56 protein-coding genes, 2 tRNA genes and 1 pseudogene (2 of these 59 only partly in view) are annotated in these 54,525 nt (G+C 69.9%); 30 read left to right on the top strand and 29 right to left on the bottom strand.

The window, feature by feature from the left end:
• Both folP and J2754_RS12830 read left to right on the top strand, forming a co-directional pair.
• On the top strand, positions 1-133 hold the end of the coding sequence (gene folP / locus J2754_RS12835; RefSeq protein ID WP_211087647.1) for a dihydropteroate synthase. Its footprint begins 2,321 nt before the window's first position; only the last 133 of its 2,454 coding nucleotides appear in the window; its start codon lies off the left edge, out of view; the stop codon is at positions 131-133.
• Positions 126-764: a class I SAM-dependent methyltransferase gene (locus J2754_RS12830; RefSeq protein ID WP_188878488.1), complete on the top strand. Its 639-nt coding sequence runs from the start codon at positions 126-128 to the stop codon at positions 762-764. Before folP ends, J2754_RS12830 begins: the two co-directional genes overlap by 8 nt.
• On the opposite strand, the gene J2754_RS12825 is transcribed toward J2754_RS12830, so the two are convergent.
• A complete protein-coding gene (locus J2754_RS12825) occupies positions 761-1,804 on the bottom strand; it encodes a glycosyltransferase (RefSeq protein ID WP_211087646.1) in 1,044 nt (347 codons plus the stop codon). The genes J2754_RS12830 and J2754_RS12825 overlap by 4 nt on opposite strands.
• Positions 1,805-2,005: 201 nt before the next feature.
• Here J2754_RS12825 and J2754_RS12820 point away from each other — a divergent pair, with 201 nt between their 5' ends.
• The gene (locus J2754_RS12820; protein WP_211087645.1) at positions 2,006-3,850 is read left to right on the top strand and encodes a S9 family peptidase; all 1,845 of its coding nucleotides are present in this window, start codon (positions 2,006-2,008) and stop codon (positions 3,848-3,850) included.
• Positions 3,851-3,920: 70 nt separating this feature from the next.
• On the opposite strand, the gene metG is transcribed toward J2754_RS12820, so the two are convergent.
• Positions 3,921-5,996 carry a methionine--tRNA ligase gene (metG, locus tag J2754_RS12815; protein ID WP_211087644.1) on the bottom strand — a complete coding sequence of 692 codons (2,076 nt, stop codon included), beginning with the start codon at positions 5,994-5,996 and terminating at the stop codon, positions 3,921-3,923.
• Positions 5,997-6,205: 209 nt separating this feature from the next.
• Here metG and J2754_RS12810 point away from each other — a divergent pair, with 209 nt between their 5' ends.
• Positions 6,206-6,394, top strand: coding sequence for a DUF5786 family protein (locus J2754_RS12810; protein ID WP_188878493.1), 189 nt, complete (start codon positions 6,206-6,208; stop codon positions 6,392-6,394).
• On the opposite strand, the gene J2754_RS12805 is transcribed toward J2754_RS12810, so the two are convergent.
• The 6 genes from J2754_RS12805 to J2754_RS12780 form a co-directional block, all read right to left on the bottom strand.
• Positions 6,391-7,578: a cytochrome P450 gene (locus J2754_RS12805; protein WP_188878494.1), complete on the bottom strand. Its 1,188-nt coding sequence runs from the start codon at positions 7,576-7,578 to the stop codon at positions 6,391-6,393. The two genes, J2754_RS12810 and J2754_RS12805, sit on opposite strands and share 4 nt — an antisense overlap.
• Positions 7,579-7,726: 148 nt before the next feature.
• The gene (locus J2754_RS12800) at positions 7,727-8,311 is read right to left on the bottom strand and encodes a YqaA family protein (RefSeq protein WP_188878495.1); all 585 of its coding nucleotides are present in this window, start codon (positions 8,309-8,311) and stop codon (positions 7,727-7,729) included.
• Entirely contained in the window at positions 8,308-9,378 is a 1,071-nt protein-coding gene (gene mfnA, locus J2754_RS12795; RefSeq protein WP_188878496.1) for a tyrosine decarboxylase MfnA, read from the bottom strand. Before mfnA ends, J2754_RS12800 begins: the two co-directional genes overlap by 4 nt.
• 114 nt (positions 9,379-9,492) lie before the next feature.
• On the bottom strand, positions 9,493-11,736 hold the full coding sequence (gene ppsA / locus J2754_RS12790; protein ID WP_188878497.1) for a phosphoenolpyruvate synthase: 2,244 nt from the start codon (positions 11,734-11,736) through the stop codon (positions 9,493-9,495).
• Between the two features lie 108 nt (positions 11,737-11,844).
• The gene (locus J2754_RS12785; RefSeq protein ID WP_188878498.1) at positions 11,845-12,744 is read right to left on the bottom strand and encodes a PhzF family phenazine biosynthesis protein; all 900 of its coding nucleotides are present in this window, start codon (positions 12,742-12,744) and stop codon (positions 11,845-11,847) included.
• Positions 12,745-12,809: 65 nt separating this feature from the next.
• Entirely contained in the window at positions 12,810-13,040 is a 231-nt protein-coding gene (locus J2754_RS12780) for a hypothetical protein (protein ID WP_188878500.1), read from the bottom strand.
• A gap of 132 nt (positions 13,041-13,172) precedes the next feature.
• Here J2754_RS12780 and J2754_RS12775 point away from each other — a divergent pair, with 132 nt between their 5' ends.
• Together J2754_RS12775 and J2754_RS12770 are read left to right on the top strand one after the other, a co-directional pair.
• On the top strand, positions 13,173-13,874 hold the full coding sequence (locus tag J2754_RS12775) for a phosphoribosyltransferase (RefSeq protein ID WP_188878501.1): 702 nt from the start codon (positions 13,173-13,175) through the stop codon (positions 13,872-13,874).
• A gap of 69 nt (positions 13,875-13,943) precedes the next feature.
• Positions 13,944-14,648: a DUF7504 family protein gene (locus J2754_RS12770; protein ID WP_188878502.1), complete on the top strand. Its 705-nt coding sequence runs from the start codon at positions 13,944-13,946 to the stop codon at positions 14,646-14,648.
• Here J2754_RS12770 and J2754_RS12765 read toward each other — a convergent pair.
• From J2754_RS12765 to J2754_RS12755, 3 genes are read right to left on the bottom strand one after another with little or no spacing between them, the layout of a single operon-like run.
• Positions 14,645-15,697 carry a segregation and condensation protein A gene (locus J2754_RS12765; RefSeq protein ID WP_188878503.1) on the bottom strand — a complete coding sequence of 351 codons (1,053 nt, stop codon included), beginning with the start codon at positions 15,695-15,697 and terminating at the stop codon, positions 14,645-14,647. The two genes, J2754_RS12770 and J2754_RS12765, sit on opposite strands and share 4 nt — an antisense overlap.
• The gene (gene smc / locus J2754_RS12760; protein ID WP_211087643.1) at positions 15,690-19,265 is read right to left on the bottom strand and encodes a chromosome segregation protein SMC; all 3,576 of its coding nucleotides are present in this window, start codon (positions 19,263-19,265) and stop codon (positions 15,690-15,692) included. The genes J2754_RS12765 and smc overlap by 8 nt, the downstream gene beginning before the upstream one ends.
• Positions 19,266-19,283: 18 nt before the next feature.
• On the bottom strand, positions 19,284-19,628 hold the full coding sequence (locus tag J2754_RS12755; RefSeq protein WP_211087642.1) for a DUF7518 family protein: 345 nt from the start codon (positions 19,626-19,628) through the stop codon (positions 19,284-19,286).
• Between the two features lie 148 nt (positions 19,629-19,776).
• Here J2754_RS12755 and gatB point away from each other — a divergent pair, with 148 nt between their 5' ends.
• Positions 19,777-21,252, top strand: a complete 1,476-nt coding sequence (gene gatB, locus J2754_RS12750) for an Asp-tRNA(Asn)/Glu-tRNA(Gln) amidotransferase subunit GatB (protein ID WP_211087641.1) — start codon at positions 19,777-19,779, stop codon at positions 21,250-21,252.
• Here gatB and J2754_RS12745 read toward each other — a convergent pair whose 3' ends face one another.
• The 3 genes from J2754_RS12745 to J2754_RS12735 all read right to left on the bottom strand — a co-directional run bounded on the left by J2754_RS12745 (position 21,253) and on the right by J2754_RS12735 (position 24,356).
• On the bottom strand, positions 21,253-21,624 hold the full coding sequence (locus J2754_RS12745) for a DUF7994 family protein (protein ID WP_188878508.1): 372 nt from the start codon (positions 21,622-21,624) through the stop codon (positions 21,253-21,255).
• A gap of 233 nt (positions 21,625-21,857) precedes the next feature.
• A complete protein-coding gene (locus J2754_RS12740; protein ID WP_188878509.1) occupies positions 21,858-23,096 on the bottom strand; it encodes a mandelate racemase/muconate lactonizing enzyme family protein in 1,239 nt (412 codons plus the stop codon).
• A gap of 48 nt (positions 23,097-23,144) precedes the next feature.
• The gene (locus J2754_RS12735) at positions 23,145-24,356 is read right to left on the bottom strand and encodes an HAD family hydrolase (protein ID WP_188878510.1); all 1,212 of its coding nucleotides are present in this window, start codon (positions 24,354-24,356) and stop codon (positions 23,145-23,147) included.
• 140 nt (positions 24,357-24,496) lie between these two features.
• Here J2754_RS12735 and gfcR point away from each other — a divergent pair, with 140 nt between their 5' ends.
• Both gfcR and J2754_RS12725 read left to right on the top strand, forming a co-directional pair.
• Positions 24,497-25,168 (top strand): transcriptional regulator GfcR, encoded by a 672-nt coding sequence (gene gfcR, locus J2754_RS12730; RefSeq protein ID WP_188878512.1) that lies wholly within the window; start codon positions 24,497-24,499, stop codon positions 25,166-25,168.
• A 170-nt stretch (positions 25,169-25,338) separates the two neighbouring features.
• A pseudogene (locus J2754_RS12725) lies at positions 25,339-25,683 on the top strand (glutaredoxin family protein); the annotation flags it as partial.
• Positions 25,684-25,841: 158 nt separating this feature from the next.
• On the opposite strand, the gene J2754_RS12720 reads toward J2754_RS12725, so the two are convergent.
• Complete coding sequence (locus J2754_RS12720; RefSeq protein WP_188878515.1) at positions 25,842-26,684, bottom strand: aldo/keto reductase; 843 nt, start codon at positions 26,682-26,684, stop codon at positions 25,842-25,844.
• 139 nt (positions 26,685-26,823) lie between these two features.
• Between J2754_RS12720 and J2754_RS12715 the strand changes: the two genes are divergently transcribed.
• The gene (locus tag J2754_RS12715; protein ID WP_211087640.1) at positions 26,824-27,501 is read left to right on the top strand and encodes an acyl-CoA synthetase family protein; all 678 of its coding nucleotides are present in this window, start codon (positions 26,824-26,826) and stop codon (positions 27,499-27,501) included.
• Here J2754_RS12715 and J2754_RS12710 read toward each other — a convergent pair.
• Together J2754_RS12710 and J2754_RS12705 are read right to left on the bottom strand one after the other, a co-directional pair.
• Positions 27,498-28,616, bottom strand: coding sequence for an aminotransferase class V-fold PLP-dependent enzyme (locus J2754_RS12710; protein ID WP_211087639.1), 1,119 nt, complete (start codon positions 28,614-28,616; stop codon positions 27,498-27,500). The genes J2754_RS12715 and J2754_RS12710 overlap by 4 nt on opposite strands.
• A 38-nt stretch (positions 28,617-28,654) precedes the next feature.
• Positions 28,655-29,173: an NUDIX hydrolase gene (locus J2754_RS12705; RefSeq protein ID WP_211087638.1), complete on the bottom strand. Its 519-nt coding sequence runs from the start codon at positions 29,171-29,173 to the stop codon at positions 28,655-28,657.
• Positions 29,174-29,385: 212 nt separating this feature from the next.
• On the opposite strand from J2754_RS12705, the gene J2754_RS12700 reads away from it, so the two are divergent.
• From J2754_RS12700 to J2754_RS16850, 3 genes are all read left to right on the top strand, one after another.
• Positions 29,386-31,137, top strand: a complete 1,752-nt coding sequence (locus J2754_RS12700; protein ID WP_211087637.1) for a 2-oxoacid:acceptor oxidoreductase subunit alpha — start codon at positions 29,386-29,388, stop codon at positions 31,135-31,137.
• On the top strand, positions 31,134-32,000 hold the full coding sequence (locus tag J2754_RS12695) for a 2-oxoacid:ferredoxin oxidoreductase subunit beta (protein WP_211087636.1): 867 nt from the start codon (positions 31,134-31,136) through the stop codon (positions 31,998-32,000). The genes J2754_RS12700 and J2754_RS12695 overlap by 4 nt, the downstream gene beginning before the upstream one ends.
• A gap of 511 nt (positions 32,001-32,511) precedes the next feature.
• Positions 32,512-32,709 (top strand): DUF8144 family membrane protein, encoded by a 198-nt coding sequence (locus J2754_RS16850; RefSeq protein WP_483420147.1) that lies wholly within the window; start codon positions 32,512-32,514, stop codon positions 32,707-32,709.
• A 292-nt stretch (positions 32,710-33,001) separates the two neighbouring features.
• Here J2754_RS16850 and J2754_RS12690 read toward each other — a convergent pair whose 3' ends face one another.
• Positions 33,002-33,568 carry a type II toxin-antitoxin system RatA family toxin gene (locus J2754_RS12690; protein ID WP_211087635.1) on the bottom strand — a complete coding sequence of 189 codons (567 nt, stop codon included), beginning with the start codon at positions 33,566-33,568 and terminating at the stop codon, positions 33,002-33,004.
• An 84-nt stretch (positions 33,569-33,652) separates the two neighbouring features.
• Here J2754_RS12690 and J2754_RS12685 point away from each other — a divergent pair, with 84 nt between their 5' ends.
• From J2754_RS12685 to coaBC, 4 genes are all read left to right on the top strand, one after another.
• A complete protein-coding gene (locus tag J2754_RS12685) occupies positions 33,653-34,393 on the top strand; it encodes an FAD-dependent oxidoreductase (protein ID WP_188878530.1) in 741 nt (246 codons plus the stop codon).
• A gap of 177 nt (positions 34,394-34,570) precedes the next feature.
• Positions 34,571-35,107 (top strand): type IV pilin domain-containing protein, encoded by a 537-nt coding sequence (locus tag J2754_RS12680; RefSeq protein WP_211087634.1) that lies wholly within the window; start codon positions 34,571-34,573, stop codon positions 35,105-35,107.
• Between the two features lie 85 nt (positions 35,108-35,192).
• Complete coding sequence (locus tag J2754_RS12675; protein WP_211087633.1) at positions 35,193-35,759, top strand: type IV pilin domain-containing protein; 567 nt, start codon at positions 35,193-35,195, stop codon at positions 35,757-35,759.
• 62 nt (positions 35,760-35,821) lie between these two features.
• Positions 35,822-36,973: a bifunctional phosphopantothenoylcysteine decarboxylase/phosphopantothenate--cysteine ligase CoaBC gene (gene coaBC / locus J2754_RS12670; RefSeq protein ID WP_211087632.1), complete on the top strand. Its 1,152-nt coding sequence runs from the start codon at positions 35,822-35,824 to the stop codon at positions 36,971-36,973.
• 36 nt (positions 36,974-37,009) lie between these two features.
• Here coaBC and guaB read toward each other — a convergent pair whose 3' ends face one another.
• A complete protein-coding gene (gene guaB / locus J2754_RS12665; protein ID WP_211087631.1) occupies positions 37,010-38,506 on the bottom strand; it encodes an IMP dehydrogenase in 1,497 nt (498 codons plus the stop codon).
• Between the two features lie 468 nt (positions 38,507-38,974).
• Here guaB and J2754_RS12660 point away from each other — a divergent pair, with 468 nt between their 5' ends.
• The 3 genes from J2754_RS12660 to J2754_RS12650 all read left to right on the top strand — a co-directional run bounded on the left by J2754_RS12660 (position 38,975) and on the right by J2754_RS12650 (position 40,325).
• Complete coding sequence (locus J2754_RS12660; protein WP_211087630.1) at positions 38,975-39,823, top strand: DUF5794 domain-containing protein; 849 nt, start codon at positions 38,975-38,977, stop codon at positions 39,821-39,823.
• A 54-nt stretch (positions 39,824-39,877) separates the two neighbouring features.
• Positions 39,878-40,102 carry a DUF5795 family protein gene (locus J2754_RS12655; protein ID WP_188878538.1) on the top strand — a complete coding sequence of 75 codons (225 nt, stop codon included), beginning with the start codon at positions 39,878-39,880 and terminating at the stop codon, positions 40,100-40,102.
• Positions 40,103-40,148: 46 nt separating this feature from the next.
• A tRNA-Trp gene (locus J2754_RS12650) sits at positions 40,149-40,325 on the top strand.
• Positions 40,326-40,567: 242 nt separating this feature from the next.
• Here the strand turns inward: J2754_RS12650 and J2754_RS12645 are convergent.
• Both J2754_RS12645 and J2754_RS12640 read right to left on the bottom strand, forming a co-directional pair.
• Positions 40,568-40,924: a hypothetical protein gene (locus J2754_RS12645; protein ID WP_188878569.1), complete on the bottom strand. Its 357-nt coding sequence runs from the start codon at positions 40,922-40,924 to the stop codon at positions 40,568-40,570.
• Positions 40,925-40,963: 39 nt separating this feature from the next.
• Positions 40,964-41,476, bottom strand: coding sequence for a DUF7549 family protein (locus J2754_RS12640; protein WP_211087629.1), 513 nt, complete (start codon positions 41,474-41,476; stop codon positions 40,964-40,966).
• Between the two features lie 107 nt (positions 41,477-41,583).
• On the opposite strand from J2754_RS12640, the gene hpt reads away from it, so the two are divergent.
• Together hpt and J2754_RS12630 are read left to right on the top strand one after the other, a co-directional pair.
• Positions 41,584-42,150 carry a hypoxanthine/guanine phosphoribosyltransferase gene (gene hpt / locus J2754_RS12635; protein WP_188878571.1) on the top strand — a complete coding sequence of 189 codons (567 nt, stop codon included), beginning with the start codon at positions 41,584-41,586 and terminating at the stop codon, positions 42,148-42,150.
• Between the two features lie 81 nt (positions 42,151-42,231).
• Entirely contained in the window at positions 42,232-42,504 is a 273-nt protein-coding gene (locus tag J2754_RS12630) for a hypothetical protein (RefSeq protein ID WP_188878573.1), read from the top strand.
• Between the two features lie 14 nt (positions 42,505-42,518).
• On the opposite strand, the gene J2754_RS12625 is transcribed toward J2754_RS12630, so the two are convergent.
• From J2754_RS12625 to J2754_RS12605, 5 genes are all read right to left on the bottom strand, one after another.
• A complete protein-coding gene (locus tag J2754_RS12625) occupies positions 42,519-43,817 on the bottom strand; it encodes an oligopeptide/dipeptide ABC transporter ATP-binding protein (RefSeq protein WP_211087628.1) in 1,299 nt (432 codons plus the stop codon).
• Positions 43,808-44,680: an ABC transporter ATP-binding protein gene (locus J2754_RS12620; RefSeq protein WP_188878575.1), complete on the bottom strand. Its 873-nt coding sequence runs from the start codon at positions 44,678-44,680 to the stop codon at positions 43,808-43,810. The genes J2754_RS12625 and J2754_RS12620 overlap by 10 nt, the downstream gene beginning before the upstream one ends.
• Positions 44,680-45,603, bottom strand: a complete 924-nt coding sequence (locus tag J2754_RS12615) for an ABC transporter permease (protein WP_211087627.1) — start codon at positions 45,601-45,603, stop codon at positions 44,680-44,682. Before J2754_RS12615 ends, J2754_RS12620 begins: the two co-directional genes overlap by 1 nt.
• Complete coding sequence (locus J2754_RS16650) at positions 45,600-46,592, bottom strand: ABC transporter permease (protein WP_342590125.1); 993 nt, start codon at positions 46,590-46,592, stop codon at positions 45,600-45,602. Before J2754_RS16650 ends, J2754_RS12615 begins: the two co-directional genes overlap by 4 nt.
• 127 nt (positions 46,593-46,719) lie before the next feature.
• Positions 46,720-48,651, bottom strand: a complete 1,932-nt coding sequence (locus tag J2754_RS12605) for an ABC transporter substrate-binding protein (RefSeq protein WP_211087625.1) — start codon at positions 48,649-48,651, stop codon at positions 46,720-46,722.
• Positions 48,652-48,791: 140 nt separating this feature from the next.
• Here J2754_RS12605 and J2754_RS12600 point away from each other — a divergent pair, with 140 nt between their 5' ends.
• Together J2754_RS12600 and J2754_RS12595 are read left to right on the top strand one after the other, a co-directional pair.
• The gene (locus J2754_RS12600; protein WP_188878579.1) at positions 48,792-49,472 is read left to right on the top strand and encodes a type 1 glutamine amidotransferase domain-containing protein; all 681 of its coding nucleotides are present in this window, start codon (positions 48,792-48,794) and stop codon (positions 49,470-49,472) included.
• A gap of 70 nt (positions 49,473-49,542) precedes the next feature.
• Positions 49,543-49,617: transfer RNA gene (locus tag J2754_RS12595), tRNA-Met, on the top strand.
• Between the two features lie 101 nt (positions 49,618-49,718).
• On the opposite strand, the gene J2754_RS12590 is transcribed toward J2754_RS12595, so the two are convergent.
• The gene (locus J2754_RS12590) at positions 49,719-49,991 is read right to left on the bottom strand and encodes an HAH_0734 family protein (RefSeq protein WP_188878581.1); all 273 of its coding nucleotides are present in this window, start codon (positions 49,989-49,991) and stop codon (positions 49,719-49,721) included.
• A gap of 48 nt (positions 49,992-50,039) precedes the next feature.
• Entirely contained in the window at positions 50,040-51,008 is a 969-nt protein-coding gene (locus J2754_RS12585; protein WP_188878582.1) for a hypothetical protein, read from the bottom strand.
• Between the two features lie 135 nt (positions 51,009-51,143).
• Between J2754_RS12585 and J2754_RS12580 the strand changes: the two genes are divergently transcribed.
• The 5 genes from J2754_RS12580 to J2754_RS12560 are packed head-to-tail and all read left to right on the top strand — an operon-like array spanning position 51,144 to position 53,343.
• A complete protein-coding gene (locus J2754_RS12580) occupies positions 51,144-51,428 on the top strand; it encodes a 50S ribosomal protein L44e (protein ID WP_188872706.1) in 285 nt (94 codons plus the stop codon).
• A gap of 2 nt (positions 51,429-51,430) precedes the next feature.
• A complete protein-coding gene (locus J2754_RS12575; protein WP_188878583.1) occupies positions 51,431-51,604 on the top strand; it encodes a 30S ribosomal protein S27e in 174 nt (57 codons plus the stop codon).
• Positions 51,601-52,407: a translation initiation factor IF-2 subunit alpha gene (locus J2754_RS12570; RefSeq protein WP_211087624.1), complete on the top strand. Its 807-nt coding sequence runs from the start codon at positions 51,601-51,603 to the stop codon at positions 52,405-52,407. The genes J2754_RS12575 and J2754_RS12570 overlap by 4 nt, the downstream gene beginning before the upstream one ends.
• Positions 52,408-52,411: 4 nt before the next feature.
• Positions 52,412-52,582, top strand: a complete 171-nt coding sequence (locus J2754_RS12565) for an RNA-protein complex protein Nop10 (RefSeq protein ID WP_188878585.1) — start codon at positions 52,412-52,414, stop codon at positions 52,580-52,582.
• Positions 52,583-52,587: 5 nt separating this feature from the next.
• On the top strand, positions 52,588-53,343 hold the full coding sequence (locus tag J2754_RS12560; RefSeq protein WP_188878586.1) for a proteasome assembly chaperone family protein: 756 nt from the start codon (positions 52,588-52,590) through the stop codon (positions 53,341-53,343).
• A gap of 92 nt (positions 53,344-53,435) precedes the next feature.
• Here J2754_RS12560 and J2754_RS12555 read toward each other — a convergent pair whose 3' ends face one another.
• Positions 53,436-54,218, bottom strand: coding sequence for a DUF7839 domain-containing protein (locus J2754_RS12555; RefSeq protein WP_188878588.1), 783 nt, complete (start codon positions 54,216-54,218; stop codon positions 53,436-53,438).
• Between the two features lie 83 nt (positions 54,219-54,301).
• Here J2754_RS12555 and J2754_RS12550 point away from each other — a divergent pair, with 83 nt between their 5' ends.
• Positions 54,302-54,525: the 5' portion of a threonine synthase gene (locus J2754_RS12550; protein ID WP_211087623.1), read on the top strand. The gene runs 970 nt beyond the window's last position; only the first 224 of its 1,194 coding nucleotides appear in the window; it begins with the start codon at positions 54,302-54,304; the stop codon falls past the right edge of the window.

Genomic DNA, 54,525 nt, shown 5'->3' with positions numbered 1-54,525 from the left:
GGGCACGGCCATCGCCGCCGAGCGCGGGGCGGACGTCGTCCGTGTCCACGACGTCCCCGAGAACGCCGCCGCGGTCCGGACCGTCGACGCGACGCGCCGCGGGGCGGACGTCGCGGGGGACGACGATGCGTGAGGACGCCGACGGCCGCGCCTCCTACCTGCGCGCGGTCCACGAGGCGTACGACGAACTCGCACGCGTCCACCGCGAGGCCCGCACCGCGGTCGGCGAACCCGGGATCGATCAGGTGGACGCGGTGGCCCGCGACCTCCCGGACGGCGCTCGCGTCCTCGACGCGGGGTGTGGCTCCGGGGTCCCCGTCCTCTCGCGGTTCGACCTCGCGTTCGACGTCGTCGGACTCGACCTCTCGCGCGAGCAGTTAGAGCGCGCCCACGAGCGCTCGCCGACCGCCGGGCTCGTTCAGGGCGACATGACGTCGCTCCCGTTCGCGGACGGCGTCTTCGACGGCCTCGTCGCGCTCCACTCGATCATCCACGTGCCCCGCGACGCCCACCCGAGCGTCTATCGGGAGTTCCACCGCGTGCTCGGTGACGACGCGCCCGCCCTCGTCACCACGGGGACGGACGCCTACGAGGGCGGCACGCCGAACTGGCTCGGGAGCGGCGTCGAGATGCACTGGAGTTTCCCCGCGGCCGAGGAGACGCTGGCGAGCCTCCGCGACGCCGGCTTCGCGATCGAGGAGGAGACGCGCGTCCCGGACGAACACGGCGGCGGCGAGTTCCTCTTCGTCCGCGTGCGCGCCTAGAGCGACCGGTAGAGGTCGACGTGGCGCGCGAGGAACCGATTGGCGTCGTACTCCGCGTACGCCTCATTGACGGACGCGCGCGCCGTCGCCGTCGCCTCCCGGAGGCACTCGACCAGCGCCTCGTCGCTCGTCGCCAATAGGCCCCGATCGGCGTGCTCGACGAGCTCGTGCGCCGCCGAGTTCGCGTGGTACTCGACGACGCCGACGCAGCCGCAGGCGAGCGCGCGCAGGAGGTCGGTCGGGAAGCTCGTCCGCGTCGCCGTCTGCGCGTAGACGTGTGCGCCCTTGAACAGCGCGAGCCGCCGGTCGAGCTCGCACGCGCCGACGAAGTCGATCCGGTCCGCGATCCGCAGGTCGCGGGCCTGGCGCTCGTAGGCCTCGCGCTCCGGCCCGTCGCCGATCACGGTCGCCGACCACTCCCGGTCGCGGAACTCCGCGAGCGCGAGCAACAGCGATTCGAGGTTCGCCGCGTCGTCCAGCCGCCGGGAGTAGACGACGTCGCCCGCGTCGGCCGCGGGATCGACGGCCCGGACGCGCGCCATCTCGACGGGGTTCGGCAGGCGCGTGAGCGCGTCGCCCGCGACGCCGAGCTCGCGGACCGCCGTGGCGACGAACGCCGAGGGGACGATCGCCGCGTCCGCCGCTCGAAGCGCCCAGCGGTCGGCGCGCGACCCGGGCGGCGGCTCGTAGTAGCCGATCACGACCGGCGTGCCCGGCGACGTCACGCGCGCGCCGAGGGCGTGCTCGGGGGTCGCGCCCGCGACGTGGACGACGTCGGGATCGAACCCGCGAAGCGCGCGGGCGAGCCGAAGCGTCGCCCAGCGCTCGCCCGGCGTCGACGCGATCGCGCGATACGTGATCCCGTCGTGGTCGAACGACGGGAACCCCCCGTCCCACCACCGCGCGCAGAACACCGTGACGTCGTGACCGTTCGCGTTGAGCAGCGACGCGAGCGCGTCGAGGCGCGCCGCGGCGTCGTCCGCGGTGCGTCGCTCCTCGTCGTGATGAACGGTCCGGTCCGTAACGAGCGCGACGCGCATGTCTGACGGGTGTGCGAGACGGGGGCAAAAGCCTTGCTGCATCCTGTTCCGGAACGGCGTCGGGGAGGGCGGCCGGTACGATGGCGTGAGCGGGCACGACGGGAGCCGAGGGTGCGGCAGTCGGCGGCGACACGCCGCGCGCACTCTCCCGGTCCGCATCGGCACCCGAAGACCTATCGACGCGCCCGCGCACCTCCCCGCATGGCCTACGACATCGAGCGGTACCTGAACGTCCGGAGCGCCGGCGGGCCGACGTTCGGCCCGGACGGCCAGTTGGCGTTCAGGATGGACACGACGGGCGTCACGCAGGTCTGGCGCCTCGACGGCGCGCGCGAGTGGCCGGCGCAGCTCTCCTTCCACGAGGAGTCGGTGAGCTTCGCGTCCTACTCGCCGACGCGCGACGAACTCGTCTACGGGATGGACCGCGGCGGCAACGAGCGGACGCAGCTCTACCGGCTCGCCGGCGACGGGAGCGACGAGGTCGCGCTCACGGACGACCCCGAGACGATCCACGGCTGGGGCGGGTGGAGCCACGACGGCGAGCGCGTCGCGTTCACGGCGAACCGCCGCGACGAGGGGCACTTCGACGCGTACGTCCAGCGCCGCGACGAGACGGCCGACGCCGCCGACCTCGTCTTCGACGGGTCGGAGTCGGACCTCTGCTCTCTCGCGGGGTGGAGTCCGTCGGACGATCGACTCCTCGTCCACGAGACGCACTCGAATCGCTCCCACGACCTCCACCTCACGCACCTCGCAGGGGACGTGGTGCCCCTCACGGCCGACCACGAGGGCGAGGTACGGTACGCCTCGGTCGCGTGGGGACCCGACGGGGAGACGCTGTATGTGGCGACGGACGCGGGCCGCGACACGCTCGCGCTGCGCGAACTCGATCCCGAGACGGGCGCCCTCGGGCCGGTCGAGATCGGCGGCGACTGGGACGTCTCCTCGGTGGTCGTCGACGCCGCGACGCGGACGATGGCCGTGGTGCGCAACGTCGACGGGTACAGCGACCTCTCCCTCTTCCGGATCGACGACGCGGGCGAGCGCGTCCCGCTCCCCGATCCCGACCTACCCGAGGGCGTGCTGATGGGGCTCTCGATCGGGCCGGACGGCGATCGCCTCGCGGCGGCCGTCTCCGCGCCGACGCTGAACACGAACGTCCACGTCGTCGCCCTTGAGACGGGCACGAGCGAGCGGTGGACGGCCGCCGCGACGGCCGGTATCCCGCGATCGACGTTCCGCGAGCCGACCCTCGTCCGGTACGAGTCGTCCGGCGTCGAGGGGCCACGCCCGTCCGCCCGGGAGACGGAGTCGCCCGCCGCCCTCGACATCCCGGCGTTCCTCACGCTCCCCGCGGGCGAGGGTCCCCACCCGGTCATCGTCGACGTCCACGGCGGTCCGGAGTCCCAGCGCCGCCCCTCTTTCCTCGCGCTCCGTCAGTACTTCGTCGACAACGGCTATGCGGTCTTCGAGCCGAACGTCCGGGGATCCTCGGGATACGGTAGGCGCTACATGAACCTCGACGACGTCGAGAAGCGCATGGATGCGGTCGCGGACCTCGATCGGGGCGTCGAGTGGCTCACCGCACGCGACGACATCGACGGCGATCGGATCGTTGCCTACGGCGGCTCGTACGGCGGATTCATGGTCCTCGCGGCGCTAACCGAGTACCCCGACCGCTGGGCCGCGGGGGTCGACATCGTCGGCATCGCCGACCTCGTCACCTTCCTCGAAAACACGGGCGAGTGGCGACGCGAGCACCGCGAGGCGGAGTACGGGAGCCTGAGCGAAGACCGTGCGTTCCTCGAATCCATCTCGCCGATCAACAACGTCGATCGGATCGAGGCGCCGCTGCTCGTCATGCACGGCGCGAACGATCCCCGCGTCCCCGTCGAGGAGGCCGAACAGATCGCCGCGGAGGCGAGCGATCACGTCCCGGTCGAGAAGCTGATCTTCGACGACGAGGGTCACGGGTTCTCGAAGCTGGAGAACCGCATCACCGCGTACCGGACCGTCGTGGACTTCCTCGACGAACACGTCCGGTAGGACCGCCGGGCCGAGCGTGCGTGCGCGACTCCCGCTCGGGGGGCGCGACGCGTGGGGGCGACTCTCGATCCTATTTGATCTTCGTCCCGGGCGCCGCGTCGCCGTGCGTCGTGAGGAGGTCGGCCTCCTCGCCCGCGGCGAGCACCATGCCGTCGGACTCGACGCCGAACAACTCGGCCTGTTCGAGGTTGGCGACGACGACGACCTTCGTTCCCGGGAGGTCCGCGACGTCGTGAAGCTGCTTGAGGCCCGCGACGATCTGTCGGGTCTCGATCCCGATATCGACGCTGAGGCGGAGGAGATCGTCGGCGCCCTCGATCTCGTCTGCGCCCTCGATGCGCCCGACGCGGAGGTCGAGGTCCTGGAACGTCCCGAAGTCGATGCGGTCGTCGGCCAGCGCTTCGAACGCGGCGGTGCCGTCGTCGGTCTCGTCGTTCGCGGCTTCGTCGTCCTCGCCGGCGGTCGCTTCCGCGACGCGCGTTTCGAGCTTCTCGTTGAGCTCGGCGACGCGCTCGTCGTCGATCTTCTCGAAGAGCGGGCCGTCGGGCTCGGGGAACGTCTCGGGGGGCGCCTGGAGGCAGTCGGCGACGGTGGCGTCGGCGACGCGTCCCTCGGCACCGAGCTGGTCCCACGCGTCCTCGGCCTTCTCGGGCGTGATCGGCTGGAGGAGGACCGCGACGGCCTTCACGAGCTGCACGCAGTCGCGGATGACGGGCGCCGCCTCGTCGTCGTCGAGCTTCCACGGCGCGGCGTTCTGGATGTACTCGTTGCCGTAGCGCGCGAGGGCGACGGCCGTCTCGCCGGCCGAGCGCACGTCGTAGTCGTTAAGCGCGTCCTCGTAGTCGTCCATCGCCGCCGCGATCCGGGTCTCCGTCTCGTCGGTGAGCTCGGCGTCGGGCGTACCGTCGAAGTTGCGCGCGGCGAAGAGGAGCGCGCGGTTGACGAAGTTTCCGACGACGTCCGCGAGCTCGGTGTTGACGCGCTCTTGGAAGCGCTCCCACGAGAAGTTGACGTCGCGCTCGAAGCCGGCGGCGGTGGCGAGGTAGTACCGCAAGAGGTCGGGGTGGAACCCCTCCGCGAGGTACTCGTCCGCCCAGATCGCGCGGTTGCGCGACGTCGAGAAGGCCTCGCCGTTGAGGTTGACGAACCCGGTCGCACAGACGGCGCGTGGCTCGTTGTAGTCGGCGGCCTTGAGCATCGACGGCCAGAACACCGTGTGGTGTTGGATGATGTCGCGCCCGATCACGTGGACGATCTCCGAGTCGCCCTCGGTCCAGACCTCCTCCCAGTCGTAGGTCTCATCGCCGACGCGCTCCGAGTACTGCTTGCTGGAGGCGACGTACTCGACCGGCGCGTCGACCCAGACGTAGAGCACGAGGTCGTCCGCGCCGTTCGCCTCCTCGTCCGGGTAGTCGATCCCCCAGTCCATGTCGCGGGTGATACAGAGGTCCTGCAACTCGCCCTCGATCCACTCGCGGGGCTGGTTCTGGGCGTTGCTCGTCCCCTCGAGTCGGTTGATGAACCCCGAGAGGTACTCTTGGAACTCGGAGAGACGGAGGAACTTGTGCTCGCGCTCGCGGTACTCGGCGGGGTTACCGGTGAGCGTGCTGACGGGATCGACGATGTCGCCGGGTTCGAGGTGGCGCTGGCACCCCTCGTCGCACTCGTCGCCGCGGGCGTGCTCGCCGCAGTAGGGACATTCACCCTCGACGTAGCGGTCGGGGAGCCACTGGTCGGCGTCGGGGTCGTAGGCGACTTGGATCGCCTTCTCGTAGACGTGGTCGTTGGCCTCCCACGCGCGGACGAACGCCTGGGTGAGCTCGACGTTCGTCTCGTCGTGCGTGTGCCCGTAGTTGTCGAAGTCGACGTTGAAACGCGGGAAGGTCTCCTCGTACTGCTCGTGGTGGCGCAGCGCGAACTCCTCGGGACTGACGCCCTCCTTCTCGGCGTTGACGGCGATCGGCGTGCCGTGCATGTCCGAACCGGAGACGAACGCGACGTCCTGTCCGAGCCTCCGGAGCCCGCGGCTGAACGCGTCGCCGCTGACGTACGTCCGCAGGTGGCCGACGTGCAGGTCCCCGTTCGCGTAGGGGAGCCCGCAGGTCACGAGCGCGGGGTGTTCCGTGGGGAACTCCTCGTGGGTCATGTCCGTATCACGGAACCGTGTCGGCCTAAATCCCGCGGATTCGCGGTGCGATATCGATCGCCATCACGCGCCTCGGCGCCGCCGCGCGCTCGAACGCGGGACTTAGGAGGGTGGAGCGCGTTCCGCCGGAGGCGGTGGTACCGGTGCCGCCCCCGTGTTCGGCGCTCGGAACGACGTACCTTTACCTGTTGCATACCGATAGGTTACACATGGGATTCGGTAGCTACGACGAGTCCGAGCAGGAGAACCAGAACGCGGACGCCGACTACGACGAGGAGGACGCCGTGAACGTCCACCAAAACGACCACGACGGGAGCGTCAGTTTCGACACGGGGGTCTCCAGCGGCGAACTCGTGGACCGCCTGCAGGAGATGAAGGACGACGACGAGGAGAGCTAACGGATCGACACCGGGAGGCGCTCGAAGCCGGTCTTCGACGCCTTCGCCTTCGGCACCGCCGCGTCGAGGTCGACTCCGAGCTCGTCGACGCGCTCGGCGAACGCCCGGAGGACGATCGGAGCTTCGAGGCGGGCGAGCGGCGCGCCGATGCACGTGTGCGGCCCGGTGCCGAACGCGAGGTGGTCCGGATCGCGCGTCGGGCGGAACTCCTCGGGCGCGTCGTACCGCGCGGGGTCGCGATTCGCCGCCCCGATCCAGAGGACGACCGTCTCGCCGGCCGGGATCGTCGTTCCGGCGATCGTCACCGGCCGCGTCGTCTCGCGGGCGCGAGCCTGGAGGGGCGCGCGGTAGCGCAACACCTCTTCGAGGACCACGTCGAGGTCGTACTCGTCGAAATCGGCGAACAGGTCGTGGTCGTCGAGGAGGTAGAGCGCGTTCGAGAGGTGTTCGGTCATCGTCCCCTGCCCCGCGAGCAGGAAGTCGAAGCAGTTCGCGCCGATAGTCGCGTCGTCGAGCGTCGTCTCCTCGACGAGGCGCGAGACGAGGTCGTCAGCCGGGTCCGCCCGCCGGCGCGCCACCAGGTCCGCGAGGTAGTCGACCGCCTCGGCCATCCGCTCCCCCTCCCCGCTCTCCGCGGCGCTGTGCTCGCTGTTCATCACCTCGCGGAACGTCTCCAACCACGTCAGCACCCGCCCCTGATCGTCGCGCGGAACGCCGACGAGGTCCATGACGACCCGTAGGGGGACGGGCCGCGCGAACGCCGCCACGAAGTCGAACTCGGGGCCGTCGCGCCGCGCGACCTCGAACTGGTCGTCGGCGATCTCCCGGATCGACCCGCGGAGAGCACGTAGCCGATCGGGTCGGAAGAACTCGAAGAACTGGTGTTTCGACGCCGTGTGCTCCGGCCCGTCCGACCACACCATCGCCTCGTCGAGATACGCGAACGGCGTGTGCGCGCCCTCCTCCCGCGAGAGCGGCTTTCGAACCAGCGCGTCGTCGTCCTGCAGCGCCGCTTTCACGTGCTCGTGCGTGAAGACGTCGTAGACCTCGCGCTCGGGGTCGTAGTGCACCGCGCCGGTGCGGCGCCGCTCGTCGTACCACCCGAACGGGTCGTGGGCCGCGCCGGCCTCGCGGAGCCCGGCCGGCGTGCCGCCGTCGGAACCGTAAGGGGAACTCCCGTCCATACCGTGGTGTTTCGAGCGCCGTATTTATTGCTTCCCCACGTACGTATCGATACTCTCCGAAGAATACCGATTGTGGGAACTAGATGCGAGAGTACGAACCGTTCTAGGACGGACGAAGAGAGAGAAGTTCGTATAACCACGACTAAGGTCACACCACGGCCAGCGTCCCCTCGAAGAGGAGGACGGTGACGACGAGGCGGCCGACGCTCCCGGCGAACGTGGCGGCCGCGAACTTCACGTAGTCGCTTTCGAGGACGCTGAAGGCGTAGATGGAGAGCGTGTCGGGGAAGAAGGGGACGCAGAGTCCGAGCGCGAGACCGATGTACCCGTACGATTGGACGAGGGCGACGACGCGGTGTTTCGACCACTCGACCGGCTCGTAGCCGGCGCGACGGATCAGGTTGATCACGGGCCCGGAGTGCGTCGCGCCGTGGCCGATGTAGAGCGCGACGACGCTTCCGGCGGCCTTCCCGAGCCCGCTCGCCACCATCACGAGCGCGAGCTGGACGGGGTAGCTAAAGCCCAGATTGAGGCTCGCGGCCGGGAGGAGGACGACCTCGCTCGGGAGCGGGAGGACGACCGCGATCAGAAAGGAGTAGACGGCGATGACGAGGAGCGCGAGCGGTCCCGTCGTCGTCTCGACGAGGTGCTGGAGCCCGGCGATGTCCGTCGGGAGCGCGAGGGGTGCGGTGAACAGCGTCCCGGCGGTCGCGCGGGCGAGTCGCGACGTCATCGACCGCTCGCCCCGACCCGCACGGCGTCGAGCGTTTCGAGGAACGCCTCGAGCATCGCGCGGGTGACGTGCGGCATGCAGACGATTCGGGCCTCGCCGCTCCCGGTACGCGAGAGCCGCCAGCCCTCCGCGCGGACGGCGTCGAACGCGCTCTCCGGGAGGTCGAAAGCGACGAGCGGGAGCCCGGGCGGGACGACGTCGTACCCCCGGTCACGGAGCCCCTCGGCGAGGTACGTGGCGTTCGCCGCCGCGCGCTCGTGGTTCTCGCGGTACTCATCGGGCCACTGGGCGTCGAGCGCCGCGGCCGCGCCCGCGACGCCCGCGCCGCTTCGCGTCCCCGCGAGCGTCGCCTGCGCCGTCGTCTCAAGATACGGCGTCTCGACGGCGAGCGCGTCCAGCGTCGCGCGATCACGCGCGAGGAAGCCGCCCGCCGGGATCGGGGCCCGCCCGACCTTGTGCGGGTCGATGGTGAGCGTGTCGAGGGAGGCGTGGCCGAAGTGCCACTCGTGCTCGGTGAAGGGGAGGTGGAAGCCGCCCCACGCGGCGTCGACGTGGAAGCGCGCGTCCGCCTCCGCCGCGATCGCCGCGAGCTCCGGGATGGGATCGACCCGGCCGAACTCCGTCGTGCCGGCGACGGCGACGACGAGCGCGGTCTCGTCGCCGACCGCCGCGGCCACGGCGTCCGGGTCGGCGCGATGGTCGTCGTCCGTGGGGACGAGGCGGAGGGTGACGCCGAGGACGTCCGCGGCCTTCTGGAACGAGAAGTGGACGCTCGTCGGGGCGACGACGACGGGCTCGTCGCTCGCCGCGAGGTCGCGGGCGGCGCGGACGGCCTGCAGGTTCGCCTCCGTTCCACCGCCGGCGACGTACCCCGCAGGATCGTCGAGGCCGGCGACGGTACCGAGAGTGTCGAGCGCGCGCTCCTCCAGCGCGGCGACGTCGGGGTAGGTCGCCGGATCGCCGGGGTTGTCGGCGAGAAAGCGCTGTGCCGCACGGGCGGCCGCGGGATGCGGGCGCGTACACATCGAGGAGAGCACGCGATCGAACTCCTGCGGCGTCGCGTCCATACCGACGCGAGGGCGCGCCGGCCGTTTAAGCCGTCGGTTCCGTGCGGCGACGGCCGCGGTGGCGGTGAGACGGATCGACGTGGACGCGCGCTCCGCGCCTGCGTCGACGCCGGCTCATCTGACCGAGTCGAGGATCAGGCGCTGCTCGACGCGCTTCGCCTCGTGCTGGACGTCGCGCACGGCGTCCACGTTCGCGCTGATCGAGGAGACGCCGCGCTCGACGAGGAAGTCCACCATCTCGGGCTTCGATCCCGCCTGTCCGCAGATCGAGGTGTCGACGCCGTTCGCGCGACACGTCTCGATGACGGTCTCGATGAGCGCGAGCACGCCCGGGTGGAGCTCGTCGTAGTGGTCGGCGACGTGCTCGTTGTTCCGGTCGACCGCGAGCGTGTACTGCGTCAGGTCGTTCGTGCCGAAGGAGACGAAGTCCGCGCCCGCCTCGCAGAAGTCCTCGACGCAGAGCGCCGCGGCCGGCGTCTCGACCATCACGCCCCAGCGGCGCTTCTCGGTGTCGACGCCCGCGTCCGCGAGGGCGTCGCGCGCCGCCCGCGCGTCCCGGCCGTCGTTCACGAGCGGGAACATCACCTCGACGTTGTCGTACCCCATCTCGTAGAGGCGCGCGAACGCCGAGAGTTCGAGCTCGAACAGTTCGGGTTCGTCGAGCGAACGCCGCAGGCCGCGGTAGCCGAGCATCGGGTTGTGCTCGTGGGGTTCGTCCTCGCCGCCCTCCAGCTGGCGGAACTCGTCGGTCGGCGCGTCGAGCGTGCGCACGCGCACCGGTCGGGGGTAGAACTCGTCCGCGACGGTGCGGATGCTGTCGACGAGCTCTTCCGTGTACGCGCGCTCGCCGTGCGTCTCGACGTAGCGCTCGGGCGTGACGTTCGTCGAGAGGATCATGTGCTCCGTGCGGAGCAGGCCGACGCCGTCCGCGCCCGTCGCGGCCGCGCGCTCGGCGGCCTCCGGAATGGAGACGTTGACCTTCACTTCCGTCGCCGTCATCGGTTTCACGGGCGTCGTGGGGCGCGCGTCCTCGACGGGTTCGCGCTCCTCGTCGGGCTCGGCGGTCCCGGCCTCCACCGTCCCCCGGTCGCCGTCGATCGTGATCGGCTGATCGTCGCTGAGCACCTGTGTCCCGGTCTCCGTGCCGAGCACCGCGGGGACGCCGAGCTCGCGCGAGACGATCGCGGCGTGCGAGGTCATCCCGCCCTCGTCGGTGACGATCCCCGAGGCGCGCTTCATCGCGGGCACCATGTCCGGCGTCGTCATCGACGTGACGATGATGTCGCCCTGTCCGACCTTATCGAGCTGGTCGAGACCGCCGACGATCCGCGCGGCGCCGGAGGCGATCCCGGGGCTCGCGCCGAGTCCGGAGACGAGCGTCTCGCCGTTGGACGCCGCCGCGTCACTCGACGTCGACTCGTCGATCGTCGTGATCGGGCGCGACTGCAGCATGTACACTTCGCCGCCGGCGATCGCCCACTCGACGTCCTGGGGCGTGCCGTAGTGCTCCTCGACGCGCTCGCCGAGCGCGAGCAGCTCCTCCAACTCGGCCTCGTCGAGGACGCGCGCGTCGCGGCGCTCCGCCTCGACCTCGCGCTCCGTCGTCTCGCCCGTCTCGGGATGGCGCTCGACGAGGGTCTTCTTCGTCGCCACCGTGACTTCCTCGACCTCGCCGCTCTCGCGGTCGATGACGTAGTTGTCCGGGGAGACGCTCCCGGAGACGACGCCCTCGCCGAGCCCCCACGCGGCCTCGACGATCGTCGTCGGCGCGCCCGTCGAGGGGTGGCTCGTGAACATCACGCCGGACTTCTCGGCGTCGACCATCCGCTGGACGACGACGGCGATGTCGACGCGCTCGTGCTCGAAGCCCTGTTCCTCGCGGTAGTAGATCGCGCGCTGGGTGAAGAGGCTCGCCCAGCAGCGCTTCACGCGTTCGAGGAGGTCCTCGCGCGTGATGTTGAGATAGGTCTCCTGCTGGCCGGCGAAGCTCGCGTCCGGCAGGTCCTCGGCCGTCGCCGAGGAGCGGACGGCGACGAACGGGTCGTCCCCCAGATCGTCGTACGCCGCGAGCACGGTCTCGCGGACGTCCTCGGGCATCTCGGCCTCGAGGATGAGCTCCTTCGCCGTCGCGGCGGCCTCGGCGAGCGCTGCGGAGTCCTCGGGATCGACGTCGAGGGCCGCGAACAGCTCGTCGGCGACGCCCGACCCCTCGAGGAACGTCCGATACGTATCGGCGGTCACGACGAACGCGGACGGCACTGGGAGCCCGGCTTGCGTGAGCTCTCCCAGCGACGCGCCCTTCCCGCCGACGCTCGGCACGTCCTCGGCACTGATATCTGCGAGCCAACGTACTGGCATTAGGCACGCGGATAGACAGCACACCCGAAAATAGGTGTTTCGAGTCCCGTAACACTCATACGGGATTCGAGACTGAGTAAAAAGTTCGACCGCGAGGCGCGGGGAGCGCTAGGCCTCGATGATGTCGTCGCCCTCCTCGTCGCTCGGGACGTGCAGGTCGCCGTCGAGCGCCGTCACGGTCTGCCCCCCGACTCGAACGCCGCCGTCGACGCGCACGCGGACGCGCCCGGGCCGATCGACGTAGTGGCCCTGTTCGACGAGCATCTCCTCGGGGGTGTCGCCGCCGAACGCCCCGATCCCGTCGAGGTACGCGCCCGCGGCCCCCGCGGCCGTTCCCGTCACGGGGTCCTCGTGGACGCCGAGGGGCGCGCAGAACGCCCGCGCGTGCAGCGTCGACTCGCGTTCGAGGGTGTCGAGCGTGACCGCGTAGACCCCCTCCGCGCCGACGTCCGCGCAGAGGTCGCGGAGCGCGGCGTCGTCCGGGTCGGCGTCGCCCAGCGTCGAGAGGTAGTCGAGACCGACGACGAGGAACGGGAGGCCGGTGTCCGCGACCGCGAACGGGAGGTCGTCGACGAACGACATCGCTTCGACGCCCAACGCGTCCGCGACACGCTCGGCGTCGAAGTCGTCGTAACGCCGGACCGTCGGGTCGCGCTGGTGCATCCAGACCGTCCCCGACTCCTCGATTTCGACGTCGAGGACCCCGACGTTCGTCTCGACCGTGTGGTCGCCGGCGTCGACGACGCCCGCGTCGTGGAGGTGCGCGTGGGCCGCGATCGTCGCGTGCCCGCAGAGGTCGACCTCCGTCGTCGGCGTGTGGTAGCGCAGGCGGCGCTCGGCCTCGTCGCTCGCCGTCACGAACGCCGTCTCGCTCGCGCCCAACTCCCGCGCAACGGCCTGTCGTTGTGCCTCGCTCAGCCCGTCCGCGTCCGGGACGACGCCGGCGGCGTTGCCGTCGAGCGGGCGATCGGTGAACGCATCACAGAGGAGGGCGCGTGTGGTCTGCACGCACCACCCGTCGCGCGCCGCGCAGTTGAACGCTACGCTCCCCGTCGCCGGCGCGCCCGCTCACCTCACCGCGCCCGCGCCTCGACGTAGTTCCGGAACCGCTCGCGCGCCGCCTCCTCGCAGTCCACCTCGTACACGGCCCCCACGCCGTCGTCGAGCAGGTAGTCGAGCGCGTCGTCCGGATCCGACTCCGCCGTCACCACCTTCGCGCGGAGGTCGCCGCGCCGCTTGATGAGGTAGACTCCCGGTGCCTTCTCGTCGAGCGTCCACCGCCCAGTCCGTTGTGTGATACTCATTGGCACATCCTCGCCGACGGTAGACATGCCCTCCGACAATATATAATTATCGTTCGTTTCAGTCGGGCCTACGCGGGGGGCTTTCAGGTCACTTAACGTCCTCCGCGCCGTCCGATCCGGCGGGATACTCACATGGGCGACCTCCCGGACGACTTCACGTGCACGATCACGAACTGGGAATACATCTACGGGCTCTGCCGGGACGTCTCGGAACAGGTGAAGGAGGCTGACTTCGAACCCGACGTCATCGTCGCGCTCGCCCGCGGCGGCTGGTTCGCCGGCCGCTGTCTCTGCGACTTCCTCGGGCTGAACGACCTCACGAGCCTGAAGATGGAACACTACGTCGGCGCCGCTGAGAAGAGCGACGAACCGGAGGTCCGCTATCCGATGCCCGAGGACACCGTCGAGGGGAAGGACGTCCTCGTCATCGACGACATCGCCGACACCGGCGGCTCCATCGAGCGCGCCCACGAGTACGTCGACGAGCGCGGCGCCGACGAGGTCCGGACCGCCACCCTCCAGCTGCTCGGTACGAGCGCGTTCGACCCGGATTACGTCGGCGAGCGCCTCGAACAGTGGGCTTGGGTCGTCTACCCGTGGAACTTCATCGAGGACATGGTCGACCTCATCAGCGGCGCCATGGACGCCGACGGCGACGGCCCCTACACGAAGGCCGGGATCCGTCACCTCCTCGCCGAGCACCACGACATCGAGCGCATCGAGATGGAGATCGCCCAACCGGACCGCCTCGGGGAGGTCCTCGAAGAGATGACGCGACGAGACGTGCTCGTGCGGACCGCCGAGGACGAGTGGCGCCTGCGCGAGGGCGCCTGACCTCACGGCGACGCGTCCCGACGCCACGGAAAGCTCTAAATAATGGCCGGAGAGTAACAGGTATTAGTAATGGGTGTCCCGGACACCGGCTCGACGGCGTTCTCGCGCGAACTCGCCGCGCTCAAGCGTCGGGGATGCGCGGTCCTCGTCGTCGACGATCGCGGCCGCGGATCGACGGCGGCCTGCGAGCGACTGCTCGGCGGTGGCGGCTTAGAGCGCCGCCACGTCTTCCTCACGACCGACGCGCCCGTCGACGACCTGCTCGCGCGTCGCGCCGCCGGGACGCACGAACGCGATCCCGACAGTCTCGGCGTCGTCGACGCGACGAGCGCGATCCCGACTCGCTCCGCGGCCGCCAGCGCGCCCGCGGGGAGCGAGCCGTCGCCCGCCGCCCGCGCGTGGTACGACGCCGTCGACGCGCTCGACGATCTCACGGCGCTCTACGCGCTCGTCGAGGACCACGTCCGCCGCGTCGCCCACGACGACGCCGACCCCGGGGAGCTCCGGTTCTGTCTCGACGCCCTCGATCCCTTCCTCGACGCCGTCGATTCCGAGGCGCTCTTCCGGTTCGTCCACCTCCTCACGAGCACCGTCCGGAAGGCCGGTGGGATGGGTCACGTCCACACCGCGAGCGACCCGCGACGCGACCCCCTCGCCACCCTCGAACCGCTCTTCGACGCCACCGTCCACGTCGACGCCGACACCGGCGGAGTCCGCCAGCGCTGGGAGCTGACCGACGCCGGGATCGAGACCGACTGGTTCCCCCTCGACTAACCGTCGACGACCCAGAGGTCGCCGAACAGGTCGTCCTGCGCCAGCGTCACGCGGCCCCGATGGGCGAGAAAGAGCACCGCGAGGAACGACTCGACGCGCGAGTCGCCCGCGTCCGCCACCTCCGCGAACAGCACCTCCTCGCGCCCGCGATCGTAGTGCGCCGCGAGCGCGTCCTCGACGTCGTCGATCGTCGCCTCGATGTCCTCGCCGTGCGCGGTGTCCGTGACGTCCGCAGCCGTCGGTTCCGCGTCGGTCCGGAACTCGTCGCCGCTCCGGTAGTCGAGCTCCTGCACGCCGCGTTGGAACCCCTGCGGGCTCTCTGCGGTGTCGTACGTCCGCGACTCCTTCCACCACGATCCCCGCTCGGCCTCGCGGAGCGAACGCACGAGCTCGTCCAGCGTCTCCGGCGTCCCGCGCTGGGGTTTGCGTTCGAGGCGCCGATCCATCTCGTCCTCCAACGCCGCGATCGGGTCGACGCCGGGGGCGTCCTCGGGGAGCTCGTCCATTCCCGGCTCCCAGTCGTCCCACCCCGTCGCCTCCCCCTCGGGCTCCTCGGGCTCGTCCGGTTCGAGGAGGGCGTCCGACTTCATCCGCAACAGCACGGAGGCGTAGAACAGCGCTCGCCCCGACGTCCGCAGGTCCGCCTCGTCGAGCCTGTCGAGGAACGCGTCCGTCACGTCCACGATGTCGATGTCCCACGGCTCGATCTCGCCGTCCTTCGCCAACTGGACGAGCAACTCGACCGGCTCGACCTCCTCGTCCGTCTCGTCGCTCCCGTCCCGCCCCGGGTCGTCCGGGCCGTCGTCGAGAGAGGGGGGCGAGTCGTCGGACGACTCGTGGCCCGAGATGGTGAACGCGTCCTCCGGATTCCCCCCGTCGGTCCGTGGGTCGCGGTGGTCCCGACGCACGCGCGTCACCCGTGTTTCCGAGCGCCGGCGTCGCCGGTTCTCGTCCGCGCGCGCCTCACTGTCCTCGGGGTCCGCTCGCGGTTCGCCGCGCTCGCCGCTCGCGCTCTCCGAGACGCCTTCCCGAGGCGTCTCGCTAGTCATCCGCCGGGGCCTCCTCCCCGCTCGTCAGGTCGATCCCCGTCACGGCGCTGACGTTGTCGCCCTGCATCGTCACGCCGATGGCGCGCTCGGAGCGTTCGAGCATCGCCGAGCGGTGGCTGACGACGACGAACTGCGCGTTCTCCGCGAGCTCGTCCACGAGCTCGCCGACGCGCTCTGCGTTCACGGCGTCGAGGAACGCGTCGACCTCGTCGAGCGCGTAGAACGGCGCGGGGTTGTGCCGCTGGATGGCGAAGATGAACGCGAGCGCGGTCAGCGACTTCTCGCCGCCGCTCATCGCGTCGAGGCGCTGGACCGGCTTGTCCGCCGGCTGCGCCTTCATCGTCAGTCCGCCCTCGAAGGGGTCGTCCTCGTCTTCGAGGACGAGCTCGCCGGAGCCCGCGGAGAGCCGCGAGAAGATCCGCTGGAAGTGCCCGTCGATCGCCTCGTAGGCGTCCATGAACGTCTCGCGCTTTTGCGACTCGTAGCTCTCGATGCGCTCGCGGATCCCCTCGGCCTCCTCCACGAGCGTCTCGCGTTTCTCCTCAAGGTCTTCGAGGTCCGCCGCGACCTCGTCGTACTCCTCGATGGCGAGCATGTTGACCGGCTCCAAGGCCTCCATCTCCCGATCGAGGCGGGCCACCGTCTGCGCCACCTCGTCGATGTCGGGGATCTCCGCGGGGTCGTAGTCGCCGACGGCGTCCTCCAGCCCCGCGATCTCCTCGCGGAGGCGCTCGGCCGCGCTCTCCAAACTCTCGACGCGGCTCTCGACGGCCTCGACCTTCTGCGCCTGCTCGTCGCGGGCGCGCTGGGCCTCCCCGAGGTCCGCCTTGAGCGCCGCGCGCTCTTCCTTCAACTCCGCGAGCTCCGCTTCCAGCTCCTCGACCTCGGCCTCCTTTTCGGCGAGCGTCTCCTGTTTCGCCTCGATCTCGGCCTCGAAGGCGTCGATCTTCTCCGCCTGCTCCGCCTTCGTGTTCTGGGCCGCTTCGACGTCGTCGTGGAGGTCGTCGATCTCGTTTTCGGCGTACTGGCGTTGGAGTTGGAGGTCGTTGAGCTCGCCGTCCAGCGCGGACTGCCGGTCCTCGAGGTCGTCGACCTCGGCTTCCAACTCCTCGCGTCGCGCGGTGAGTTCGGGGATCTCCGAGTCGGCGAGCTCCGCTTCCAGCGCCTCGATCTCCGCTTCGTGTTCGGCGATCTCGTCCTCGCGTTCGGCGATCTCCTCGTCGAGTTCGCCCATCCGCTCGTCGACGTCGGCGCGCTCCGACTCGAGCTCCGCGATCCGAGATTCGAGCTCCGCGATCCGCGCCTCGGTGTCCTCCTTCTCGGCTTCCACGCGCTCGATGTCGGTTTCGAGCGAACGGACGGTGTCGAGCGCGTCCGACTTCCGATCGCGCGCGCCGTCGAGGCGCTCCTCGACGTCCCGGACGTCGTCCCGGATCGACTGCCGTTCGTCCTCCAAGTCGTTGATCCGTGCCGCGACCCGTTCGAGTTGGCCCTTCCCGGACTTCGAGAAGGAGTAGCGCGACCCCGAGCGGGAGCCGCCGGTCATCGCGCCGGACTTCTCGACGAGCTCGCCCTCGAGCGTGACGAGGCGGTAGTCGCCCATCAGGTCGCGCGCCGTCTCCATGTCCTCGACGACGAGCGTGTCGCCGAGCACGTACGAGAAGACGCCGGCGTACTGCCGGTCGAAGTCCACGAGGTTGAACGCGAAGTCGACGACGCCGGGGGCGTCGGGCGCGCGCCCGAGCGAGCGCTCGTGCATCTCCGTCAGCGGCAGGAACGTCGCGCGCCCCGCGTTGCGCGACTTGAGGTACTCGATGCAGGACTGCCCGACGCCGTCGTCGTCCACGACGACGTGCGCCAGCCGTCCGCCGGCGGCCGTCTCCGCGGCCGTCGCGTACCGGCCCTCGACGCCGCCGAGCTGCGCGACGGTGCCGTGGACGCCCTCTTCGTCGCTGTTCAGGATCGTCGAGACCGCCCGCCCGTACGACGAATCACCGGACTCCTCGGCGTTCGCCTCCAGTCGCGCGTACTCCTCGCGCGCTTCCTGCAGGTCGTCCTCGACGCCGCTCAGGTCGGCCTGTCGCTCCCGTTTTTGCGCCTTGAGGTCGGCGACGACCTCCTCGATCTGCGCCTCGTTCGCCTCCGCCTTTTCGAGCTCGTCCCGCAGGTCGTCGAGGCGCTGGTCGAACTCCGGGAGCTCCGCGCGCGCGGCCTCCAGGTCCGACTCGGCCTCGCTCACGTCGTTCGAGCGACGCCGCGCCTCGTCGAGCAGGCGGTCCTTCTCGCGCTGGAGGTCGTTTCGCGCCTCCTTTTCCGCCTCCAGCGCCTCCTTTTCCGCCTCCAGCTCGGCCTTCAGCTCGTCGAACTCGGTGTCGACGTCGTCGATCTCCGCCTCCACCTCCTCGATCTCCGCCTCCACCTCCTCGATGTCGGCCGTCACGGAGGCCTTCTCGACTTTCACCTCGCGGATCTCGCCTTCGAGGTCGTCGAGCTCCTCGTTCTTCCGGTCGATGGCGACGAACGCCTCGCGGCGCTCGTTCTCCGCGCGCTCGCGGCGCTCCTCGGCCGACTCGATCTTGTCCTCCAGGCGGCTGATGTCGCCTTTGACCTCCTCGATCTCGCGCTTGACGGCGAGCTGCTCGTCCTCGCCGGTGCGCTCGATCTCCGCGTTCAGCTCGTCGAGCTCCTCGTCGAGGCGCGCGACCCGCCCGCGGCGCGTGTCGAGTTCGTCTCGCAGTTCCGCGAGCTCGGCCGTGCGCTCCGCGACGTCGGCCTCGGTCGCCTCCAGATCGGCGCGTTTCTCCTCCAGCTCGGCGGCCTTGCGGTAGGACTCGTACTCGGACTTCTCCTCTTTGAGCTCCTGGTACTCCAGGGCCGTCTCGCGCTCGCCTTCGAGCTGATCGAGTCGATCGCGTTTCTCGGCGATGCGGAGGTCCGCCTCCTCGATGCGGTCCTCGACGACGTCGAGCTCCTCGTAGGCGTCGTCCTTCTTCGCGTCGAACTCGGCGACGCCGGCGATCTCGTCGATGATCTCCCGGCGCTCGCCGGGCGTCATGTTGATGATGCCGGTGACGTCGCCCTGCATGACGACGTTGTACCCCTCGGGGGTGACGCCGGCCTGCGCGAGCAGGTCCTGGACGTCGGAGAGGTTCACCGAGCGGCCGTTGAGGTAGTAGTAGGAGTAGTAGTTGTCCTCGGTGCGTTTCACGCGGCGCTTCACCGTGATCGTCTCCACGTCGCCGATGTCGTCGCTTCCGGCGGCGTTGACGACCTGCGAGCGGGAGAGCGTCCGATCGGCGTTGTTCAGGACGACTTCGACGCTCGCCTCTCGCGGCCCCACGTCCTCGCCGTCGCCGTCGTGGCTCGGGTTGTAGATGAGGTCGGTGAGTTTCTCGGCGCGCATGCCGCGGGTGCGCGCGAGACCGAGCGCGAAGAGGACGGCGTCGATGATGTTGGACTTCCCGCTGCCGTTCGGGCCGCTGATCGTCGTGAAGTCCTCGTAGAACGGGATGCGCGTGGTCCGCCCGAAGCTCTTGAAGTTCTCGAGAACGATTTCGTCGATGTACATCTGGTGGGACGCGGAGCCTCAGGCGACGATGATGTCGTCGAAGTCGGACTCCTCGTCGGTCTCCTCGGCACCCTCCGCGGGTGTGTCTTCCGGTTCGGCGGCCGCGGCGTCTGCGGCGTCCGCGTCGCCGCCGGCGGCCTCAGTCGTGGCGCTCCGCTCCGCGGCGCCGCCCTCGTTGGGCGCGCCGGCGGCGAGCGGTTCGCTCTCGGGGCGACCCGCGCTCTCGTGGGCGTCGTGGTAGTTCTCCAACTCTCGGATGCGCTCGTTCGCGTCGACGAGTTCCTCGGTCAGCCCGCGGACCGTGGCCTCGAGTTCCTTCACGCGGTTTTCGAGCGCGGCGACGTCCTCGCTATCGTTCGACATAGACGCACACAGGGACTCCCCGATTATAAGCGTGTGGCGGTCGCGCGTCAGACGTACGGCAGACGGCTGGCTGCTGGGTGCGGGGCGTACGGCGAGCGCGGGCGTGCCTTCGTCACGACTAAGCCGCCGGGCGTCGAATCCACCCGTAATGAGCACGCAGGCCGCCACGGAGGACCCCGCCGCCGTCATCGGACTGGAGGTCCACGTGCAACTGGAGACGGACACCAAGATCTTCTGCGGGTGTTCGACCGACGCCGCGGACGCCGAGCCGAACACGCACACCTGCCCGACGTGTCTCGGCCTTCCGGGCGCCCTCCCGGTCCTCAACGAGGGTGCGGTCGAAGCCGCCGTCCGTTTGGGGAAGGCCCTCCACGCCGACATCCCCGAGCGGACGACCTTCCACCGGAAGAACTACTTCTACCCCGACCTCCCGAAGGGCTTCCAGCTCACCCAGTACGACGCGCCGATCTGTCAGGACGGCGAGCTCGAGGTCCGCGTCGAGGACCGACGCCGCGAGATCGGCATCACGCGCGCGCACCTCGAAGAGGACCCGGGGAGCCTCCAGCACGTCGGCGGACAGATCGACACCGCCGACTACACGAAAGTCGACTACAACCGCGCCGGGACTCCGCTGGTGGAGATCGTCACCGAACCCGACTTCCGCTCCCCCGACGAGACCCGCGCCTTCCTCGCCAAACTGGAGGAGGTCCTCGAATACCTCGGCGTCTACGACGCCGAACGCGACGGGAGCCTCCGCGTCGACGCGAACATCTCGATGGTCCCCGCGGACGAGCTGGACGGCGACGTCGACGCGTCCCTCCTCGAAGAGGCGAACCGGACCGAGGTGAAGAACATCTCCAGTCACAAGGGCGCTCAACAGGCCCTCGCCTACGAGGTGACGCGCCAGCGCAACGCCATCCAGCGTGGGCGGGAGGTCGAGCAGGAGACGCGCCACTGGGACGAGAGCAGGGGGATCACGGTCTCGATGCGCTCGAAGGAGGCCGAGAAGGACTATCGCTACTTCGAGGAGGCCGACCTCCCGCCCCTCGAGGTCTCGGACTGGAAGGAGCGCTTGGAGATCCCCGAACTCCCCGACGCGCGCCGCGAGCGCTTCCGCGAGGAGTACGGCCTCTCGGCGGAGGCGGCGAGCAAACTCACCTCCACGAAGGAGGTCGCGGACTTCTTCGAGGACGTGGCCGAGCAGTACGACCCCGACCTCGCGGCGACGTGGGTCGCCGACAACCTCCTCGGCGAACTCAACTATCGGGACATGGCGGTGACGGACCTCGGCGGGCGTCTCAGTAAGTTCGAGCGCCTCGTCGAACTCGTCGCCGAGGACGAGATCACGGAGAAGAACGCGCGCGAGGTCGTCCTGCGCGGGATGCTCGACGAGGGCCAGACGCCGGACGAGATCGTCGAGGCCGAGGACCTCGGGAAGACGAGCGGCGACGAGGTGCAGGCCGCGGTCGAGGCCGCCATCGCGGAGAACCCGGACGCCGTCGCCGACTACGAGTCCGGCGACGAGGGCGCGATCAACTTCCTCGTGGGACAGGTGATGCAGAAGACCGGCGGGAGCGCGGACCCCGGGCAGGTCAACGGCCTGCTACGCGAGGAGCTGGAGTAATCAGACCTCGACGCCGCCGACCTCGAAGAACCGCCCGTCCGCGACGTAGTTGACGCCGATGAGGGCGATGCAGAGACCGCCGAGGACGGGAACGACCCGCGGGAGGACGCCCTCGCCGACCGTGAGGGCGCTGACCGCCATCGAAGCCCCGAGAACGACGTCGCCGAACCCCACCAGCCGGAGCGCGCCGACGCGCTCGCGGAGCGGGTTCGCGAAGCCGCCGGCGACACAGCAGAGGCCCGCGAGCGCGAGCAGGCCGAGTTGGACGGCGACGAGTCCGTGGAGCGCGTCGAGTCCGAAGCCGACGACGAACGCGGCGGTGAGTGCGAGGAGGACTCCCCCGAGGTAGCCGAAGTAACGCACGTGGACCATACACGGGCGTTCGACGCGGCCGACGAAGAACGTTCGCCCACGCCGCCGCGTCTCGTCCGGTTCGACGATGCCGTTCGGGCCTCGTCGAATCCCGTGGATCGGTGGTTCGCGTGCCCGACGAGTGGGGTCACGCCTCGTCGAACTGGGCAGGACGAAGTCCTGCATGCTCGACGAAGCCTTTCAGACTTCGTCGAACTCCGCGAATCGGAGAGTCACGTGCTCGACGAGCCGTTTCACGCCTCGTCGAACAGCGTCTCGCCCTCGACCATATGCGCCTCGACGGCGTCCATGTCGAGCGTGAGGCCGAGGCCGGGCGTCTCGGGGACCTTGATTCGGCCGTCCTCGATCACGTCCTCTTCCACGAGGTCCTCCCACCAGCCGAGCTCGTAGGAGTGGTACTCGACGGCGAGCGCGTTCGGGATGGCGGCGCCGACCTGCGCGGACGCCATCGTGGCGATCGGCGAGGAGACGTTGTGCATCGCCACCGGGACGTAGTACTGGTTTGCCACGTCGGCGATCTTCTGCGTCTCGCGCATCCCGCCGACCTTCGGGAGGTCGGGCGCGACGATGTCGACCGCCTGGTTCTCGATGAGGCGACGCTCCTCCGTCACTCGGTACCTGTTCTCGCCGACCGTGATCGGCGTCAGCGTCGACTTCGTGACCTCCTCTTGGACCTCGAGGTTCTCCGGGGGAACGGGGTCTTCGAGCCACCAGACGTCGTACTCCTCGATCGCGGACGCGAGGCGCTTCGCCGACCCGCCGGAGAACGTCCAGTGGCAGTCGAAGGCGACGTCCGCGCGGTCCTTCACGCGCTCGGTGACGGCCTCCACGATCTCGGCCTTGTGGCGGATCTCGCCCGGCCGGAGGTGGCGGTTCGCGCGGTCCTTCTCGTGACCGCTCGGGACGTCGAGGTCGAACTTGAGGGCGTCGTAGCCGAGCTCCTCGACGACGCGCTCGGCCTCGTCGGCGCAGGCCTGCGGATCGGCCTCCGACTCGGTGTGACAGTCGCAGTACACCCGCACCTCGTCGCGGTACTTCCCGCCGAGAAGCTGATACGCGGGGACGTCGAGGATCTTGCCCGCGAGGTCGTGAAGCGCGACCTCGATGCCGGCGATGGCGGTCACGGTGACGCCCTCGACGCTCCCCTCGCCGCTCATCTTCTGGACGAGGTGCTCGTAGAGCCGGTCGATGTCGAGGGGGTTCTCGCCGATGACGAACGGCGCCATCCGGTCGATCAGCTCGGGGACGCCCGCGCCCCAGTAGGCCTCGCCCGTGCCGACCACGCCGGCGTCGGTGTAGATCCGGACGAGCGTCCACGGGAAGTTCCCGTCGACCATCGTCGTCTGCACGTCGGTGATCTCGACGTCGCGCCCGCCGCCGCGCTCCGCCGTGACGCCCATCGTCTCCGCGGAGAGCTCGCGCATCGTGTACTCCGCGTTCGGATCGTGGAGGTCTCGGTAGTCCTTCGCCATAGTGGCGAGGTTCACTCGGCGTAGGGTAAATCTTGTGAGTCTTTCCTGTTAGTCTCCGTCCGCGAGTCGGTTGAGGGCGTAGACCGTCCGGAGGACGTTGCCGGCGGCGCCCTGCGCGTACGTGAGGCCGTCGGTCTCCCGGACGTGATCGAGGACGCGCATCGAGGCGTGCTCGGGCGCCGCGGCGATCCCCGCGTCGTTCGCCGCCGCCCACTCCATCACGCGGAGGTCGCTCTTCGAGTCGCCCATCACGAGCGTGAACGGGTCGTCGATCCCGAGCACGTCGAGTGCGGCCTCGACGCCCGCGACCTTGTCGAGCTCGCGCGCCGTCACTTCCGCCGCGTCGCCCTCGTAGTAGGCGAGCTGCACCCGTCCGAGGACGTTCTCCACCCCCTCCGGGACGGCCTCTCCGTCGGGGAGGACGCCCGCCTCGTCGAGGACCGCCGCGATCTCCGGGTCGCGCGTCGCGTAGTAGGCGCGCACGTCCGCGGGCGTCGCGCCGTCGATCGCCGCCGCGAGGAGTTCGGTGACGTAAACGATGGCGTCGTCGATGATCTCGACGGCGGCCTCGCTCCCCGTCTCGTGGTTCGGCTTCAGGGTGACGTTGAACTCGTTGCCCTGCAGGTGACACCCCCGTCGGACGCCCTCGGGCGCGTCGGGCAGGACGCGCGAGCGGACGTACCCGAAGACGTCACGGACGCGCTCGTCGAGGTCCTCGTAGAGCAGGCGCTTCGTCTCCGATCCGTGGCCGGGCGTGAACACGCCGCTGCCGGCCTCGTAGACCACGGAGACGTCCCCCGAGTGGACGAACTCGTTGCCGAGCCCCTGATTAAGGAACCCCTTCACGTTCTCCAGCGTCTGACCCGTACAGACGACGATCGGGACGTCGTGCTCGTGGAAGACGGTGAGGAGGTGGAGTGTCTCGCGCGGGATCTCGTTGTCCGTGCTGCCCGCCGAACGCAGCGTCTCGTCGACGTCGAGCACGAGGACGTTCACCGGCCGCTCGTGCTTGCTGTGGAGGTCGAGAGCGGTGAACGCCTGCTCGCGCGTCGCGTGCGCGGCGAGCGACGCGTACGTCTCGCCGTGCGCGTCCGCCACCGCGTCCCGGCGCTGTGCGAGCTCGTCGCTCGCCTCCTCCCAGTACTCCAGCGCCACCCGCGAGTCGACCGGCGGGAAGAGGTCGATGAAGTCCTGATACGCGCGGAGCGTGTCGGTGTCGAACGTCTCGTACAGCGCGTACAGCTCGTCGTACCGCTCCATGGTCCGTGTCGTCGCCGTCGCCGTATAAATGGCCCCGGTCGCGTCCCATCGCGCGGCGCCGTGCCCCGTCGTCGGTGCCGGGGGTCGCTCGTCTGTCGGCAACGAAACGACCATACAACCGGCCCCCGAAGCCGCACGACATGAAGAACGTCGACGACCTCATCGACAGCGCCGGCGACCTCGCCGCCCGCGGGCTCTCGCGGGGCGAGATCGCGGACGAACTGAACGTCTCGCGCGAGACGGCGAGCTGGCTCGTCGAGCGCGCCGGCCGGAGCACCGGCGCCGCCGAGACCGAGACGGGGAGCGCGGCGACCGGCGGCCCGCAGGACGTCCACGTCGACTGGAGCGCGATCGGCGAGGCGGGCGCGCGCCTCTCCGCCGTCGGCGCCGCGCTCGCCGACCTCCTCCGGGAGCATAGCCACGACGTCGACCTCGTCATCGGGGTCGAGAAGGCCGGCGTCCCGCTCGCCACCGCCGTCGCGCGCGAGCTCGAGACCGACCTCGGGACGTACACCCCCCGCAAGCACCAGTGGGAGGAGGGGGACATCGAGGACCTCGGCGGGAGCTTCAGCCGCAACTTCGCGCAGGTCGAGGGCCGCGACTGCTTCATCGTCGACGACACCATCACCTCCGGCACCACGATCAACGAGACAATCGAGGCCATCGAGGAGAGCGGCGGGCACGCCATCGCCGCGTCCGTTCTCGTCGACAAACAGGGCGTCGGCGACGTCGACGGCGTTCCCGTCGACGCGCTCATGCAGGTCATCCGCGTCGGAAACGACGGCGACGGCGACGTCGGGGCCGACGAGTAAGGCCGTTCGGGGACGACTACGTCGTCCGCTCGCGGGTCGTGCCTCCCCGCTCGTCGTTCGGCGGCACCTTCGGTGCCGCCTGTCGCTCACGGTGTCACCGTTCGCTCGTTCGGGGGCGACGAGTCGCCCCCAGCACAACGCCTTTCCCCACACACCACCAACCGGTGTGCATGACGTTCGATCCGATGAGCGAGGGGCTGGACGACGACGAGGTGCGAGAGACGGTGGACGCGGCCATCGAGGACAACGAGGTCGTCCTCTTCATGAAGGGGACGCCCGTGATGCCCCAGTGTGGCTACTCGAAGCGCGCGGTCGGTCTCATCACCCAATACCGCGAGGACTTCGAGGCCGTCGACACGCTCCAGAACCTCGGGGCGTTCCGCGAGGCGCTGAACGAGCACTCCGGCTGGGAGACGATCCCGCAGACGTACGTCGACGGCGAGTTCGTCGGCGGGAGCGACGTCCTCGCGCAACTCGACGAGGAAGGCGACCTCGCGGCGACGCTGAACGCCGCGGACGCCGGCGAGGACGAGAAGGCCAGCGCGACGAGCGAGGACGCGACGACCGCACCGGACGGCGGCAGCGACGAAGACCTCGACGCGCCCTTCTAACGTCTCCGTCGTCTCTCCGTCTCTCGAAGCCGCTCACGTCGCCCGGAGCGACGGCGTCGGCGTTACTGATCCGGGAGCGCGTTCCACGGCGCGAAGCCGGGATCGACGCGGCGCTCCGCGGCGTCGATGGCGTCGATCCGCCGGATCTCGGCGTCGCTCAGCTCGACGCCGAGGCTCCCCCAGTTGTCCGCGATGTGGTCCGCGGAGGTGGCCTTCGGGATCGCCGTGACGCCCTTCTCGCGGAGCCACGCGAGCGCGACCTGCGCCTCGCTGGCGTCGTGGTCGGCCGCGATGTCGCCGAGCACGTCGTCGCCGAAGACCTCGCCGCGTGCGAGCGGCGAGTACGCGACGAGCTCGATGTCCGTCTCGTCCATGAACGAGCGCAGCTGTCGCTGCTGGAGGAACGGGTGCATCTCGACCTGATTGGCGAAGATCGGTTCGTCCATGATCTCTCGGGCCTCCTCTACGTGCCGGCGCTCGAAGTTCGAGACGCCGATGTGCTCGATCGTGCCCTCGGCCTTCAGCTCCTCCAGTGCCGGCAGGGTCTCCTCGGGGTCGTACGTCCGGCCCGGCCAGTGGATGTAGAGGAGATCGACGTAGTCGACGCCGAGCTTGTCGAGGCTCTCCTCGGTGCTCTCGATCACGCCGTCGCGATCGGCGTGGTCGATCCACACCTTCGTCGCGAGGAACACGTCCTCGCGGTCGACGTCGGCGTTTGCGATACCGCGACCCACGGACTCCTCGTTGCCGTACGCTTGTGCGGTGTCAATGTGTCGATATCCGGTTTCGAGCGCCGTCTCGACGGCGTTCGCGCACGCGTCCGGATCCGTGTTCTCCCACGTCCCGAGTCCGAGTCGGGGCATGCCGTTCGCGCGCGGAACGTCGTCGCTGGTGAACTCCGACATGTCCGACACCTATCCCGGAAGCGCCAAAGGCGTTCGGGCGGCGGCGAGGCCCACCACCGACGGCGATCGTGTGACACGGTACTGTCCCGCATTGCGAGCGAACGCACCCCCTTTGTGTATCGGGTGCCGTAGGGTGCGTATGGAGACGGTCTACGAACTGCTCGCCGACCTCCCGGCGAGCGCGACGCTCCGTGCACCGCCGGCGTCGCTCCCCGCCCGCGAGGTCCGCGCGACGTCGTACAAGGTCGGGAACTACCTCCGATCGCGCGGCGTCCACCGTGGCTCCGCGGTCGGCGTCGCCGACGACCCGGACCCGAAGGCGGTTTTCGCCTTCCTCGGATCGACCCTCCTCGCCGCGCCCGTCACGTTCGACCCGCCCCGATCGTTCGACGGTCGGGCGGTGATCGCCCCCACCCCGACGCTCGATACCTACGACCTCGGGCCGGGCGGCCAGCGCGTCGGCTACGGCGAGCGCCCCGAGAACCCCGCGGACGGCCACTTCGAGGGCGGTGTCTGGAGCGAGAATCCCGCCTTCCCGCCGGTCTCGTTCGACGGTGACGCACCCGCGCTCCGCGACGCGGACGGCCCGAGCCAAGGGGCCCTGCTCTCACGCGCCGCCGACGCCGCCGCGACGCTCGACGAGAGCGACGTCGTCGCCGTCCGCGCGCCGTTCGCCCGTGACGCGACCGTCGTCGGCGTCTTAGGCGCGCTCCGCGCCGGCTCGACGGTCCTCCTGCCCGACGACGGGGAGACCGGTGACGTCGCTCTCGTCGCCGACGACGCGTCCGCACCCGAGGACCGCGTACTTCCGGGTTAGTCCCCGATCGCGGCCATCGCGTCCAAGAGCCGATCGACGTCGTCGGCGGTGTTGAAGGCGTGGAAGGAGGCCCGCACCGTACCCGTGGGGAGCGCGCGGACGACGACGTCGCGCTTCCGGAGGCGCTCGACGAGCGCTTCTGGACGGTCGCTCTCGAAGGCGACGAGGCCGGACTCGTACTCGCGCGGGCCGACGAGTCGGTCGTCCGCGAGGCCGTCCTTGAAGCGGTCGGTGAGCGCCTCGATCCGCGATCGGATCGCGTCGAGGCCCACCGCCTCGACGACGTCGAGCGCCTCGATCAGGCCGGCGTGCGGACCCGACGAGACCGTCCCGACTTCGAGGCGCCGCGCGCCCGCGTGGAACTCGTACTCCGCCCCCTCCGGGTCGCGGACGCTCCGGTAGCCCACGTGGAGGGGGTCGAGGCGCTCGGCGGCGTCGGGATCGACGTACAGGAAGCCCGCGCCCCATGGTCCGCAGAGCCACTTGTGGCCCGCGGCGGCGACGTACTCCGCGCCCCACGACTCGACCGGCATCGGCGCCTGCCCGGGCACCTGAACGGCGTCGACGAGCACCTCCGCGCCAGCGTCGTGCGCCTCCGCGACGAGACCAGAGACGGGGAGGCGCGTGCCGTGCGTCCACGTCAGCGCGGAGAGACAGACGAGACGGGCGTCCGCGACGGCCTCGCTGTAGGCGTCGCGGTCGATCCGGCCCTCGGTGGTGGGGACGACGCGCGTCGTCACGCCACGGGCGTCGCGGAGGCGGCGCCACGGGAGGACGCCCGCCGCGTGCTCGACGTCCGTTCGGACGACGACGTCGCCGGCCTCCCAGTCGAGCGCGGTGGCGATCCGGTTCACGCCGTCCGTCGTGGACTGCGTGAGCGCGACGGACGCGGGCTCGGTGTCGAGGAACGCGGCGAGACGCTCACGGGCGTCGTCGAACAGCGCGGCCGCCGAGGCGTAGGGGTTCTCGGTGGCGTGCGCCTCGTACTCGTGGCGCTCGATCGCGGCCCGTTCGGCGTCGACGACCCGACGCGGCGACGGCCCGCTCGCCCCGGTGTTCAGATACGTGACGCCGTCGAGTGCGGGGATGTCGGCGCGGAGCGCGTCCGGATCCATACGCACACTCCGCCGCCGCGGGACAGAAACCTTGGGGGTTACTCGGCGAGGCGCTCGCGGAGCGGCGCCGCGACGGCGTCGGGCGCGGTGTCGAACCACCGCGCCTCGACGATCTCGTCGCTCGGGTCGAGCTCGATCTCGGTGCCGAGCGGTTCGCCCTCGAAGTGGACCCAGAGGCCGCTCGTGCCCTCGCCGCCGTCGACGAGCGCGAACGTCTGACGGCGCGCGTGGAACGCGCCCGTGAGCGCACATTCGACGTCCACCTGCTCGGCGACGTGGCGTTTCGCGGTCTGTTCGTGGTTCTCGTGGCGAGCGAGGCTTCCGCCGGGGAGGTCCCAGACGTCGGGGTTCTCGCGGTAGCGGACCAAGAGCGTCCGCCCGTCGCGTTCGAGCAACGCGCGCGCACCGCCGAGCCGCCCCTCGCTCGCGCTCGCCATGCACTCCACGAGCGCCCGGCGCGGCACGGTGGTGCGATCCTCGACGACGGGGAACCCTCCGTACGCACCTCGCAGCTGTTCGATGGTCTCACCGACAGCCGCGCTCCCCTGTCGCGACATACCGCTCCGTAGCGGGTTCGTCGGCAAAAGCTGTTGGGGTCGCGTCTCCAAACGTCCGATTATGCAGTTGACAATGAGCATCCGTGATGTACCCGATTATCCCTGATGGACGGACGGTCCGGAGACTACCCATTGAGGCCGTATTCGGTCATCTCACGCCTTGATTGTCGCTTCAGAAGCCTTTTGCTTGCCCGCTTTGAACCGTCGGATACATGCACGACGACCTGAACTGGGCCATCGGCGGCGAAGCCGGCGATGGAATCGACTCGACCGGGAAGGTGTTCGCGCAGGCACTCTCTCGCGCCGGTCGTCACGTCTTCACCTCGAAGGACTTCGCGTCCCGAATCCGGGGTGGCTACACCGCCTACAAGGTCCGTACCTCGGTTGAGAAGGTACAGAGCGTCGTTGATCGCCTCGACATCCTGATCGCGCTCACGGAGCGCACCGTCGAGGAGAACATGGACGAACTCCACGACGACTCCGTCATCATCTACGACGGCGAACGCACGGAGTTCAGCGACTTCGAGGTCCCCGACGGGATGGTGGGCCTCGACATCCCGCTGAAGTCGCTCGCCGAGGACGCGGGCGGCGCGCTCATGCGCAACGTCGTCGCGCTCGGCGCCGTCTGTGAGGTCGCCGCGTTCCCGATCGAGAACCTCGACGAGTCGCTGCGTAAGCGCTTCGGCTCGAAGGGCGAGAAGATCGTCGAGAACAACAAGGAGGCCGCGCGCCTCGGCGCCGACTACGTCGACGAGCACTACGCCGACGACGTCGGCGCGCTCGACTACGAGCTCGAGACGACGGACAACGACTACGTCCTCCTGAACGGCGACGAGGCCATCGGGATGGGCGCCATCGCCGCCGGCTGTCGGTTCTACGCCGGCTATCCGATCACGCCTGCGACGGACGTCATGACGTACCTCACGGGCCGCATCGACGAGTTCGGCGGGCACGTCGTCCAGGCGGAGGACGAACTCTCCGCGATCAACATGGCGCTCGGCGCCGCGCGCGCCGGCGCCCGCTCGATGACCGCCACGAGCGGTCCGGGAATCGACCTGATGAGCGAGACGTTCGGCCTCGTCGCCACCTCCGAGACACCGCTCGTCATCGCGGACGTCATGCGCTCTGGCCCCTCCACGGGGATGCCGACGAAGCAGGAGCAGGGCGACCTGAACATGCTCCTCTACGGCGGCCACGGCGAGATCCCGCGCTTCGTCGTCGCGCCCACGACGGTCGCGGACTGCTTCCACAAGACCGTCGAGGCGTTCAACCTCGCGGAGAAGTACCAGACGCCGGTCTACATCGCCTCCGACCTCGCCATGGCCGTCACCGAGGAGACGTTCGCCCCCGAGGAGTTCGACATGGACGACGTCGAGATCGACCGCGGGAAGGTCGTCGACGAGTCCGAGATCTCCGCGTGGCAAAACGAGAAAGACCAGTTCAAACCCCACGCCGTCACAGAGGACGGCGTCAGCCCGCGCGCCTTCCCCGGCACGGAAGGTGGCGTCCACATGAGCACGGGGCTCGAACACGACGAGCTCGGTCGCCGGACCGAGGACACCGACGAGCGCATCGAGCAGGTCGATAAGCGCTCGCGGAAGGTCGAGACGGCGAAGGAGCAGGAGGACTTCAGCCCCGTCGAGTACGGCGACCCGGACGCGGACACCCTCGTCGTCTCGTGGGGGTCCAACGAGGGCGCGCTCGTCGAAGCCCTCGACTTCCTCGACGAGGACGGCGTGAACGTCCGCGTCCTCTCCGTCCCCTACATCTTCCCGCGTCCCGACCTCAGCGACGCCGTCGAGAGCGCGGAGACGACCGTCGTCGTCGAGTGTAACGCTACCGGCCAGTTCGCCGACGTCATCGAGAAGGACGTCCTCGAACGCGTCGATCGCATCAACAAGTACAACGGCGTCCGCTTCAACGCGGACGAACTCGCCGCCGACATCAAGGAGGTCATCGCATGAGCTCAGACGTTCGATTCACCGACTTCAAAACCGACAAACAGCCGACGTGGTGTCCCGGATGCGGTGACTTCGGCACCATGAACGGCATCATGAAGGGACTCGCCGAGACCGGCAACTCGCCCGACGATACGTTCGTCGTCGCCGGCATCGGCTGCAGCGGCAAGATCGGCACGTACCTGCGCTCCTACGCCCTCCACGGCGTCCACGGGCGCGCGCTGCCGGTTGGCACGGGGGTGAAGATCGCCAACCCCGACATCGAGGTCGTCGTCGCGGGCGGCGACGGTGACGGCTACTCCATCGGTGCCGGACACTTCATCCACGCCGTCCGCCGGAACATCGACATCACGTACGTCGTGATGGACAACCGCATCTACGGGCTCACGAAGGGGCAGGCCTCGCCGACGTCTCGGCCGGACTTCGAGACGGCGACGACGCCCGAGGGCCCCAAACAGCCTCCGGTCAACCCCCTCGCGCTCGCGCTCTCCGCCGGGGGAAGCTTCATCGCCCAGTCGTTCTCCTCGAACGCCCTGCGCCACCAGGAGATCGTCCAGAAGGCCATCGAGCACGACGGCTTCTCCATCGTCAACACCTTCAGCCCGTGCGTGACCTTCAACGACGTCGACACCTACGACTACTTCCGCGACTCCATCGTCGACCTCGACGAGGAGGATCACGACCCGACCGACCGCGAGGCCGCGAAGGAGAAGATCCTCGACAGCGAGAAGGAGTACATCGGCGTGCTCTGGGAGGACGAGGACGCCGTCGACTACAACACCGCCCACGGCGTCGAGGGCAACATGGCGGACATCGACGAGTCCGGCGCCCCCGAGGGCGCGACCGACCTCGTTCGGGAGTTCTACTAGGACCTTTTACTCTGTGCGCGGCTTCGCCGCGCTCGGTAAACGCTCCACCAAAAGCGCAGCGCGCTCCCGTCGCGGCCCGAAGGACCGCGGTGTCTGCGGGCGACCCGTGAGTCGCCCGCAGGCCAGAGGGACGGCGAAGCCGTCCCTCGTTGGTCGCGCTCGCGCCTCGCCCTCCGGGCGAGTGAACCCCCTCGTTCGGGCTTTTCAAGCCACTCGCTCGGCGAACGCTAGCGTACGTGGTTTGCGTAGTCTCTCCGTGTCGTAAACGGGCCGTTCGATCTACCCGCGACCTTTTCCTGCGCTCGCCTACGGCTCACTGGCAAAAGCTCGGCCAAAATGTCCGTCAGACCCCCCTCTGGGGGTCTTTGGACCTCGCGGCTTCGCCGCGAGTGAACCACGTCGCTCGGGTCCTGACGGACCGCTCGCTCGCGGACGCTAGCCTGCGTAGATCGTCCGGTCTATGCGCGTATGTGGCGGAGGAATGATATGGGCGTGAAGTGACTAACTAATCATGAATAATAAGGATGTCGTCGGGTTCCTCAAAGAGTGGCAGACTGGTGCGTTCCTCGTCATTGGTTCCACAACCGCTGGTTTCGTATCCGGGAATTTCGTCGGGTCACTTGGGTCTGGCACTCTCGGTTTAGTCGGGTTTATCGCCGGTTCAGTCCTCGCATTTCTATCGATCTCGTACCTGCTATATGGTTGGTAAGTCGATCTCGGTGGCTGAGAGGTTGTACGTCTCTATCTAATACCGGCGGTCGCGGCGCGGTCTAGCGTACTCGCCCGAAGGGCGGGTTTCCGGAGCGGCAAAGCCGCTCAGGTCACGCTCGTTCGCGGTGCGAACTCGCGAAGCCACCGAGCGACTTCGTCGCTCGGCCTTTTTCACCCATGTTTTTGCGGGGACGGGTGTGGTTCGAGAGAGCGAAGCTCTCTCGTCATCACGAAAGGCGCGTAGCGCCTTTCGAACGACGCGGAGCGCACCCGACCCGGAAAAAGATGGGTTAGTAGACGGAGACGTCCAACTCGACGTCGCGGCGTCGGCCTTCGAGGTCGGCGACGACGCGCTCGACGACGCGACGGCCCTCTTCGACGACGAGCTCGGAGGCCTTCTCGATCACCCAGTCGAGCGAGGCGAACAGCGGGAGGTCGAGGACGCCCTCGGCGGACCCGGGATCGTAGGTGACGACGAAGCGAACGCGACAGGCGTCGGAACTGTCATCACCGACATCGTCCGCTCCGTCGCCGCCATCCTCGACCGCGTCGGCGGTGTCGTCGTCGCCTTCCTCGATCGGGTCGACGAGCCACTGCCCGGAGGCGTCGAGGTCGCGCGTCACGCGCCAGTCGATGCGCGTCGGGCGCTCCGCGCCTGTGACGCGCGTGTGAGCGGTGTAATCGAGCTTCCACCACGCGAAGGTGAGTCGGTACTCGGTCCCGGGCCCGCCGTCGCCGTGAGCGCGGACGGACTCGAGGTGTTTCGAGTACGCCGCGTACCCCGGGAAGTCGAGGAGGAAGTCGTAGACTTCCTCCGGCGGCGCGCGGACGGTCGTCGCGACCTCGACGGTCTTCACACGACGACGTGGACGCGCGGGCGGCATAAGTGGTGGCGTCGGCGTTCCGGAACCGTTGTGGTGCGGGCGATCCGAGACGGGAGTATGAGCCATCCAGAGGACGCACCGAGCGTGATCGTCGTCGGCGGTGGCGTCGCCGGTCTGAACGCCGCGCTCTACACCGCACGCGCGGGCTTCGAGACGACCGTAGTGAACGCCGGGGAGTCCATCCTCCGGCGCAACGGCCACTTGGAAAACGTCCCCGGGTTCCCGGGCGGCGTGAACCCCCGGACGTTCCTCGACCTCCTCGACGAGCAGGTCGCGGACGCCGGTGCGGCGCGCGTCACCGGCGAGGTGACGACGCTCGACGAACTCGACGGGCAGTTCGTCGCCGAGACCGACGAGGCGGTCTACGAGGGCGATTACGCGATCGCCGCGACGAAGTCCAACCCGGGCTACCTCGACGCCTTCGACCTCGCGCTCGACCGGCAGGGATCGAAGACGTACGTCGACGTCGACGAGCGCGGTCGGACAGGCGTCGACGGGCTCTACGTCGCGGGGCGGCTCGCGGCCGAACCCCACCAGACGACGGTCGTCGCCGGCCACGGCGCGAAGGTCGGCCTGACGGTCGTCGAGGACTCCGAGGTACCGTACTACCACGACTGGGTCGCCCCGGAGGGCTACTTCACCGGCCGGGGGCGCGAGGTGCCGCCGGGTGTCGAGGAGATCGACGAGGCCGAGCGCGAGGCACGCGAACGCGATTCGATGGAGCGGATGCGTGCGGCGTTCGCCGAGCGCCACCCGGACGAACCGACGATGCATCCGAGCGTCGCCGACGACGAGTGACGAGGGGCGCGCGGGCGTCGCCGACGACTGGGGGCATCGTCGACGGCTGAACCCGGTGTGTCGTCTGCGCCGTCGTGCGTCGTCGCCGCCCGACACGGCGGCGCGCGGCCGGACGACCGCGAGTCGGTGTCCGAGACCGACGCGGGCCTTATCGTCGTGGGACCCGAGAGACCGACTATGCCCGGTCGCGAGCGCGGGGTCTCGGCGGTCGTCGGTGTCGTGTTGCTGCTCGCCGTCGCGGTGCTGCTGGCGGTCACGGTCGGGACGCTGGCGCTCGGGCTCGGCGAGCAGACGCAACCGACCGCGCCGACGACATCGGTGTCGTACGAACTCGTCGACCGTGGCGACGGGAGCGGCGAGCAGTTGATCGCCATCACCAAGCGGTCGGGCGAGCCCGTGAAGACGGATTACCCCTACGTCGGCGGGTCGACACCGCTCGACATCGGGGCGGGTCCGGAGTCGGATCGCCCGACCGCGGACTCGGACAGCAAGGCGAGCGGCTTGGAGGCGTTCACCGAGTCCTACATGGGCGCGCCGCCACAGGTCGGCATCGGCGACGCGTGGGAGGCCGGAGAAACCGTCTACGTCGATCCCGTGGGAGAGGCGAGCGGGACGGACGTGACGCTCTACTGGAACACCCGCGACGTCGCCGGGAACAACCCCGGCGAGGTCGAGGGATCGGACTCCTACGACATCGGATCGTTCACCGCGTGAGCGGCGCTCGAATCACGACCAGAGCGAACGGGCGTCGATGGTGTCACCGGAGCAAGCGTTTTATTCGTACACGATAACACCCAGTGTGATCAGGAGTTCCACGAATCGGGAGCGAGGCGCGTCGTCGGTCATCGGGGTCATACTGCTCGTCGGAATCGTCATCGTGCTCATCGGCGCGATCACGCCGTTCGTGATGAACCTCGCCGGGGAGACGCAGGCGAAGGCGCCGACGGTGTCGGTCGACCACCGGATCACGAACGCGAGCGGCGGGACGGACTACACCACCGACGGAGACAACTTGATCGCGGTCACGCTCGAATCCGGCGGGCCGATCCAGACCGACCAACTGTATCTGACGTCGTCGAAGGCGGTCGACATCGGGTCGGCGACAGGTGCGGATGGCACGAATGCAGCGGACGACATCAACGCCGACGACGAGGATACGCCAAAGCGCGAGCGGTTCGCCGAAGGGAACGACCAGACCGGCATCGGCGACACGTGGGAGGCCGGCGAGACGGTGTACCTCGATCCGGACGGGAGCGCGACCGACACGTCCGTCTCGATCTACTGGACGTCGAAGCCCGTGAAGGCACAGGACGAGGGCGAGATCAGTCCCGGCGACTCCTACGAGATCGCGTCGTTCACGACGTAATCACCGTCGCCGATCGCCGCGAAGGCGGACGCTTTTACTGGCGGGGACGCGGAAGGGGAGCCATGTTGGAGGGTGTGAACGTCGCGCTCGGGGTCTCCGGGAGCATCGCGGCGGTGAAGGTCGTCGAACTCGCCCACGAACTCCGGCGACGCGGGGCGTCCGTCCGCGCCGTGATGACGGACGGTGCCCGGGGGATCGTCCACCCGTGGGCCGTGGAGTTCGCCACCGAGCACGACGTCACGACGGAGCTCACGGGCGCGGTCGAGCACGTCGAGCTCTGCGGCCGCGAGGGGTGGGCGGACGTCTACTTGATCGCGCCCGCGACGGCGAACACCGTCGGGAAGATCGCGGCGGCGATCGACGACACCCCGGTCACGACGACGGCGACGACGGCCCTCGGGGCGGACGTCCCCGTAGTTCTCGCGCCCGCGATGCACGAACCGATGTACGACCACCCGGGCGTCTTGGAGAGCTTAGAGCGCGTCGAATCCTGGGGCGTCGACGTCGTCGACCCGCGCATCGAGGAGGGGAAGGCGAAACTGGCGGGCCTCGACGCCATCTGCCTCGACGTCGCCCGCGCCGCGGGGGAGCGCCCCCTCGCCGGCGAGGACGTGGTCGTCACGTCGGGGGCGACGAGCGAGCGCATCGACCCCGTGCGCGTGCTGACGAACCGCGCTTCCGGGCGGACCGGTCGCGCCGTCGCCCGCGCGTGCTACGTCCGGGGTGCCGACGTCACGCTCGTCCACGACGGCGACGACGTCCCGTACGCCGACGTCCGGCGCGTCGAGTCCGCCGCGGAGATGCTCGCCGCCGTCCTCGACGCCTGCGAGGACGCGTCCGCGCTGCTCTCCGTCGCGGCCATCTCCGACTACACCGTCGAGCCGGCCGACGAGAAGATCCGCAGCGGCGGCGACCTCACGCTCGATCTGGAGGCGACGCCGAAGCTCCTCGACACCGTCCGCGAGGAGTACCCGGCGCTCACGCTCGTCGGGTTCAAAGCCGAGACGAGCGGCGACGACGAGGCGATGGTCCGCGAGGCCCGACGCATCATGGAGCGTGCCGGCCTCGCCTTTGTCGTCGCCAACGACGCGCGCGTCATGGGCGGCGACGAGACGCGTGCGCTCGTCGTCCGCGCGGACGGCTACGCGGAGTACGCGGGCCCGAAAAGCGGACTGGGTCTGCGTGTCGCCGACGAGCTCGTCGGCGACCTCTGAGGCGTTGTAGGTCCCCGCAGCCGACCGGGGCCGGCGTTATTCCCCCGGGCTGTAGTTCGGCGCCTCGTCCGTGATCATGACGTCGTGAGCGTGGCCCTCGGTCTGGCCGGCCGAGGAGACGCGGACGAACTCGGACTCGTTTTTGAACTCGGGGATCGTCGCCGCGCCGACGTAGCCCATCCCCGACTGGATGCCGCCGACGAGCTGGTGGAGCTCGCTCGCGAGCGGCCCCTTGTAGGGCGTCGCGGCCTCGACGCCCTCGGGAACGTACTCCTCGTCCGCGTCGTCCTCCTTCAGGTATCGCTCGCCGCCGCCGGACTGCATCGCGCCGACGGAACCCATCCCGCGGTACTGCTTGTACTTCTTGCCGTTCATCGTGATGACGCGCCCCGGCGCTTCGTCCGTGCCGGCGAAGTAGGAGCCGAGCATCACCGCGTCCGCTCCCGCGGCGAAGGCCTTCGCGGCGTCGCCGGAGTACCGGATGCCGCCGTCGGCGATGACGGGAACGTCGTAGTCGGCGGCGACGTCCGCGACCTGCGAGACGGCGGTGATCTGTGGCATCCCGGCGCCGGAGACGACGCGCGTCGTGCAGATGGAACCGGGGCCGATGCCGACTTTGATGCCGTCCGCGAAGTCGACGATGTCCGCGGCGGCTTCGGCGGTGCCGACGTTGCCGACGACGACGTCTGCGTCGATCTCGGCTTTGATCTCCCGGGCGGAGTCGATGACGTTCAGGTTGTGTGCGTGCGCACAATCGATGAAGACGACGTCCGCGCCGGCCTCGTCGGCGGCCGTCGCGCGCTCGACGTCGAAGGGGCCGACGGCCACGCCGACGAGGAGGTGGCCGTCGTCGTCTCGGGCGGCCTCCTCGTGCTCGCGGCGTTCGAGGACCCCCTGCATCGTCACGAGGCCGACGAGGCGGTCGTCGTCGGCGACGATCGGGACGCGCTCGATCTTGTGCTCGTACATGAGTTCGAGGGCCTCGCGGGCGTCGACGTCCGCGCTCGCGGTGATGACCTCGTCGGTCATGGCCTCCCTGACGGTGTCCTCCTCGCCGACCTCGAGATAGGGGCGGATGTCCGTCCCGGAGATGATGCCGAGCACCGTGTCGTCGTCGTCGACGACCGGCGCACCGGAGACCCCCTCGCGCTCCATCATCGCGTCCACGGACTCGATGGTCTGCTCCGGGGCGGCGGTGACGACGTCCTCGCGGCGGATGACGAGTTCGTCCGCGCGCTTCACGCGCTCGATCTCGGCGACGAGCGCCTCGTCGTCGAGGTTCTGGTGGAGCACGCCGAGTCCGCCCTCGCGCGCCATCGCGATGGCGAGCTCGCCCTCGGTGACGGTGTCCATCGCCGCGGAGAGGACGGGTACGTTGATCGAGACGTTCCTCGAAACGCGCGTCGAGACGTCCGCCTCGTCGGGTTCGACGCGGCTCTCTGCCGGACGGAGCAGCACGTCGTCGAACGTGAGCGCTTCGGGGACGTCGAGCTTCTCGGAGAAGGTACCACTAGATCGCTCGTCGTTCGCCATGTAAATCGTGTTCGCGCGATACGCAAAAACGTTCCGTAACCCGCCGCGTCGTGCGACGAACATCGCCACGGTCGTGCATACCGACCGGGGCGACGGCACCGCGTGATCGGCACGGTCGCCGACACGAAACCGGGATGGAACGGACCAGCGTGGGTCCATCTCTCGATGACCAGAGGGGGAATCGAACGACGTCTGTGTGTGATGTGGCCAGCCGAACGGCGCGTGCGGTCACGCCCCACACAACGCTTATGTCTCTCAGTCCGGAACGTTCAGACATGGACTCCCTCAGTCCCTTCGCAGTCTGTATCGCCGGTGATCAGCCTCAGCGCTCCGGCGACTTTACAAAACTCTGCGAGACAGGGACCGTCATGGGAGCCGCGTTCTGGCGGCGACAGATGGCCCCGCGGCCGTCGTCGTACCATCCCGCCTATCGCCGTTCGGCCGGTGGTCACGGCCATCGTCCCTGAGATGAGTATCTCCGGACATCCGGTCGCCCTCCGCTTAGAACAGCGTGTCGGTGGCGCGACGCGACTCCTCGCCACCGTCATGCTGCTCCCGCTCATCGACGGGATCTTCGCCGCGCTCGTCCTCAGCGGCGCGCTCACGCAGACGACCGCCGTCGGTCCGCTCGTGATCCCGACGGGCGCGCTACAAGTGGGCCTCCTCGTCTTCGGCGGGAGCGCCACCGTCGCGGTCGTCCTCGTCGAGATGCAGGGCGACCGGCGCGAGAAGTCCCGCGCTGTCCTCACCGTCGGCGTCCCGCTCGTCGTCGGCGCCGTCGCCGTCGCCGCGCTCGCTCCGACGATCGAGAGCGTCCTCGACACGGCGGTCTTCGAGCGCTTCGCCGCGTTCGTCGTTCTCGCCATCGCCGCGAAGACGGCGAGCTCTCGCATCGGCGATTACCTCCCCAGCGCCGGCGTCGTCGTCGGGCTCGGCCTGCTGGCGAGCGTCCGGCCGACGACCACGACGCTCGCCGTCCGCGTCGAGCCGAGCGTCGTGGCCGCGGCCGCGGGAGCCGCAATCGTCGCCGTCGCCTTCGCGCTCGGCGTCGCGCTGCTCGAGCCGCACCTCCGCCACCTGCTCGACATCGACCGCTTCCGCTTCGGGAGCGCCGTCGCGCTCGGGACGCTCGCCCTCTCGCTCTTCGGCATCGTCCCCGAGGGGGCCGCGCTCCCCGTCTTCGCGCTCGCCGGGCTCCTCGCGATCGATCCCGGCCAGGCGGACGCGACGGCGACCGGGGCCGACGACCGCGCCGATACGGACGCGCCCTACGGCTACCCCGGCGAGAACGGAGAGGAGCGCGCCCCCTGGCTGTGACGGCGCGGAGCGGGTAACGGTGCGTTTACGGCGATCCCGGTCCTCGACGAGCGTATGCCAGCGAACCGCGTCGTCCAAGGACGGATGGTGACGCCGCACAGCCTCGCCGAACTCATCGAGGACGACGACGTCATGGAAGCCGAGACCATCGAGGACGCCGACCGAGAGTGCCCGGACTGCGGCGGAGACGTCGTCTCGGTCGGCTACATGCCGAGCGTCACGGAGTACGTCACCGGCTACAAGTGCCAAGAGTGCGACTGGCGCGAGACCGATCGGTAACGGATCGAAACCCATTTAGGCGAAATCGTCCTATGACGGAGTGCGTGGGGCTGTGGCCAAGCCAGGGATGGCGACTGACTCCAGAGGCCACGCGCCCGGGACGAAATTCCAGACTGGTATACCGAGCGGCGGGCTGATCACCTCGCCGCGACGACGACCCTCTGGAGTTCCGAGGCGCACCGGAGATATCAGTCGATCGGGGGTTCAAATCCCTCCGGCCCCATTCTCCGTTTAGTAATTCCGGAATCCTCCGTCTCCTTCCGGTTACTTCACGTAAACCCGACTGTCGATATCTTTCTGCCAGGGTGGTCCGCGTGAGCGAAGCCGTCGAGAACGGCACATGCGCCTCCGGCGGAGCGTCTTGTATTTACACTCAGCCGGCCGTCACGACGTCGCGCCCATAGCTTCGTTCGGTGTGATAGCGTCGACGAACGTAGCTATGGACGAAGGAGACCATCTGGGAGGTTAGGCCCGTCCGTCGTACGTCGCGTCGGCAGACGTGTTGTCACGGTTGAACGACATGATCGTGGCGCGGATGACGTCGCCCTCGTTCACGGAGTCCGGCACGTCCTCGGTGAAGACGACGAACCCCTGCACCTTGCCGACGGCGACGCGCTCGCCGGAGTGGTGGTCGGTGAATTCGGTGACGCCGAACTCGTAGGTCTCGCCGATGTCGACGGGCGGATCGCGCTCCCGGGCGGCATCGTGGGCGCGCTCGGACTCGCGGACGTCGGCACTGGCGCGTGAACGCCACCAGATGACGGTGAGGATGAAGAGCGCGACGACGGCGGCGGCGAGTAACACGGGCGGGAGCGAAGCCATATCGGCCACCTCGCGCGGCCCGTACTTATCCTCAGCGGCTCAGGCGGGGTCGTTGGTGAGGAGGAGCGCACCGAAGAGGAGTTGGAAGAGCGCGCCGACGGGGACGTGGAGGCCGGCGAAGCCGGTCGCGTAGATGGCGTAGCCGGTGGCGAGATAGCCCAGGCCGGTACAACAGAGCGCGGCACCGACGGGCCGTGCGGGCCGGTCGACGCGCGCGACGACGTCGTCCTCGCGGACGTAGAAGTAGAGGCTGAAGGCGAGGAGACAGAGGGAGGCGAGGGAAACGACGGTCCAAACGAGATAGCCGGTGTAGATGGTCGTCCCGGTCTGAAACTGGTAGGCGTTGAGCGAGAGCGCGAACGTGAGTTCGCTGGCGGGGCTCGTCAGGTCGGCGAGTCGCCGGAGTTGGAAGAAGGGCCAGCGGACGAAGAAGAGTGAGACGCCGGGGCCGGGGAGCGTGGCGTACGCGACTTCCCACGGGAGGAGGGTGCTGACCCAGACGAAGACGACGGCGAGCGGATTTTCGTACTCGGGGGCGGTCCAGCGTGGCATCGTACCCGGCTATCCGAGACGGGGGCTTAAGCGTGTCCGCCGACGCGCGCGGATCGGCGGGGGCGGACGGTCCGTCAGGCTTTATTGCGCGCGCTCGAAGTGGCGACATGGATCGACTGAAGCGCTCGTTACTCGACGCGCCGATCATCGAGAAGGACGGCTATCACTACTTCGTCCACCCGATCAGCGACGGCGTGCCGATGCTGGAGCCCGAGCTCCTCCGCGAGATCACGATCCGCCTTATCCGGAAGGCGGACCTCGACGACGTGGACAAGATCGTAACGCCGGCGGCGATGGGCATCCACATCTCGACGGCGCTCTCCCTGATGACGGACATCCCGCTCGTCGTCATCCGCAAGCGCGAGTACGGCCTCGACGACGAGGTGTCGCTCACCCAGCAGACGGGCTACTCCGAGTCCGAGATGTACATCAACGACGTGCAGGAGGGCGACCGAGTCGTCGTCCTCGACGACGTGCTCTCGACGGGCGGGACGCTACGCGCGATCACGGATGCCCTCGAACACGTCGGCGCGGACGTCGCGGACGTCCTCGCGGTCATCAAGAAGGCGGGGCCGAACGACCTCGACGGGACGGACGTCGACGTGAAGACGTTGATCAACGTCGACGTCGTCGACGGCGAGGTCGTCATCACGGACGAGCACGGCGACGGATAGCGACGAGCGCGCTCTCATTCGGGAGCGGCGTTGCGGTGAGAGGAGGGGGTTGACGTGTGCGGCGCGCCAACGACCGCTCGAATGCCGCCGCTCCCGGACTCGTTCCTGTTCCTCGGCTTACTCTCACTCCCGGAGTCGGTCCGCGGGCCGCTGTGCGCGTTCGCGGCGCTCGTCGGCGTCGTCGCGCTCGTGTGTGGGTACGCGCTCGCCGGGTTCGGCGCGGCGCTCGCCGCCGGCGTCACCGCCTACGGAACGGTCCCGCTCCGGGTGAGCCTCCCGATCGTCGCCCTCGGGTGTGCCCTTCTCACGATGGCGTACGGCTGTTGGCGGCTGTTTCGGCGTCTCCTCGAATAGCGGAGAGTCGGTAGCTACGCGTCGCGCTCGCTCGACACCGGGTCGTGACAGGTGACGGTGCTGCCGTCGACGGTCCGTTCGGCGGGCGCCTCGCGCGCGCAGGCGGTTTCGACGACGCCGCGGAGCGCCGCTTCCGCCGCCTCGTCGTCGCCGCGAACGATCGCCGCGGCGGCGGCGTCGAGCGCGGCGCGTTCGTCCCGGCCGAGGTCGAGGGCATCGGGGTCGACGCGCGTCCCACCGGAGTCGCGCTCGGACGCGGTCCGGTGAGCGCGTGGCAGGTCGAGGACGAGGCCGTGCGCGAGGACGGCGTCGGCGTCGGCGTGACCGTCGAGGACCGGATCGCGTTCCGCGACGCGGCGGCGGAAGCGGAGGGCGCGGCGGAAGGCGTCGCGGCTCCCGCTCCAGTCGTCGGGCGGGACGACGCGCGGACAGCGGAGGTGGAACCGGCACCCGGAGGGCGGGTCGTCGGCGTCGGTGACGGCGGGTGTGACGTCCGCGTGGCGGCGTTCGGTCGTCGGATCGAGCGTCGGCGTAGCGTCGCGGAGCGCGGCCGTATAGGGGTGGTGCGGGTCGGCGAGGACGGTCGCGGCGGGCCCGCGCTCGACGACGCGGCCGCGGTAGAGGACGGCGACGCGGTCGCAGACGCCGCGGACGAGGCGGTAATCGTGGCTGACGAGGACGTATGTGAGACCGTAGTCGGCTTGGAGGTCCGCGAGTCGGGCGAGGACGGCCGCGCGGGTGCGCGCGTCGAGCATCGAGACGGGCTCGTCGAGGACGATCACGTCCGGATCGGAAGCGAGCGCGCGGGCGAGCGCGACGCGCTGGCGTTCGCCACCGGAGAGCTCCCGGGGACGCGCGTCGACGTAGGCGTCGGTGGGGGTGAGGCCGACGTCCGCGAGGACCCGCCGGACGCGCTCGCGGCGCGCCGGACCGTCCAGACGGCCGACGAGGGGCTCGGCGACGGTTCGCCCGACGGGCACGGTCGGGTTCAGGCTCTCGTAGGGGTCCTGAAACACCGGCTGGACGCGCGCGCGGAACGCGCGCTCCTCGCTTCCGGTGTGCGCGTGAACGTCGCGGCCGTCGAAGCGGACGGTTCCGGCGCTCGGCGCGTCGAGGGCGACGAGGAGGCGACAGAGCGTGGTCTTCCCCGCTCCCGATTCGCCGAGCAGGCCGTACGTCTCGCTGCGTTCGACGCGCAGCGAGACATCGTCGAGCGCGCGGACGGGGTCGGGATCGCGCCCGCGCAGGACGTCGAGGAGGGTGCGCTCGCCGCCGTAGGCCTTCGACACGCCGTCGAGTTCGATCAGTCCCACGCGCCACCTCCGAGGCGCCACGCATCGCGGAGCGCGGCCGTGTGGGGGTTCGTCGGCTCGCCGAGCACCGCCTCCGTCGGCCCGGTCTCGACCACCCGGCCGTCGTGGAGGACGGCGAGGCGCGTCGCGGTCTCGGCGAGCGCGGCGAGGTCGTGACTGACGAGGAGGACGGCGGCGTCGAGCGACGCGATGTCGTCGAGGATGCGATCGCGCGTCACGGCGTCGAGCCCCGTCGTCGGTTCGTCGGCGACGATCAACGCGGGATCGCACGCGAGCGCCATGGCGAGGACGGCGCGCTGGCGTTCGCCACCCGAGAGTTCGTGCGGGCGATCGCCCGCCCGTGTCGCACCGAGGCCGAGGCGATCGAGGGCGTCACGGGCGCGCCGGCCCGCGTCCGCGTCGGAGTCGTGTCGCCGGACGGCCTCGCGGATCTGCGCGCCGACGGTGTACGCGGGATCGAGGGCACCCATCGCGCGCTGGGGGACGAGGGCGATCTCGGCCCACCGGAGGTCTCGCAGGTGTCCGTCGGGGAGCGCGAGTAGGTCCGTGGCGCCGTCCGCGCGCACCGGGGACGCGTCGTCGGCGACGACCGCCGCACGCGGTGTCCCGTCGGGGTTCGCCCACGCCGGCGGCACGGCGTCGAGCCACGCGCGGCCGCGGACGACCCCGCCGGCGTCGTCGAGGAGGCCGACGAGCGCGCGGGCGAGCGTGGTCTTGCCGGAGCCGGACTCGCCGAGCAGGCCGTACGTCTCGCCGCGTTCGACGCGCAGCGAGACGTCGTCGAGCGCGCGGACGGGGTCGGGATCAGCGCCGCCGGCGGACGGCCGATAGCGGACCGTGAGGGAGTCGATGTCGAGGAGCATCAGTCGGCACCCGTGACGTCCTCGACGGCGTGCCCGACGTAGTAGAAGGCGGCGACGAGGGACGCGATGGCGAGGCCGGGCGGGAGGAGCCACCACGGCGCGTCGAAGACGTGCCCGGTCGCCTGCACCTGCTGGAGCAACACCCCCCACGAGGCCGTCGTGACGTCCGCGAGGCCGAGGTACGCGAGGGTGGCGTGGGTGAGGATCGCGGTCGCGGCGTCCTGCACGAGCAGGACCGCGGCGACGGGGAGGACGTCCGGGAGGACGTGTCTGGCGACGATCCGGTGGGCGGGGAGACCGGCGGCCCGCGCGGCGTCGACGTAGGTGCGCCGGACGAGCGACAGCGTCGTTCCGCGGACGACGACGCAGTTGTTCAGCCACGACGTCGCGGCGATGGCGAGGACGACGGTGGTCGTCGAGGCCCCGCGCATGGCGACGAGGACGATGACGAAGGGGAGGAACGGCACGCCGTAGAGGACGTCGACGACGCGCTGGATCGCCTCGTCCACCCAGCCGCCGTAGTAGCCGCTGCAGAGGCCGAGCGGGACGCCGACGAGCGAGGAGAGGAGCGCCGCGGCTAGACCGACGAGGAGCGCGGTGCGCGCGCCGTAGACGAGCTCGGTGAAGACGCCGTGGCCGGACGCCGTGGTTCCCAGCGGGGCGAAGAAGGGATCGCCGAACGCCGGCGGGTGCGGGAGGGAGCGCGATTGGGCGAGCGTGAGGCGGCCGTCGCCCGTCCCGACGTACGCCACCCACTCGGGGTCGTGGGGGGCGACGACGTCCGGAGCGAGCGCGCAGCACGTGACGACGCCGAGGACGACCGTCCCGACGAGGGCGAGGGGATTCGTCAGGAACCGGCGGAGCGCCCGGCGCGCCCGCGGCGACACGGCGCTCGCGTCGCGGTCTGCGGCGCGGCCCGTCATTCGTCGCGCCCTCCGAGCGAGATCCGCGGATCGAGGTACGTGTAGACGACGTCGAGACAGAGGCGGACGACGACGACGACGACGGCGACGAGGAAGAACGCGGCCTGCGCGAGCGGGTAGTCGCGGTCGAGAACGGCCGTGACGATCAGTCGTCCCATCCCCGGCCACGAGAAGACGGTCTCGGTGACGACGGCCCCGTCGACGAGGAAAGCGAGGGCGATCGCGGCGCTCGTCGTGACGGGAACGAGGGCGTTGCGACCGGCGTGCTTGAAGAGGACCGTGCGCTCGCGCAGCCCCTTCGCCCGCGCGAGGTCAACGTAGTCGGCGCGCATGGCGTCGCGCATCGCGGGGCGGACGAGCAGCGCCGCGCCGACCCACCCGACCGCGGCGACCGACAGGAGGGGGAGCGCGAGGTGCCGGAGGAAGTCGAGGGCGACGGGGAGGGGCGCGGGGGCGAAGGCGGGGAACTGCGTCACCATGTTGGCGCTCGGGAGCCACCCCAGTCGGTGGTCGAAGAGCCAGACGAGGAGCCACGCGACCCAGAAGACCGGCGTGGCGTAGACGAACAACGAGACGGCGAGGGCGAGCGTCCCGCCGCGGGCGTCGCGGTACCAGCCGAGCACCATCCCCACGAGCGGACCGACGACGTAGCAGGCGAGGAGGGCCGCACCGAAGAGGACGAGCGTGCGCGGGAGGCGGCGCGCGAGCACGTCGGCGACGGGCGCGTGCATCGTCGGCGACCAGCCGAACTGCCCGGTATGATAGTTGAGGAGGAAGCGACCGTACTGCACCCAGAGGGGGTCGTGGACGCCCCACGCGGCTTCCAAGCGCGCGAGCTGTGCGGTGGTCATCCCCGGCGTCGTCATCGCGCTCACGAACGATCCCGGCATCGCGCGCAGGAGAACGAAGAGGAGCGTCATGACGACGAGGAGGGTGGCGTACGCGACGGCGAGGCGGCGGACGAGGTAGGCCGCGCCGACGCGCGTCACGCGCACCACCCGCTCGACTGGCGGCCCGACCGCCGCGGCACGACGGGACGACGACCCCGGCGCGGACGGGCGGTGGATCGCTGACGACGAGTGCGGCGACACGGGGCCGCGGGCTCGCCCACGCGTCTCACCTCCGCGGCCTGAGTTGCGCGAGCTCGGTCGCGAGGTTCGTGGAGCCGGGCCCGGGGATGTCGGCGACGTAGTTCGTCCACGCGTCGGTGTCGAGGGGCCATCGAATCCGCGGATACTCGGTCACCATCACGGGGGCGTCGAGGTAGATCCGTTCGACCGCGCGGCGCGCGAGGGCGTTGCGCCGTTCGCCGTCGGTCTCGCGGAGCGCGCGCTCGATGAGGTCGTTCGCGCTCGCGTGCGCGGCGAGCCCGTATCCCGTGGGGTTGTTCGCACGGACGGCGTCGTCGCCCGCGGGATCGGCGTTGTCGCCGTGAAAGAGCGAGTAGAGCGACGTGACGGCGAACGGCGAGAGGTCGCCGACGCTCAGCGGGTAGACGTCGAACGCCTCGCGGGCGTAGACGGCCTCGACCATCGCGGTGAGGCTCAACACGGTTCGGGTCGCCGGGATCCCGAGCCGTCCGAGCGCCTCGATCCAGGCCGACGTCATCGCCGAACGCTCGGGCGAGCGCGACGCCGGCGTGATGAGGAATTCGAGCGGACCGCCGAGCAGGTCCGGGATCGTCCGGCCGTCGACGCGGAGTTCGACGTCCGTGTCCGCGTCCGCGAGCGCGTCGGATCGCACCGGTCCGAAGGTGTAGTCGTGGCGCGCGCCGCGCTGGCTCGCGCGGACGCCCGTGAGACTCCCGGGGTACGACCGGCCCGCGTACGTCCCGGGTTCGCCCGTGATCGGTTCGCCGCTCGTGAGGAAGTCGCGGACGGCCGCGACGTCGAGGGCGGCGCCGTCGTCGCGCCCGCGATAGGCGTAGGCCTCCGTGGCGGGGTCGGCGAGGACCGCGGCGTCCGCGTCCGTCTCCGGGCGGACGGCGGTGTATCCCGGCGGGACGACGAAGTCGCCACGCGTGACGTAGCCGTCGTGGAGTTCGGTGACGTAGTGGTAGTCGTCGAAGGCGAAGGCGAGCGCCTGCCGGAAGAGGAGGTCGTCGAGCGGTTCGCGCCGGAGGTTGAAGCCGTAGTAGCCGTAGCCGGTCGCGGACCCCTCGACGAGCGTCTTGTCGGCCGCAGACTCGATCTCCGGGAGGGAGGCGGTGGCGGCCGTCCGGTAGATCGCGTCGATCTCGTCGTCGAGGAACGCGCGCTGGAGGGCGGCGTCGGAGCCGTACACGCGGACGCGGAGCTCGTCGAGGAACGGTCCGCCCGCGTCGAGGACGTCGTGGTCGCGGCGCCAGTCGAGCGAGGAGAGCACGTACTCGCCCGAGTCGCGGAAGGCGAGCGACGCGGACGTGTCGGGGTCGTAGGTGGTGACGCGCCCGGGGCCGAGACCGACGGGGCCGCCGCGTTCCGAGGGACGGTAGCGACGGTAGTCGTCGACGTCGCCCCAGACGTGCTCGGGGAGGATCGGGAGCGCGAGCGTGCTGCTCGCGTACGTCCCGACGGGCTCGGAGAGGCGGAGACGGACGTCCCAGTCGTCGGGCGCGCGCTCGACGGCGGTAATCGCGGAGACGACCGGGAGATAACGCGCCGGGCGCTGCTCGCGGAGGTAGCGGTAGGTGAACAGGACGTCCGCGACGGTGAGCGGCGTCCCGTCGGTGAACGTGAGACCGTCGCGGACCGCGACGTCGATGGCGGGACGGGCGTCGGCGCCGTCCGCGCCCGTGATCCGCCAGTCAGTGAAGACGTTCGGGCGGACGTCGAACGTCACGGGATCGACCACGGTGCCGCTCTCGTACACCAGATCGAGGAGGATCCACGAGTGCGAGGAGGCGGTGGCGAGCGGGTTCAGGCCGGCGAACGATCCGCTCGTCCCGAGCGCGAACGTCGCTGCCGATGACGTCGCGTCGTCGCCGAAACAGCCGGCGAGGGAGAACGTCGCCGCGCCCGCGCCGGCCGCGAGGAACCGGCGTCGCGTCGGAGCCGCCCCATCGACCATGTTCCTACAACACGACCCCCTCGGGATATAAACGTCGCGTCGACGCTGGCGGGGGAGGCGGGTCACGCGCGGTGGCCGAAGCGGCGAGCGTCGCACACGAAGTCACGGTTAACCCCGGTGCGCCCGAAGTTGACGACGCCATGACGTCCGTACTGTTCGTCGTTAGCGAGGAGGGATATTGGGGCGAAGAGTGTATCGAGCCGCTCACGACGCTCGACGAGCGCGGCGCCGAGATCACGGTGGCGACGCCGACCGGGAACCCGCCGGTCGTCGACGAGCGTTCGGTCGACCCGGAGAACGTCGGCGAGGAGACCGCCGCGTGGGTGACGGAGGTCGACGAGACCGACGAGCGCCTGAACGATCCCGAGCCGATCGCGGCGGTCGAGGCGGCCGACTACGACGCGGTCGTCTTCCCCGGCGGCCACGGCACCGCGTGGGACGTGAATCAGGACCGCGACGCGAGACGCCTCCTCCGTGAGCAGGTCGCGGGCGGGGACGGGAAGGCGCTCGTCGTCTGCCACGCCGTCGGCATCCTCGCGTTCGCGCGCGACGCCGACGGCGACTTCGTCGTGGCCGGCCGCGACGTCACCGGCTTCCCGAACGAGTGGGAGGAGGGAATCGTCGACGAGCACGACCTGATGCCGGACGGCCGCAAGCTCCCCTACTGGGTCGAGGACGAGGTCGTCGCGGCCGGCGCGAACTGGGACGCCGAACTCGACGCCGACACCTCGGTCACCGTCGACGGCGACCTCGTGACCGCGCGCGGCCCGGAGTCCTCCGCCGACGCCGCCGCGACCTTCGCGGACGAACTCGGTCTCTGAGGGAGAGAAAAACCCGCACACGGCACCGGGCTTCGCAAGCCTTATCCGCAGGAGGGCGTTACGAAGAATCAGCGGGTTGGGATAGCCAGGAGATTCCGCCGGGCTCATAACCCGGAGATCGGTAGTTCAAATCTACCACCCGCTATCTCCGTTCTCTGATTCGTCGTTCCCCGAATCGGTCTCGTCCCTCACTCGCGAAGTCACCGACTCGTCGCCGCGATGAGCGGCAAGGATCGCACGGGCGTTCTACTCGATCGTCAGCGACGTCTGCGACTCGGTGACGACCGTGACGTCCTCGGCGTCGACGGTCTCGACGTCGAGCCAGTGGGGGACGTAGTTTCGCTTCTCGTAGTCCTCGAGCTCGTCCCGCTCACCCATGACGCACCAGAGCTGGACGCGTTCGGGGCCGTGCCAGTCGCCGTTTCGGGTGACGCCGAAGAGGACCTTCTCCGCGCCGTCGTGCTCAATGACCGCGCCGTTGCGCACGCCGGGATCCCCGTGGATGATGAGCCGCTTCATGCGCGCCGGTTCAGCGGGCCGCCGATTAAAGCCATCGCACTGGTGGCGCTATCGCTCGTGGCGGGCGATGGCGACGTGGACCCCGATGCCGACGAGCGAGACGAGGAGGGCGAACGGCACGGCGAGTGTGAGGAAGAAGGGGTGGAGGGTGCCTGCGACTACACTGCCGGTCGCGGGATAGGTCGTGAGGGCCGCGACGACGCCGACGGAGAGGGCGACGGCGAGCGCGCTCGCGCGCACCGTCCGTCGGTCGTCGCGGACGAGTCTGACGCCGCCGGAGGCGACGAGACCGAACGGGGCGCCGAAGAGGAGCGCGTAGACGCCGCCCACGCCGACCGTCGGGAGACCGTAGGCGGCGAGGACGGCGAGTTCCGCGCGGACGCCCGGGAGTGTCGCGCCCGCGGACGCGAACGTCACGAGGCCGGGGGAGACGCCGGCGTCGCCCGCGCCGGTCGAGTCGTTCCAGCGGAGCGTCGCGCCGCCGTCCGCGACGGCCATCGCGTCCGGGCGATCGACGACCCGGTAGCCCGCGGGCGCGTCGACGGTCACGTCCGCGTCGCCCGGGTAGTAGTCGTTGGTGTAGTCGGCGAACGGCGCGAAGAGAACCCCGCCGCCCGCCTCATGGACGACGCCGTCGAGACGATACGTGACGACGAGCGTGTCGTTCTCGACGTGCGAGGCGAGAGCGTGGGTGTCGCGGCCGAACCGATGGTCGAATTGGGCGGCGATGACGGCCCTGCGGCGGCTCTCGTTCGCTCGGAGGGCATCGGCGGCGTCGGGGTCGGTGAGCGTCGCGCGTTCGGTCCAGACGCTCGACCCGTTCGCGGCGACGGCGACGTTCACGGTGACGTCGGTCGTCTCCGTGGGCGGACCGGTCCCGGGCGCACGCGCGTCACCGCCGAACCCGTCGAAGCCCGAGACGGGCTGTGGCGGTGGGCGCGCAGCGGCGGGCGTCACGACGACGGCGAGCACCGCGACGAGGAGGACACAACCGAGGAGAGCGCGGCGGCGGACCATACCGAGCGGTGTGTCAGCCGACGGCAAATAACTACGGCCGTGTGAAGCGACGGCCACACCGTCGCGTGGTCGGGGGCGAACCGTGTCCATTTTAAGCGTCGGAGTCGAACCGAGGGACAACAGAGCTGATTCGCTATGGAGATGCCACGACGCTTCAACACCTACTGTCCGCACTGCCACGAACACCACGAGCACGAGGTCGAGAAGGTCCGTTCGGGCCGCACCTCGGGCATGACCAAGGTCCAGGGCCGCCAGCGCGAGCGCCAGACCTCCCGCATCGGGAACTCCGGGAAGTTCTCGAAGGTGCCGGGTGGGGACAAGCCCACGAAGAAGACGGACCTCAAGTACCGCTGCAGCGAGTGTGGCAACGCCCACCTCCGCGAGGGATGGCGCGCCGGCAAGCTGGAGTTCCAGGAGTAACGATGTCCGGGAACTTCTTCCGCGTCCGCTGTCCGGACTGTGAGAACGAACAGGTCGTCTTCGAGAAGGCCTCCTCGACGGTCGCGTGCGCCGTCTGCGGGACGACGCTCGCGCGCCCGACCGGCGGGAAGGCAACCATCGAAGCCGAGGTCACGGAGACCGTCGAGGCCCGATGAAGTACGAGGGCTGGCCCGAGCCCGGCGAACTCGTCGTCGGGAAGGTCGACGAGATCGAGGACTTCGGCGTCTTCGTCGACTTGGAGGAGTACCGCGATAAGCGCGGGCTGGTCCACATCAGCGAGGTCGCATCCGGCTGGATCAAGAACGTTCGGGACCACGTCCGCGAGGACCAAACGGTCGTCGCCAAGGTCCTCGAAGTCGATACATCGTCCAAGCAGATCGACCTCTCGATCAAGGACGTCAACGACCACCAGCGCTCCGACGCGATCCAGGAGTGGAAGAACGAACAGAAGGCCGACAAGTGGATGGAGCTGGCCTTCGGCGAGGAGATGGCGGACGATCGCTTCCGTGCGGTCGCCAACGAACTCGTCGCCGAGTTCGGGTCGCTCTATGACGGCTTCGAGCAGGCCGCCATCCACGGCGAGGAGGCCCTGGAGCCGTGCGACCTCGACGACGACGACGTCGACGCGATCGTCAGCACGGCGCGCGAGAACGTCTCCGTTCCGTACGTCACGGTGACGGGGTACGTGCACCTCGAATCGCCGTCGCCGGCCGGCGTCGACGACATCAAGTCCGCGCTCCGGGCCGCGGAGGGCGACGCGGACAGCGTCCCCGACGAGGCCGAACTCGAAGTGACGTACGTCGGCGCGCCCGAGTACCGCGTGCGCGTCGAAGCGCCGAACTACAAGACGGCGGAGACGGAGCTCGAGGCCGCCGCCGGGCGCGCGACCGAGGACGTCGAAGCGCACGGCGGGACGGGCGAGTTCCACCGCGAGCGGCAACTCGAAGAAGAGGCGTAGGGCCGTGCACGCGGACATCCGTCTCTGCCGCGCGCACGAACGCCCCGTCTACACCCTTTCTGAGACGTGTCCGGAGTGCGGCGAGCGGACGGAGAACTCGGCGCCCGCGCCGTTCGATCCCGACGACCCGTACGGCGAGTACCGACGCAAACTTAAGCGCCGCGCACGCGAGTAAGTCGCATGGACGAAGTCGACATCGAGGTCGTCGCGGACGTCGAGTTGGACGACCCGGTCCTCATCGAGGGGCTCCCCGGGGTCGGCCACGTCGGGAAACTCGTCGCCGAACACCTCATCGAGGAGGGCGGGGGGACGCTCGTCCGCCGGGTGTTCTCGGAGGCGTTCCCGCCGCAGGTGACGGTCGACAAGGACGGTGTCGCCTCGCTGGCCGACGCGACGTTCCACGCGATCGAGACCGAGGGGCGTGACCTCCTCGTGCTCACCGGTGACCACCAGGCCGCCGACAACCGCGGACACTACCGACTGACGGACGCGTTCCTCGACGTCGCCGCCGACTTCGGCACCGAGGAGGTGTACGCGCTCGGCGGCGTGCCGACGGGCGAACTCGTCGAGGACCACGCGGTCGTGGGCGCGGTCTCGAACGACGAGCGCAAGGCGTCCCTCGAAGAGGTCGGCGTCGAGTTCCGAGCGGAGGAGCCCGCGGGTGGCATCGTCGGTACCTCCGGGCTGCTCGTCGGCCTCGGCGGCCGGCGCGGCTTCGACGCGGCGTGTCTGATGGGCGAGACGTCGGGCTACCTCGTCGACCCGAAGAGCGCGCGCGTCGTCCTCGAAACGCTCGAAGACCTCCTCGGGTTCGCGGTGGACTACGAGGCGCTCGACGAACGGGCCGACGAGATGGAGGACGTCGTCGAGCAGATGCAACAGATGGAGAGCGGGCCGAGCGCGGGCGGCGACGAGGACCTACGCTACATCGGCTAACGGGCGGTGTGCTCGGACCGCGGTGGGTCGGGACTCGCCGACCGTGGCGTCGAGTTCCGGGAGCGTAGGGAGTCGGGACCGGTCCGTCTTCGCTACGTGATGTCCGCGACCTCGTAGCGGGCGTCGGCGTCGCGCAGCGGGTCGGTGACGCGGCCGACGGTGTCGGCGGTGGCGACGACGACGACGTCGAGGCCGCGGCTGGTGGCCTCGGCGGCCACCTCGCCGACGGCGAACGTGACCGCGGGGGGGCGATCGACCTTTCGGAGGGCGACGACGGCCTCGACGCCGGCGGCGAGGACGAGGTCGACGTCGGCGATGGCGTCCCGGAGCGCATCGAGGTCGACGGCGTCGCTCCCGCCGGTTCGGACGGGCGGGAGTTGATAGACGGTGACGCGACCGGGCTCGAGGTCGATGATGCCCTCGAAGCCGGTGACGCCGACGTCGTCGCCGGCCGCGGCGTCGGTCGTGGCGACGCCGGAGGCCGATCCCTCGCCGCCCGGGTCGGCGTGGAGCAGGCCGTCGCGCATCGTGAGCGTGACCGCGTCGCCGGCGTCGACGTCGTCGAGGGCGATGGCGGCGTCCTCGTGAACGCTCCCGAGGACGTCCTCGGTGACGCGATCCGCGTAGCGCCGGACGTCGTCGGCGGTGCGCAACAGCCAGTCGACGCCCTCCTTGGTGACACGGTAGCGCGAGCGCCCCTCCTTCTCCACGAGGCCGTCGTCGACGAGGTCGCGGATGTACTCGCTGACGGCCTGCGTCGTGACGCCGACGGCGTCGGCGATCTCCCCTTGGCTGACCGCGGGCTGGCGGTCCGCGATCTCGACGAGCACGCGGAACCGCGTCGCGGTCCGTTTGTCCGCGAGGACGTCGGTCATACGCGACACCTCGGTGCTGGGCGTCAAAGAGCCACCGGTCCCGAAAGGCAGGGCTTAACGCGCGCGTCGTTCACGACTCAGGCATGGAGACGAACCCGGCGTTCACGGGCGCGCGGTGTACGGCCTGCGACGCGACGGTCGACGGCGACGACGTGGCGGGACGCTGTCCGTCGTGCGGGGGCGTACTCGACGCGGCCTACGAGCTCGACGCGGTCGATCTCGAACCGACGACGCTCGCGGCGCGCACGACCCGTTCGCAGTGGCGCTACCACGAGCTCCTCCCGTTCTCCCCCGAGGCGGCGGTGAC

The organism is Halarchaeum nitratireducens (assembly GCF_017874695.1).
Classification (GTDB): Archaea; Halobacteriota; Halobacteria; order Halobacteriales; family Halobacteriaceae; genus Halarchaeum; species Halarchaeum nitratireducens.
This window is presented reverse-complemented; position numbering and strand designations above follow the sequence as displayed.

Bases quoted from the DNA above. Each gene is read 5' to 3' on its own strand.
- J2754_RS12830 (WP_188878488.1), top strand. From the start codon at position 126: ATGCGTGAGGACGCCGACGGCCGCGCCTCCTACCTGCGCGCGGTCCAC.
- J2754_RS12825 (WP_211087646.1), bottom strand. From the start codon at position 1,804: ATGCGCGTCGCGCTCGTTACGGACCGGACCGTTCATCACGACGAGGAG.
- J2754_RS12820 (WP_211087645.1), top strand. From the start codon at position 2,006: ATGGCCTACGACATCGAGCGGTACCTGAACGTCCGGAGCGCCGGCGGG.
- metG (WP_211087644.1), bottom strand. From the start codon at position 5,996: ATGACCCACGAGGAGTTCCCCACGGAACACCCCGCGCTCGTGACCTGC.
- J2754_RS12810 (WP_188878493.1), top strand. From the start codon at position 6,206: ATGGGATTCGGTAGCTACGACGAGTCCGAGCAGGAGAACCAGAACGCG.
- J2754_RS12805 (WP_188878494.1), bottom strand. From the start codon at position 7,578: ATGGACGGGAGTTCCCCTTACGGTTCCGACGGCGGCACGCCGGCCGGG.
- J2754_RS12800 (WP_188878495.1), bottom strand. From the start codon at position 8,311: ATGACGTCGCGACTCGCCCGCGCGACCGCCGGGACGCTGTTCACCGCA.
- mfnA (WP_188878496.1), bottom strand. From the start codon at position 9,378: ATGGACGCGACGCCGCAGGAGTTCGATCGCGTGCTCTCCTCGATGTGT.
- ppsA (WP_188878497.1), bottom strand. From the start codon at position 11,736: ATGCCAGTACGTTGGCTCGCAGATATCAGTGCCGAGGACGTGCCGAGC.
- J2754_RS12780 (WP_188878500.1), bottom strand. From the start codon at position 13,040: ATGAGTATCACACAACGGACTGGGCGGTGGACGCTCGACGAGAAGGCA.
- J2754_RS12775 (WP_188878501.1), top strand. From the start codon at position 13,173: ATGGGCGACCTCCCGGACGACTTCACGTGCACGATCACGAACTGGGAA.
- J2754_RS12770 (WP_188878502.1), top strand. From the start codon at position 13,944: ATGGGTGTCCCGGACACCGGCTCGACGGCGTTCTCGCGCGAACTCGCC.
- J2754_RS12765 (WP_188878503.1), bottom strand. From the start codon at position 15,697: ATGACTAGCGAGACGCCTCGGGAAGGCGTCTCGGAGAGCGCGAGCGGC.
- smc (WP_211087643.1), bottom strand. From the start codon at position 19,265: ATGTACATCGACGAAATCGTTCTCGAGAACTTCAAGAGCTTCGGGCGG.
- J2754_RS12755 (WP_211087642.1), bottom strand. From the start codon at position 19,628: ATGTCGAACGATAGCGAGGACGTCGCCGCGCTCGAAAACCGCGTGAAG.
- gatB (WP_211087641.1), top strand. From the start codon at position 19,777: ATGAGCACGCAGGCCGCCACGGAGGACCCCGCCGCCGTCATCGGACTG.
- J2754_RS12745 (WP_188878508.1), bottom strand. From the start codon at position 21,624: ATGGTCCACGTGCGTTACTTCGGCTACCTCGGGGGAGTCCTCCTCGCA.
- J2754_RS12740 (WP_188878509.1), bottom strand. From the start codon at position 23,096: ATGGCGAAGGACTACCGAGACCTCCACGATCCGAACGCGGAGTACACG.
- J2754_RS12735 (WP_188878510.1), bottom strand. From the start codon at position 24,356: ATGGAGCGGTACGACGAGCTGTACGCGCTGTACGAGACGTTCGACACC.
- gfcR (WP_188878512.1), top strand. From the start codon at position 24,497: ATGAAGAACGTCGACGACCTCATCGACAGCGCCGGCGACCTCGCCGCC.
- J2754_RS12720 (WP_188878515.1), bottom strand. From the start codon at position 26,684: ATGTCGGAGTTCACCAGCGACGACGTTCCGCGCGCGAACGGCATGCCC.
- J2754_RS12715 (WP_211087640.1), top strand. From the start codon at position 26,824: ATGGAGACGGTCTACGAACTGCTCGCCGACCTCCCGGCGAGCGCGACG.
- J2754_RS12710 (WP_211087639.1), bottom strand. From the start codon at position 28,616: ATGGATCCGGACGCGCTCCGCGCCGACATCCCCGCACTCGACGGCGTC.
- J2754_RS12705 (WP_211087638.1), bottom strand. From the start codon at position 29,173: ATGTCGCGACAGGGGAGCGCGGCTGTCGGTGAGACCATCGAACAGCTG.
- J2754_RS12700 (WP_211087637.1), top strand. From the start codon at position 29,386: ATGCACGACGACCTGAACTGGGCCATCGGCGGCGAAGCCGGCGATGGA.
- J2754_RS12695 (WP_211087636.1), top strand. From the start codon at position 31,134: ATGAGCTCAGACGTTCGATTCACCGACTTCAAAACCGACAAACAGCCG.
- J2754_RS16850 (WP_483420147.1), top strand. From the start codon at position 32,512: ATGAATAATAAGGATGTCGTCGGGTTCCTCAAAGAGTGGCAGACTGGT.
- J2754_RS12685 (WP_188878530.1), top strand. From the start codon at position 33,653: ATGAGCCATCCAGAGGACGCACCGAGCGTGATCGTCGTCGGCGGTGGC.
- J2754_RS12680 (WP_211087634.1), top strand. From the start codon at position 34,571: ATGCCCGGTCGCGAGCGCGGGGTCTCGGCGGTCGTCGGTGTCGTGTTG.
- coaBC (WP_211087632.1), top strand. From the start codon at position 35,822: ATGTTGGAGGGTGTGAACGTCGCGCTCGGGGTCTCCGGGAGCATCGCG.
- guaB (WP_211087631.1), bottom strand. From the start codon at position 38,506: ATGGCGAACGACGAGCGATCTAGTGGTACCTTCTCCGAGAAGCTCGAC.
- J2754_RS12660 (WP_211087630.1), top strand. From the start codon at position 38,975: ATGAGTATCTCCGGACATCCGGTCGCCCTCCGCTTAGAACAGCGTGTC.
- J2754_RS12655 (WP_188878538.1), top strand. From the start codon at position 39,878: ATGCCAGCGAACCGCGTCGTCCAAGGACGGATGGTGACGCCGCACAGC.
- J2754_RS12645 (WP_188878569.1), bottom strand. From the start codon at position 40,924: ATGGCTTCGCTCCCGCCCGTGTTACTCGCCGCCGCCGTCGTCGCGCTC.
- J2754_RS12640 (WP_211087629.1), bottom strand. From the start codon at position 41,476: ATGCCACGCTGGACCGCCCCCGAGTACGAAAATCCGCTCGCCGTCGTC.
- hpt (WP_188878571.1), top strand. From the start codon at position 41,584: ATGGATCGACTGAAGCGCTCGTTACTCGACGCGCCGATCATCGAGAAG.
- J2754_RS12630 (WP_188878573.1), top strand. From the start codon at position 42,232: ATGCCGCCGCTCCCGGACTCGTTCCTGTTCCTCGGCTTACTCTCACTC.
- J2754_RS12620 (WP_188878575.1), bottom strand. From the start codon at position 44,680: ATGCTCCTCGACATCGACTCCCTCACGGTCCGCTATCGGCCGTCCGCC.
- J2754_RS12615 (WP_211087627.1), bottom strand. From the start codon at position 45,603: ATGACGGGCCGCGCCGCAGACCGCGACGCGAGCGCCGTGTCGCCGCGG.
- J2754_RS12605 (WP_211087625.1), bottom strand. From the start codon at position 48,651: ATGGTCGATGGGGCGGCTCCGACGCGACGCCGGTTCCTCGCGGCCGGC.
- J2754_RS12600 (WP_188878579.1), top strand. From the start codon at position 48,792: ATGACGTCCGTACTGTTCGTCGTTAGCGAGGAGGGATATTGGGGCGAA.
- J2754_RS12590 (WP_188878581.1), bottom strand. From the start codon at position 49,991: ATGAAGCGGCTCATCATCCACGGGGATCCCGGCGTGCGCAACGGCGCG.
- J2754_RS12585 (WP_188878582.1), bottom strand. From the start codon at position 51,008: ATGGTCCGCCGCCGCGCTCTCCTCGGTTGTGTCCTCCTCGTCGCGGTG.
- J2754_RS12580 (WP_188872706.1), top strand. From the start codon at position 51,144: ATGGAGATGCCACGACGCTTCAACACCTACTGTCCGCACTGCCACGAA.
- J2754_RS12575 (WP_188878583.1), top strand. From the start codon at position 51,431: ATGTCCGGGAACTTCTTCCGCGTCCGCTGTCCGGACTGTGAGAACGAA.
- J2754_RS12570 (WP_211087624.1), top strand. From the start codon at position 51,601: ATGAAGTACGAGGGCTGGCCCGAGCCCGGCGAACTCGTCGTCGGGAAG.
- J2754_RS12560 (WP_188878586.1), top strand. From the start codon at position 52,588: ATGGACGAAGTCGACATCGAGGTCGTCGCGGACGTCGAGTTGGACGAC.
- J2754_RS12555 (WP_188878588.1), bottom strand. From the start codon at position 54,218: ATGACCGACGTCCTCGCGGACAAACGGACCGCGACGCGGTTCCGCGTG.